The 57,671-nt window shown below is 63.0% G+C and carries 46 protein-coding genes and 1 pseudogene (2 of these 47 cut by a window edge); 16 read left to right on the forward strand and 31 right to left on the reverse strand.

Annotated features, from left to right (window positions below; genetic code table 11):
* The 5 genes and pseudogenes from V6657_RS18285 to V6657_RS18305 form a co-directional block, all read left to right on the forward strand.
* A protein-coding gene (locus V6657_RS18285; protein ID WP_048935500.1) for an alpha/beta hydrolase crosses the window boundary here: on the forward strand, positions 1–783 show its 3' portion. Its footprint begins 174 nt before the window's first position; only the last 783 of its 957 coding nucleotides appear in the window; the start codon falls outside the window, past its left edge; it ends in the stop codon at positions 781–783.
* 108 nt (positions 784–891) lie between these two features.
* The gene (locus V6657_RS18290; protein WP_048935501.1) at positions 892–2,313 is read left to right on the forward strand and encodes a coniferyl aldehyde dehydrogenase; all 1,422 of its coding nucleotides are present in this window, start codon (positions 892–894) and stop codon (positions 2,311–2,313) included.
* A gap of 30 nt (positions 2,314–2,343) precedes the next feature.
* Complete coding sequence (locus tag V6657_RS18295) at positions 2,344–4,026, forward strand: choline dehydrogenase (RefSeq protein WP_048935502.1); 1,683 nt, start codon at positions 2,344–2,346, stop codon at positions 4,024–4,026.
* A gap of 23 nt (positions 4,027–4,049) precedes the next feature.
* Entirely contained in the window at positions 4,050–4,766 is a 717-nt protein-coding gene (locus V6657_RS18300; RefSeq protein ID WP_048935503.1) for a hypothetical protein, read from the forward strand.
* A 39-nt stretch (positions 4,767–4,805) separates the two neighbouring features.
* A pseudogene (locus V6657_RS18305) lies at positions 4,806–5,405 on the forward strand (AMP-binding protein); the annotation flags it as partial.
* A gap of 302 nt (positions 5,406–5,707) precedes the next feature.
* Here V6657_RS18305 and V6657_RS18310 read toward each other — a convergent pair.
* Positions 5,708–6,259 (reverse strand): hypothetical protein, encoded by a 552-nt coding sequence (locus V6657_RS18310; RefSeq protein ID WP_048935504.1) that lies wholly within the window; start codon positions 6,257–6,259, stop codon positions 5,708–5,710.
* Positions 6,260–6,301: 42 nt separating this feature from the next.
* Positions 6,302–7,714, reverse strand: a complete 1,413-nt coding sequence (locus V6657_RS18315) for a TolC family protein (protein WP_082170295.1) — start codon at positions 7,712–7,714, stop codon at positions 6,302–6,304.
* 79 nt (positions 7,715–7,793) lie between these two features.
* Between V6657_RS18315 and V6657_RS18320 the strand changes: the two genes are divergently transcribed.
* Genes V6657_RS18320 through V6657_RS18330 form a run of 3 tightly spaced genes read left to right on the forward strand, consistent with a single transcriptional unit; the run spans position 7,794 to position 12,633 of the window.
* Positions 7,794–8,351, forward strand: a complete 558-nt coding sequence (locus tag V6657_RS18320; RefSeq protein ID WP_048935505.1) for a TetR/AcrR family transcriptional regulator — start codon at positions 7,794–7,796, stop codon at positions 8,349–8,351.
* Positions 8,352–8,386: 35 nt separating this feature from the next.
* Positions 8,387–9,529 carry an efflux RND transporter periplasmic adaptor subunit gene (locus tag V6657_RS18325; RefSeq protein WP_048935506.1) on the forward strand — a complete coding sequence of 381 codons (1,143 nt, stop codon included), beginning with the start codon at positions 8,387–8,389 and terminating at the stop codon, positions 9,527–9,529.
* On the forward strand, positions 9,526–12,633 hold the full coding sequence (locus V6657_RS18330) for an efflux RND transporter permease subunit (protein WP_048935507.1): 3,108 nt from the start codon (positions 9,526–9,528) through the stop codon (positions 12,631–12,633). The genes V6657_RS18325 and V6657_RS18330 overlap by 4 nt, the downstream gene beginning before the upstream one ends.
* A 109-nt stretch (positions 12,634–12,742) precedes the next feature.
* On the opposite strand, the gene V6657_RS18335 is transcribed toward V6657_RS18330, so the two are convergent.
* The 8 genes from V6657_RS18335 to V6657_RS18370 form a co-directional block, all read right to left on the reverse strand.
* Entirely contained in the window at positions 12,743–13,456 is a 714-nt protein-coding gene (locus tag V6657_RS18335; RefSeq protein ID WP_248694776.1) for a TetR/AcrR family transcriptional regulator, read from the reverse strand.
* Between the two features lie 19 nt (positions 13,457–13,475).
* Positions 13,476–14,165, reverse strand: coding sequence for a hypothetical protein (locus tag V6657_RS18340; RefSeq protein WP_048935509.1), 690 nt, complete (start codon positions 14,163–14,165; stop codon positions 13,476–13,478).
* Between the two features lie 66 nt (positions 14,166–14,231).
* On the reverse strand, positions 14,232–14,912 hold the full coding sequence (locus V6657_RS18345; RefSeq protein ID WP_082170296.1) for a c-type cytochrome: 681 nt from the start codon (positions 14,910–14,912) through the stop codon (positions 14,232–14,234).
* Complete coding sequence (locus V6657_RS18350; protein WP_048935511.1) at positions 14,912–16,399, reverse strand: FAD-dependent oxidoreductase; 1,488 nt, start codon at positions 16,397–16,399, stop codon at positions 14,912–14,914. The genes V6657_RS18345 and V6657_RS18350 overlap by 1 nt, the downstream gene beginning before the upstream one ends.
* A 35-nt stretch (positions 16,400–16,434) precedes the next feature.
* Positions 16,435–17,124 (reverse strand): c-type cytochrome, encoded by a 690-nt coding sequence (locus V6657_RS18355; protein ID WP_137884949.1) that lies wholly within the window; start codon positions 17,122–17,124, stop codon positions 16,435–16,437.
* Positions 17,121–18,617: an FAD-dependent oxidoreductase gene (locus V6657_RS18360; RefSeq protein ID WP_048935513.1), complete on the reverse strand. Its 1,497-nt coding sequence runs from the start codon at positions 18,615–18,617 to the stop codon at positions 17,121–17,123. Before V6657_RS18360 ends, V6657_RS18355 begins: the two co-directional genes overlap by 4 nt.
* A gap of 133 nt (positions 18,618–18,750) precedes the next feature.
* Complete coding sequence (locus V6657_RS18365; protein WP_048935514.1) at positions 18,751–19,629, reverse strand: phytanoyl-CoA dioxygenase family protein; 879 nt, start codon at positions 19,627–19,629, stop codon at positions 18,751–18,753.
* Positions 19,630–19,715: 86 nt separating this feature from the next.
* Positions 19,716–21,077, reverse strand: a complete 1,362-nt coding sequence (locus V6657_RS18370; protein WP_048935515.1) for an FAD-binding oxidoreductase — start codon at positions 21,075–21,077, stop codon at positions 19,716–19,718.
* 723 nt (positions 21,078–21,800) lie between these two features.
* On the opposite strand from V6657_RS18370, the gene V6657_RS18375 reads away from it, so the two are divergent.
* Positions 21,801–23,234, forward strand: a complete 1,434-nt coding sequence (locus V6657_RS18375) for a TetR/AcrR family transcriptional regulator (RefSeq protein ID WP_048935516.1) — start codon at positions 21,801–21,803, stop codon at positions 23,232–23,234.
* A 294-nt stretch (positions 23,235–23,528) separates the two neighbouring features.
* Here the strand turns inward: V6657_RS18375 and V6657_RS18380 are convergent, their stop codons facing one another.
* The 17 genes from V6657_RS18380 to V6657_RS18460 all read right to left on the reverse strand — a co-directional run bounded on the left by V6657_RS18380 (position 23,529) and on the right by V6657_RS18460 (position 47,979).
* Positions 23,529–24,245 (reverse strand): phytanoyl-CoA dioxygenase family protein, encoded by a 717-nt coding sequence (locus tag V6657_RS18380; protein WP_248694772.1) that lies wholly within the window; start codon positions 24,243–24,245, stop codon positions 23,529–23,531.
* An 86-nt stretch (positions 24,246–24,331) separates the two neighbouring features.
* Positions 24,332–25,303 (reverse strand): YCF48-related protein, encoded by a 972-nt coding sequence (locus V6657_RS18385; protein WP_048935517.1) that lies wholly within the window; start codon positions 25,301–25,303, stop codon positions 24,332–24,334.
* Positions 25,304–25,316: 13 nt separating this feature from the next.
* On the reverse strand, positions 25,317–27,677 hold the full coding sequence (locus V6657_RS18390) for an efflux RND transporter permease subunit (protein ID WP_048935518.1): 2,361 nt from the start codon (positions 27,675–27,677) through the stop codon (positions 25,317–25,319).
* Between the two features lie 63 nt (positions 27,678–27,740).
* Entirely contained in the window at positions 27,741–29,576 is a 1,836-nt protein-coding gene (locus V6657_RS18395) for a DUF1302 family protein (protein ID WP_048935519.1), read from the reverse strand.
* A gap of 75 nt (positions 29,577–29,651) precedes the next feature.
* Entirely contained in the window at positions 29,652–31,019 is a 1,368-nt protein-coding gene (locus tag V6657_RS18400) for a DUF1329 domain-containing protein (protein WP_171017983.1), read from the reverse strand.
* Positions 31,020–31,077: 58 nt separating this feature from the next.
* A complete protein-coding gene (locus tag V6657_RS18405; protein WP_048935521.1) occupies positions 31,078–31,491 on the reverse strand; it encodes a RidA family protein in 414 nt (137 codons plus the stop codon).
* Between the two features lie 661 nt (positions 31,492–32,152).
* Positions 32,153–33,130, reverse strand: a complete 978-nt coding sequence (locus V6657_RS18410) for an alpha/beta hydrolase (RefSeq protein ID WP_048935522.1) — start codon at positions 33,128–33,130, stop codon at positions 32,153–32,155.
* A gap of 13 nt (positions 33,131–33,143) precedes the next feature.
* Entirely contained in the window at positions 33,144–34,607 is a 1,464-nt protein-coding gene (locus V6657_RS18415; RefSeq protein WP_048935523.1) for an NAD(P)/FAD-dependent oxidoreductase, read from the reverse strand.
* Positions 34,608–34,806: 199 nt separating this feature from the next.
* Positions 34,807–35,976, reverse strand: a complete 1,170-nt coding sequence (locus tag V6657_RS18420) for an iron-containing alcohol dehydrogenase (protein ID WP_048935524.1) — start codon at positions 35,974–35,976, stop codon at positions 34,807–34,809.
* A gap of 35 nt (positions 35,977–36,011) precedes the next feature.
* Positions 36,012–37,496, reverse strand: coding sequence for an NAD-dependent succinate-semialdehyde dehydrogenase (locus tag V6657_RS18425; protein ID WP_048935525.1), 1,485 nt, complete (start codon positions 37,494–37,496; stop codon positions 36,012–36,014).
* Between the two features lie 603 nt (positions 37,497–38,099).
* Positions 38,100–40,226 (reverse strand): FUSC family protein, encoded by a 2,127-nt coding sequence (locus tag V6657_RS18430; protein WP_048935526.1) that lies wholly within the window; start codon positions 40,224–40,226, stop codon positions 38,100–38,102.
* A 4-nt stretch (positions 40,227–40,230) separates the two neighbouring features.
* Positions 40,231–40,836: an LUD domain-containing protein gene (locus V6657_RS18435; RefSeq protein WP_048935527.1), complete on the reverse strand. Its 606-nt coding sequence runs from the start codon at positions 40,834–40,836 to the stop codon at positions 40,231–40,233.
* On the reverse strand, positions 40,833–42,206 hold the full coding sequence (locus V6657_RS18440; RefSeq protein ID WP_048935528.1) for a lactate utilization protein B: 1,374 nt from the start codon (positions 42,204–42,206) through the stop codon (positions 40,833–40,835). Before V6657_RS18440 ends, V6657_RS18435 begins: the two co-directional genes overlap by 4 nt.
* Entirely contained in the window at positions 42,203–42,946 is a 744-nt protein-coding gene (locus tag V6657_RS18445; RefSeq protein ID WP_048935529.1) for a (Fe-S)-binding protein, read from the reverse strand. The genes V6657_RS18440 and V6657_RS18445 overlap by 4 nt, the downstream gene beginning before the upstream one ends.
* 35 nt (positions 42,947–42,981) lie before the next feature.
* Entirely contained in the window at positions 42,982–43,962 is a 981-nt protein-coding gene (gene cydB / locus V6657_RS18450) for a cytochrome d ubiquinol oxidase subunit II (protein WP_048935530.1), read from the reverse strand.
* Positions 43,963–43,976: 14 nt separating this feature from the next.
* On the reverse strand, positions 43,977–45,395 hold the full coding sequence (locus V6657_RS18455) for a cytochrome ubiquinol oxidase subunit I (RefSeq protein WP_048935531.1): 1,419 nt from the start codon (positions 45,393–45,395) through the stop codon (positions 43,977–43,979).
* 154 nt (positions 45,396–45,549) lie between these two features.
* Positions 45,550–47,979: an ATP-binding protein gene (locus V6657_RS18460; protein ID WP_082170297.1), complete on the reverse strand. Its 2,430-nt coding sequence runs from the start codon at positions 47,977–47,979 to the stop codon at positions 45,550–45,552.
* A gap of 148 nt (positions 47,980–48,127) precedes the next feature.
* Here V6657_RS18460 and V6657_RS18465 point away from each other — a divergent pair, with 148 nt between their 5' ends.
* Complete coding sequence (locus V6657_RS18465) at positions 48,128–48,535, forward strand: response regulator (protein ID WP_048935533.1); 408 nt, start codon at positions 48,128–48,130, stop codon at positions 48,533–48,535.
* A gap of 8 nt (positions 48,536–48,543) precedes the next feature.
* Here the strand turns inward: V6657_RS18465 and V6657_RS18470 are convergent, their stop codons facing one another.
* Entirely contained in the window at positions 48,544–49,308 is a 765-nt protein-coding gene (locus tag V6657_RS18470) for a response regulator (protein ID WP_048935534.1), read from the reverse strand.
* 393 nt (positions 49,309–49,701) lie between these two features.
* Here V6657_RS18470 and V6657_RS18475 point away from each other — a divergent pair, with 393 nt between their 5' ends.
* Complete coding sequence (locus V6657_RS18475; RefSeq protein WP_048935535.1) at positions 49,702–49,974, forward strand: hypothetical protein; 273 nt, start codon at positions 49,702–49,704, stop codon at positions 49,972–49,974.
* Positions 49,975–49,982: 8 nt separating this feature from the next.
* On the opposite strand, the gene V6657_RS18480 is transcribed toward V6657_RS18475, so the two are convergent.
* Positions 49,983–50,849, reverse strand: coding sequence for a LysR family transcriptional regulator (locus tag V6657_RS18480; RefSeq protein WP_048935536.1), 867 nt, complete (start codon positions 50,847–50,849; stop codon positions 49,983–49,985).
* Between the two features lie 102 nt (positions 50,850–50,951).
* On the opposite strand from V6657_RS18480, the gene V6657_RS18485 reads away from it, so the two are divergent.
* The 5 genes from V6657_RS18485 to V6657_RS18505 all read left to right on the forward strand — a co-directional run bounded on the left by V6657_RS18485 (position 50,952) and on the right by V6657_RS18505 (position 55,638).
* Entirely contained in the window at positions 50,952–51,578 is a 627-nt protein-coding gene (locus V6657_RS18485; RefSeq protein ID WP_048935537.1) for a LysE family transporter, read from the forward strand.
* 91 nt (positions 51,579–51,669) lie between these two features.
* Positions 51,670–52,056: a DUF2946 family protein gene (locus V6657_RS18490; RefSeq protein ID WP_048935538.1), complete on the forward strand. Its 387-nt coding sequence runs from the start codon at positions 51,670–51,672 to the stop codon at positions 52,054–52,056.
* Between the two features lie 76 nt (positions 52,057–52,132).
* On the forward strand, positions 52,133–54,199 hold the full coding sequence (locus V6657_RS18495; RefSeq protein WP_048935601.1) for a TonB-dependent copper receptor: 2,067 nt from the start codon (positions 52,133–52,135) through the stop codon (positions 54,197–54,199).
* Positions 54,200–54,381: 182 nt separating this feature from the next.
* Positions 54,382–54,942, forward strand: a complete 561-nt coding sequence (locus V6657_RS18500) for an HdeD family acid-resistance protein (protein ID WP_048935539.1) — start codon at positions 54,382–54,384, stop codon at positions 54,940–54,942.
* A 12-nt stretch (positions 54,943–54,954) separates the two neighbouring features.
* Entirely contained in the window at positions 54,955–55,638 is a 684-nt protein-coding gene (locus V6657_RS18505) for a phosphoribosyltransferase family protein (protein WP_048935540.1), read from the forward strand.
* Positions 55,639–55,642: 4 nt separating this feature from the next.
* Here V6657_RS18505 and V6657_RS18510 read toward each other — a convergent pair whose 3' ends face one another.
* Positions 55,643–56,899: an MFS transporter gene (locus tag V6657_RS18510; protein ID WP_048935541.1), complete on the reverse strand. Its 1,257-nt coding sequence runs from the start codon at positions 56,897–56,899 to the stop codon at positions 55,643–55,645.
* A 750-nt stretch (positions 56,900–57,649) separates the two neighbouring features.
* On the reverse strand, positions 57,650–57,671 hold the 3' end of the coding sequence (locus V6657_RS18515) for an AI-2E family transporter (RefSeq protein WP_048935543.1). It continues 1,004 nt past the right edge of the window; 22 of the gene's 1,026 nt are visible here — the last part of the coding sequence; its start codon lies beyond the right edge, outside the window; it ends in the stop codon at positions 57,650–57,652.

The raw sequence follows: 57,671 nt of genomic DNA on the forward strand, positions 1-57,671 counted from the left end.
CGCGGCTTTCGCGTCATCGTCTTCGACAACCGCGACGTCGGCCGCTCCTCGCGCTTCCCGCAGAAGCCGCCCGGCTTGCTGCGGCAAATCCTGTGGTTGCCGAAGCCTTCGGCCTATAGCCTCGAAGACATGGCCGCCGACACGGTTGGCCTGCTCGACCATCTGCGTGTGGCGCGCGCCCATATCGTGGGGATGTCGATGGGCGGCATGATCGCGCAGATCATCGCCGGCCGCCATCCGCAGCGCACGCTGTCGCTCACCTCGATCTTCTCGAGCACCGGCTCGCGAAAGGTCGGCCAACTGGCCATGTCCAGCATGCTGATGCTAATCAAGCCGCCCGCACGCACGCGCGACGAAGCCGTGCAGCGTTACAGCGAGGCCATGGCCCACATCGGCACGCAAACGTACCCCGTGAACGACGCCGCGCGACGCGCCTACGCCGCCGACGCGTGGGACCGCGGCCAGCAGGCGAAGGATGCCGAAGGCATGGCACGCCAGCTCGAGGCCATCATGAAGTCGGGCGACAGAACGGCAGACGTCTGCCGTATCCAGGTACCGACGCTGGTGGTGCATGGCGATCGGGATCTGATGGTGGCACCCAGCGGCGGCACCGCGACTGCGGCTGCCATCCCCAATGCGGAGATGGTCACCATCCGCGGGATGGGCCACGACCTCTCTGAGGGCGTCGTGCCGCTGCTGGTCGACCTGATCGCCGGACATGCGAGACGCAACACGACAGGCTCCGCCGCCGAACAAACGAGCGCCAGCCGGCAGTCCGCCTGAGGTCGCTTCGGCGTGTCCGACCAACTCGTCGGCACGCCATCCATGCATTACCAAAACAAAAAATAGCCGTTGCTGCGATCTCTCAATCGAGAACGCATAGGAGACACCATGCTGCAAGGCTCCCCAACCGAGCTCGTGGCCAGCTTTGAACGCCAGCGCCAGGCTTTTGCGCTGGACCCCGCCCCGACACTCGCCACGCGCCTATCGCGTCTCGATCGACTCGCGGCCTGGCTCGACTCGCACGAGCCGGACATCGTGCGCGCCATCGACGCCGACTTTCAAGGCCGCTCGGCGCACGAAACCCGGCTTGCCGAGGTGTTTGTCGTGCGCGCGGGCATCCGTCATGCGCGGCGCCACCTGAAGCAGTGGATGCGCACGCAACGCGTGCCGACCGCATTGCACTTCCGCCCCGGCTACAACCGGCTCATGCCGCAGCCGCTGGGCGTGGTGGGCATCATCGCGCCGTGGAACTATCCGCTGCAGCTGTCGTTGGGGCCCGCGCTTGCCGCGCTTGCGGCCGGCAACCGGGTGCTGATCAAGCCGTCGGAGCTCACGCCTCGGCTGTCGGCGTTGCTCGCCTCGATGGCGCGCGAGATATTCAACCCGGATGAGCTCGATGTCGCCATCGGCGATGTCGAACTCGGCAAGGCCTTCGCCAGCCTGCCGTTCGATCACCTGTTCTTCACGGGTTCCACCCAGGTCGGGCGTGACGTGGCGCAAGCGGCGGCGGCCAACCTGACGCCAGTGACGCTGGAACTCGGCGGCAAATCGCCGGCTATTCTGGATGTGTCGTGCAATGTCGCGGTTGCGGCGCAACGCATCGCGTTCGGCAAGCTGCTGAACGCAGGGCAAACCTGCGTCGCGCCGGATTACCTGCTCGTGCCTGCGGGCACCGCTGAAAAGATCGCCTCGCATTTGGTGCAGGCCATCGCAAAGCTGTATCCGAGGCTCGCGGCCAACCCCGACTACACCGCCGTCATCAGCGAACGCCATCGTGCGCGCCTGGCAGAGATGGTCGGCGAAGCGCGCGCAGCAGGCGCTCGCGTGATTGAAGTCAACCCGGCTGGCGAAGCGTTCAATACGGCATCACGCAAGTTCCCGCCCACGCTCGTGATTGGCGCACCCGCCAGCACGCGGCTCATGCGTGAAGAGATCTTTGGCCCCGTGCTGCCCATTGTCGAATATGCAAATCTCGACGACGCGCTGGCGTACGTCCAGCGCAACGCACGCCCGCTCGCGCTGTATTGGTTTGGTGACGATGCATCGCGCTGCAACCGCGCACTGCGCGAAACCGTATCGGGCGGTGTGACGATCAACGATTGCCTGTGGCATCTGGCACAGGAGAGCCAACCTTTTGGCGGCGTCGGCCCCAGCGGAATGGGCGCTTACCACGGCAAGTGGGGCTTCGACACCTTCAGCAAGCGCAAGCCGGTCTTCCGTCAGGCTCGCCTGAACGGTACGGGGCTGTTCCACCCGCCCTATGGCCACACCTTCAACTGGCTGCTGCGCGTGCTGTCGCGCATTGCCTGATCCCGTGCGTTGCTTGTCGAGAGAAACATCATGAATCAACAGTTCGATTACATCATCGTCGGCGGCGGCTCGGGCGGCTGCGTGGTTGCGGGCCGGTTGTCCGAAGACCCGAACGTCTCGGTCTGCGTGCTCGAAGCAGGCGGCCATGGCGACGGCATGGTGGTCAAGGTGCCGACGGGCTCGGTCGCCATGCTGCCGACCAAAATCAATAACTGGGCCTTCGATACCGTGCCGCAGGCGGGGCTGAACGGGCGCATCGGCTACCAGCCGCGCGGCAAGGCGCTGGGGGGCTCGTCCGCCATCAACGCGATGGTCTACATTCGCGGGCACCGCAGCGATTACGACCACTGGGCGTCGCTGGGCAACAGCGGCTGGTCGTATGACGACGTACTGCCCTACTTCCGCCTCAGCGAGCACAACGAGCGCTTCGACAACGCCTGGCACGGCCGCAACGGCCCGCTCAATGTCAGCGACCTGCGCAGCGACAACCCCTTCCAGGCACGCTATCTGGAAGCCGCTCGCCAGGCCGGCCTGCCACTCACCGACGACTTCAACGGCCCCCAGCAGGAAGGCATCGGCATCTACCAGGTCACGCAGAAGCAGGGCGAACGCTGGAGCGCGGCGCGTGCCTATCTGCACCCGCACATCGGCCGACGCGCCAACCTTACCGTCGAAACGCACGCGCAAGTCCGTCGCATCCTGTTCGAAGGCAGGCGCGCCGTTGGCGTGGAGGTGCTGCAGAACGGCACGGTACGCACACTGCGCGCGCGACGCGAAGTGGTGCTGGCTGCCGGGGCGCTGCAGACGCCGCAGCTGCTGATGCTGTCCGGCGTGGGGCCGGCACAGGAACTTGCACGCGTTGGCATCCAGACCGTGCGGCATCTGCCGGGCGTGGGACGCAATCTGCAGGATCACCCCGACTTCGTCTTCGGTTACCGCTCCGGCAGTCTCGACACGCTGGGCGTCTCGCTGCGCGGCAGTATGCGCATGCTGAGCGAGATCCTGCGCTTCCGCCGCGAGCGGCGCGGCATGCTGACGACGAACTTCGCCGAAGGTGGCGGCTTCCTGAAGACGCGCCCCGAGCTTGAGGCACCCGACATCCAGCTGCATTTCGTGGTGGCGATGGTGGACAACCACGCGCGCCGCCTGCGCCTGGGCCATGGGTTCTCGTGCCACGTCTGCCTGCTGCGTCCGCGCAGCCGGGGCGCGGTCACGCTGCGCAGTAACGATCCGCTCGCCGCACCGCTCATCGACCCCGCCTTCTTCGATGACCCACGCGATGTCGAAGACATGGTGGCCGGCTTCAAGATCACGCGCGGGCTCATGCAAACGCCCGCACTGGCCAAGTGGGCCACGCGCGACCTCTTCACCTCACACGTGAAGACCGACGACGACATCCGCGCCATCCTGCGGCAGCGCACCGATACCGTCTATCACCCCGTCGGCACCTGCCGCATGGGCCAGGACGAGATGGCCGTGGTCGACCCGCAGCTGCGCGTGCACGGCCTGGATGGGCTGCGTGTTGTCGATGCATCGATCATGCCGACCCTGATCGGCGGCAACACCAATGCGCCCACCATCATGATCGGTGAGAAGGCCGTCGATCTGATCCGCGGTGTCAGCCGTGTCACGCCTGACATGCGCAAGGAGGCGGAAGCCGCCACCGCGCAGCCCGCGACCCCTCACCAAGAAACCCGTCATGCAACCACCTGAGGCACCCCTGGAGATTGATGCATATGAACTCGTATAACGTAGCCAGGTTCACAGCCTGGAACGCCATCCTGGGCGGCCTCGCGGCTTGCGCCACCCTTGCCCTTTCGGTGGTCGTCACCGGCGGCGACATTGAAATGGTGCCCCACGGCTCGGCGATGCTGGCGTTGCCGGCCGAAGGGCGTGACCTGTTCCGCTGGTGGATGCTGGCCGACGTGCTGGGCTTCTATCTGCCGTTCGTGGCCATCGGCGGCTACTTCGTTCACACGTTCCGTGAAGAGCTTGGGGCGCTGCGCGAGATGATCGCCATTGCTGTTGCGGTCTATATCGTCTGCGGCATCGCCGGGGCGGTGCTCCAGTTGTCGACCATCCATCCGCTCGCCCATGTGTATGCCAGCGGGGACGAAGGTGCGAAGGTTGCAGCTGGCGCCGTGTGGACCGCCATTGCCAATGCCACGCAAAACGGGTTCTGGTGGGTGGAAGGCCCGCTCGTGTTCTTCTGGACATCGATTGCCGCCAGACTGCTCAAGAAGGCGGGTTGGCACGGATCGTTCCTTCTCCATATCGTCGGTTGGGGCTTCGGCGTCTTTTTCGTGTTCGGCTTCTTCCCTAGCCTTGCTGCAGTCACGGATGCGGGCGAAACCGTCGGCGTCCTGGCCCTGCCGCTCTGGATGCTGACATTCGGCTGGCAACTGCTGCGTCGCGCGCCCGCGCTTGCAGTACCGACTGCCCGCCCGGCTTAATGCCTTGTCGACACCCCACGTGAAGTCTGGAATCGAAACATGCCCACGGAAACCTCTCCGCATTGGCCAGCGCATCTGCCTCGTCATCTGACACTGCCGGCGACCAATCTGTACTTCAACGCAGAGGTTTCGGCGGCCCGCTATCCGGACAAGCCGTTCATCGTCTTCTACGACACGCCCATCACGTTTGCGGAGTTCAAGGACGAGACCGAGCGGATTGCCGGCTATCTGCAGCAACGCTGCGGCGTGAAGGCCGGAGACCGCGTGTTGCTGTACATGCAGAACAGCCCGCAATGGATGCTCGCCTACTACGGCATCCTGCGCGCCAACGCCGTCGTCGTGCCCGTCAACCCGATGAACATGACGGATGAGTTGCGCCACTACGTCGAGGACAGCGGCGCGCGCACGGCCTTCGTCGCGCAGAATCTGTACGAACGAATCGCGCCGCTCATGGGCGATGCCGACGGGCAGCTTGCGCACACCATCGTCGCGACGTACAGCGATTACCTGAAGCAGCCATCCAGCATCACGCCGCCGGCGTTCGTCAGCGCGCCACGCCATATCGACGGTGGTGACCGCATTGGCGTCACGCATTGGAGCGACGTGCTGGATGCGCGTGTTGCGCCGGGGCCGCTGACCGTGTTCACTCTCCCCAGCAAGTTGCTGCTGCTCGTTGTGTACGGCACCGCAGTCTGCAGTTACCTCACGGCGCTGCCGGTATCGCCGGACATCATCCATGGGGTGCGCATCGTGGCGGCGGTACTGCTGGGCGTGCATGTGCTTGAGGTGCTCATCTGCTTCAGACAGGTGGCCCTGCACAAGGGGCCGCTGTTCGATAGCGTGCTGCTGACGCTGCTTTTCGGTGTCCTGCACTGGAAGCCGATGGATGATGCTGCGCGCTGATCGCGGAGTGCCCCCGACAGCAAACATCGATCGGTGGCTCAGATAGCGGCCTCAAAAAACGACAGCCCCGCCATGACAACCCCGACCACCAGCAGTACGGTCGGGGTGCGCGTATTGGCATCGAAACCAGGGTGCCGTGCCACACGCGCTTCCAACGCCTGATTCACCGACTGCAGGATCTGACGCTCGTCCGCATCGACCTTGTCGAAGATGTTCGTCAACGCGTTGTCCGTATCCGGAAACGGATCGCGCAGGAGCAGCGCCGCATCGGCACTGGCGCGCTGCAGGCTCGCGGCGGACAGCAGCGCCGATACCACCATGGAAGCAAGCGCGGCCATCGCAAAGCCCACACGCACCATGCCTCCAGGCGCGTGAAGGTCGACGCTGCCAAAGCGCAGGATCGACGCATACAGCGTGATCAATCCTGCCAGTGCCCCAAGCGACAGCGTGAACATCATGCGCAGATGGCTCGTGAGCAGCAGTCTTGCGCCCTCGATATGTTCCAGGTGGATCTTCACGAACGTATCGATCGCGAAGCGGCAGGCTTCAAAACGGAGTCGCCGGTCTTCCGACGCTTGTGCCTGGCTCATGCGCGACCTCCTGAATGGCTAAATAGCTGTCTCATAGTCATATCAAACCGCGCCGGCAAACACGCGACGAAGGCCTACGGCAGCCGCCCAACGCGCGCCTTCTGCCTGGCTGACGGCATCCTGCGCGCGCAGGTAGCTGCGCCGTGCATCCAATACCGAGCTCACATCTGTCAGGCCGGCGTCGAACAGCCGTTCCGCGCGCTGTGCCGCAGTTTCGCCAGCAGCCTGCGCCTGCTGCCACTTGGCCAAAGAGGCTTCTGAGGTGGACCACTGTGCCAAGGCCACCTCGACGTCTGACAATGCGGCCAGCATGGCTTTTTCGTATTCGGCCATCGCTTCGTTTGCCTTGGCCTCGTTGACCGCAATGTTGGCGCGGATACGCCCGCCATCCAGGATCGGCAACGTCAGCGAGACGCCATAACCCAATACCACCTGCGGAGACGCCGATTGGCCAACGATCGCCGTCCGTTCACGCGTGTTGGCCCACTCGATCTGCAGCCGTGGGTAGACCTCACGACGTGCCACGCCCACACGTGCCAGGGCAGCATCCAGCGCGCGAGCTTGGCGCAAGACATCCGGGCGGCGCTCCAGCAGTTCGCCAGGCAGCAAGGTGGCCGGCGCCTGCGGTGCGGTGGCGCTCGCTTGCAAGTTCAACGCCGGCGCCTCACTCACGCCGAGCAGCACCGCCAGTTGACGATGACGTATCCGCCGCGAGCCATCCAACTGCTCGGTAACGGCTTGCTCCTGCGCCAGCTCTGCCTGCCAGCGGTCCACATCGACCGACGTGGCCTGCCCCGCGTCGAACTTTCGGCGAACCACTTCGACCTGGCGCTGCGCAACGGCAATCGCCTGACGGTTCAACGCCACGCGGTGCGCAAGTGTCTGCAGCTCGAAGTAGGCGGTTGCCACATCGGCCGCCAGCGCGATCTGGGTTGCGCGTAACGCCTGGGAGGCGGCTTGCGCGTCCGCCTCGGCCGCATCGATCGCCAAAGCCCCTCGGCCGAAGACGTCGATCTCCCAGCTCGCGCGCAGGCCGGCGAAGCTACGTTCAGCACGCGGATCGATGCCCGTCTCCCGGCCGCGTTGCGCCCCGGCTACAGCGCCAAGCTGCGGCCGGCGATCCGCCTGTGCCCCATCGGTCAGTGCGCGCGCCTGGGCCAGGCGTGCCGCTGCGATCTTCAGGTCTCGATTCGACTTCAGCGCGGTATCAATCAGCGCATCCAGTTCATTGCTACCGAAGTCGCGCCACCATTCCGCAGCCACGACGCCTTTGGTGCCAATTGCGCTCTCGCTCCATTGGCTGGGCACATTGACGGTGGTTGCCGCGGGCGCGGAGCCAGCTGGGGCCGTGGCGCAGCCGGCCAATCCAATCAGAGTAAGCACCGCGGCGCCAAGTAGCGTCTGGCGCGTGGTGCGGCGGAATACGGGGGCAGCGGACGAAATCAGGGGGTGCATGCGAAAGCTCCGGGCATTGACGAGTTGATTTCTTTAACTATACTATACGTATAGTAAAGTTCCAACATGAGGAGATCCCATGGCTGTACCCAACGAGTCCTCCAACTCTCGCGACAAAATTCTCGATGCCGCAGCAGACCTGATGGCCGAGCGCGGTGTGACCCAGCTGACCATCCAGGCGACGGCAGATGCCGTCGGCATCACCAAAGCCGGGCTGATCTATCACTTCAAGACACGTGACGATCTGCTCACTGCCCTGGTCGAGCGCATGGTGGCCGAGTTGGACGCACAGGTCGGCATACCAGCGCCGGACGATGCAGAGCCGATTTCGCTACGGGCAAAAATGGCCGAGCTGACAAGTTTCACCTTCGACATGCCTGCCAGCCAGAAAAAGCTCATGGCCAACATGTTGGCGGCGGCCTCGGCTCACCCTCACCTGCTACCGCCGGTCCAAGCGCTGTTTACCCGCAGCTATGAAGCCTTGGACCACGGCCCCCAGGCCGGTCTTGCGCAACTGCTGTCCGTAGCGCTGGACGGCCTGCTGCTGCTCGAACTCCTTCAACTGCACGCGTTCACCCCCGACCAGCGCGCCGCCATGCGCAAGACGGTGGAAGAACTGGCGCGCGGTCTGCCCTAACCCCTGCCCCATCGCTTCGATTCAAAGGTTGCCCCATGCGTACCCATTTCCAGCCCACCGTCGGCTTCACGGTCCTCGCGGCCGTGGCGTCAGCATTCGCCTTGAGCGCTTGCACCCCATCCGCCACACCGGTGGCCGCACCGCCCAAGCCGGTCAAAGTCGAGGTCGTCGGCGCAGTCCAGGCAAGAGCATCCGCCGACAGCTTCGTCGGCACGCTGCGGGCACGCCAGCGCAGTGACCTGGGCTTCGAGGCCGCCGGCCGAGTGGTCGCCATTCCCGTCGAGGTGGGTGACCGGGTGCGTGCGGGGCAGGTGCTCGCACGGCTGGACGAGTCTCCAGCCCGCTGGCGCCTGAACAAGGTTGAAGCCGACCGCGCAGCCGCAGCCGCAACCGCGGTAGAACGCCGTGCCCAATTGCAGCAGCAGGAGGCGCTGGCACGCGACAAGATCATTTCGCAGACGGCGCTGGAATCTGCACGGGCCGCCCACCAGCTTGCGCAAAGTCAGTTGGCAGCAGCCGATGCCGCACTCGCTACGGCCCGCCGAGATCTGGCGCTCACCCACATCACTGCCCCGTTTGACGGCGAAATCGTGGCACGTCTGACGCAGCCTTTCTCCGATGTTGCGCCGGGCCACGCCGTCCTGCAGATTCAGGCCGGCAACGCACTGGAGGTGGTTGCCATGCTGCCCGACAGCGTCGCCGCCACCCTCTCGTCCGGAGACAGCGCCCAGGGCAAGAGCGGCTCCGAGTCATTCCCGCTTGCGCTGGAACGACTTTCCGCCCGCAGCGACAACGGCTCGCTGGTGCAGGCAATCTTCCGAGTGCCGCAAAGTGCGGCAACCTCGAAACAGCTGCGCAGCGGCGGCGTCGTGTCGGTCGAGCTGCCTAACCGCAGCGCGCCCAACGCCATCACCGTGCCGGCGCCTGCCGTCATGTGGGGCGACAAGCCCGGCCAGGCTGCCGTCTTTGTGCTGGACCAGGCTGGCAAGCTGCAGCGTCGCCCGGTGCAAGCCGGCACCGCCGTACAGCGCGAGGGCCGCGTCACGGTTTCCCAGGGCCTGACGGCAGGCGACCGTGTGGTCGTGGCAGGTACCGCCTTCCTGCATGAAGGCCAGCTTGCCCAAGCGCATCCGACACAGACCCTGCTTCAAGGCGCAACGGAAGGGGTCGCGCAATGAAGCTCACCGAAAGCGCGTTCAACAGTACCCGCCTGACGTTTTTCGCCGCGCTGCTGATTCTGGTATCGGGTGTCGTTGCCTTCCTCAGCTTCCCATCGCAAGAGGAGCCCTCCACCACCGTCCGTGACGCGATCGTCATCGTGGCCAACCCTGGCCTGCCCGCAGAACGCATGGAGCAGTTGGTCGCACGTCCGCTGGAAGAGCGGCTACGCCAATTGCCCGAGCTCAAGCACGTGACCAGCACGGTGCGCCCCGGCACCGTCATCCTGCAGGTCAACCTGCGCGATGAGGTGCGCGATCTGATGCCGGTCTGGCAGCGCATGCGCGCCAAGATCGAAGAGGCTCGCCCACTGTTTCCCGCCGGCACGCTGCCGCCGCAGATCAACGACGACTTTGGCCGCGTGGCCATCGCCTCGATCGCCGTGACGGCACCGGGCTTCTCGATGAGCGAGATGCGCGAGCCGCTCAAACGCCTGCGTGAGGGCATCTACGCCATCAAGGGCGTACAGGGCGTGTCCTTCCACGGGCTGCAGGACGAACGGGTCTATATCGAATTCGACCGCACACGTCTCGCAGGCCTGGGCCTGGGCGCCAACGCCGTGCTGCAGCAACTGCACCAGCAGAACGTCGTGCTCTCGGGCGGGCAGGTCGTGCTCTCAGGGCTGAACAGTGCTGTGGTCGCATCAGGTGAAATCCGCTCGCTGGAGGCGCTGCGCGATTTCGTGCTGGCCGTGCCCGCCAGCGCTGGCACGGCGCCAGCCACCGTCCGCCTGGGTGACATCGCCCAGATCCGCGTGCTGCCGGCTGACCCACCGGAGTCTGCGGCCATCTATCGCGGCGATAACGCTGTGGTGCTGGGTGTGTCGATGCGCCCGGGCCAGAACATCAAGATGCTGGGCCAGGAGCTCAAGGAGCGCGTAGCCCAGTTGGAACAGCAGTTGCCTGCCGGTTTCTCGCTGGACTTCGTGACCTACCAGGCTGACGTGGTCGAGCGCGAGATGGGCAGTATGAACCGTGTGATGGCAGAAACCATCGTCATCGTGATGGCGGTGGTGGTGCTGTTCCTGGGCTGGCGCGCCGGCATTATCGTCGGCAGCATCGTGCCGCTCACGATTCTCGCCACGCTGCTGGTGATGCGCGCCTTGAGCATCGAACTGCATATCGTTTCCATGGCGGCCATCATCATCGCGCTCGGCCTGCTGGTGGACAACGGCATCGTGATTGCCGAAGACGTCGAGCGACGCCTGGCCATGGGCGAAGACCGCAGAACGGCCTGCATCCGCGCTGGGCAATCGCTGGGGATTCCGCTGCTGACCTCTTCGCTGGTCATCATCTTTGCCTTCTCGCCATTCTTCTTTGGCAATACCACGGTCAATGAATACCTGCGGCCGCTGGTGATCGTGGTGGCGCTGTCGCTGCTGAGCTCGTGGCTACTGTGCCTGACGGTGACGCCGCTGCTGTGCTACTTCTTCCTGAAACCCGGCCACCACAACGCCGACGAACCGCCGAAGGAGACCGGCTTCTACGCGGGCTATGCGCGCGTGATCCGCAAGGTGCTGGAGCACAAGGGCAAGATGCTGGCCGCGATGACGGTGCTGTTCATCGGCTCGATGGTGCTGCTCTCCCGCGTGCCGGCCGGGTTCCTGCCGCCGTCGGAACGCCCGCAATACCAGGTTGCCATTGAGCTGCAGCCGGGCAGCGATGCGCGACGCACGCAAACCGTGGTGCGCGACCTGAGCCTCTGGCTGAGCGACAAGAAAGCCAACCCCGAAGTCACGACCAGCATCGGTTACGTGGCAGATGGGGGCCCCCGCGTCGTACTGGTGCTCAGTCCGCCGTTGCCGGCCTCGCACGTCGGCTACTTCACGGTGAGCGTGCAGAGCGCGAAAGATGTTGCGCCCATGATCGAGCGCACACGCCAGTGGATGGCGCAGCGCTATCCCGATGTGCGCGTGGATGCCAAGCGCTTCTCACGCAGTGCAAACGATGCCGGCACGGTGGCCTACCGGATCAGCGGCCCGGACGAAACCGTACTGCGCGACATTGGCACCAAGATCGAAGGCGTACTGCGGCCGCTGCCTGGGATGGTGCAGGTGCGCAACGATTGGGGCCCGCGCGTGCCGCGTGTGGACGTGCAGATCGACCAGCGCAAGGCACGCCGCCTGGGCATCAGCAGCGAAGACATCGCCACCTCGCTCGGCGCCCGCTATACCGGCGTCGAGGTCTCCGTCCTGCGCGACGGCGACACGCTCGTGCCGCTGGTGGTGCGTGGCAGCGATGCCGAACGTGCCCGCCCTGAAGACTTGGCCAACACGCTGATCCACCCGGCCAGCGGCGCGGCCCCTGTGCCCCTGTCGGCACTGGCGAGTGTGTCGCTGTCTTCTGAGCCGTCGGCCATCCGCCGACGCGACCTGGTGCGCACGCTGACCGTGGAGGGCCGCAGCACGCAGGCCACCGCGCAACAGATCGTCGACCGTGCCGCGCCCGACATCGCAAAGATCGCGCTGCCCCCGGGCTACCGTATCGAGATGGGTGCCGAGATCGAGGAAGCCGCCGATTCCAACGCGTCGCTCAAGACCTACCTGCCGCTCGCGGTGGTGGCCATGCTGCTGCTGTTCGTCTGGCAGTTCAACTCGTTCCGCAAGCTGACGCTGATCGTGGGCATCATCCCGTTTGCGATGATCGGTGTGGCGCCGGCACTGCTGCTCGGCGGCGAGCCGTTGGGCTTCATGGCCAACTTCGGCATCCTGTCGTTGGGGGGCATCATCGTGAACAACGCGGTGCTGCTGCTCGAGCGCATCGAGGCCGAGTTGGCTGCTGGCAAGCCCAGGCGTGAAGCCGTGGTGTCGGCTGCCATGGCGCGGCTGCGGCCCATCGTGATGACCAAGCTGACGTGCGTGGCGGGTCTGATCCCCCTGCTGCTGTTTGGCGGCAGCCTGTGGGCGGGCATGGCACTCACCATCATCGGCGGGCTGCTGCTGGGTACGTTGATCACGCTGGGCCTGGTGCCTGTGCTGTACGAACTGCTGTTCGGCGGGCGGCTGGCGCGCTGGCTTGAACAACGTCGCAGCGGCGAGGCCTCCGGATCGATCGCACACTCCTGATGCAATGCGGGTCCTGATATGCAGGACCTGCACTGTGTCGATCTCTGAAAGCCAACGGGGTGGTCTGATAGGCCACCCCGTTGGCTTTTGGCACGTCGAAACTTCGCGGTTAGATGGCCGCGGGCTGGGCAGTCAGTGGCGGAGGCGCCGGAAGTGCTGCACCTGGAAAGGGATTGCGTAGCAGCCCATGCAACAGCAGCGATACCACATGCGTGATGAACACCTTCGGCTCCAGCGCCTTGGCTGCACAGATGCCGAAGGAGTGCTTCCACATCTTCAGAAACAGCATCGGTGCGACCAGAGCCAGCGTGGTCTGGTGCACATCGGTCTCTCGAAAATCACCCCGGGCCACGCCGCGCGCCAGGATGCGTGCAAACAGCCGATCGTAGCGCTCTATGACTTCCACGCTGTAGTACTGCAGAAGATCGGGGAAGTTGCCTGATTCGGCGATCAGCAGTTTGGTCAGCCCCGAGGCAGGGGATTCACCAATGCGCTCCCACCAGCCCATCAAGATCTCGTGCAGCAGCGCCTCGCTGGTGCCTTCGAAGGTATCAATAAAGACTTCGCCTTCAGCCAACACAGGCAGGAGGTTTTCCTGGATCACTGCCTTGAACAGATCTTCCTTGCCGGCGAAATACAGGTAGACCGTGCCCTTGGATACTCCAGCGGCTGCGGCGACATCTTCCAGCCGCGTGGCCGCATAGCCACGCACAACGAACAGGTCCAGCGCAGCGGAGACCAGCTCTTGCGGCCGGGCTTCCTTACGTCGCACCCAACGTTTAGCGGACGGCTCGCGGCTTTGATGCTTCACGGCAGAAGGAATGTCTACAAGAACGGCGTGATCACTGCGAAGTCCGTTCCAAGCCGCCAAGGGCATAACCCCGATTCAGGTTCCATTCCTGTGACTGCGCGCGCTCCAACGCGCAATAGGCGTAATAAAACACCACGGACTGATAAGCCCAGACAAGCATCGCAATCGTATAGAAAACCGCGTGATCATCGTCACCCGGTATATGGTAGAAGTCATAGATGCTGGCAATCGTCTGTGCGGCTACCAGCGCCAGGGTCACACCGACAGCGATTCGCTTCTCTCCGGCGCTCAACAATTTCTTGATCACGTAAGCGACGTAGACCGAGAACAAAGACCACATCACCAGATAGAAGTAAGGCTTTGGACCCACCATGAAATCTGCTGTCCATACCACCACGGTTGCCGCCAGCGCGCCCAACACATACATGACATCAGCGCCCATCGATGGCTTGTATCGATGCGTCACAGCCATCATGCCGGCGATCCCGATCACCGGTACACCGGCGGTTCTGGAAAATGCATCGCAAAAAAGCGAGATGTTCAAGAACATCTTTTCGCCGGTTAATGCATTGGTCAATAGGTTCGTCGCAGAGAACGCCACAACCAGCCACTCGAACCCGAGCAGGAAGTTGCGCTTCTTGAGAAGCTTGATCCCATAGATCAATGACGTCGTGATCAATGTGAAATCAGCGAGGCAATAAAGATAATATTTTGGTTCCATGATGCATTCCGGTGGTGTCAATGAATGTCTTCACCATTGCGCTTATCCACGAATAGCAGTCCTTTCTTATCGGCTGGCGATGAATTGCGCGAGGTCCTCGATGTCCTGCTGCGACAACGGGCCGGCCATCGCCGCCATCGCGCCGGTGGCATCGTGGCGCTTACCGGTCTTGAAGTTCGTGAGCTGATCGACCAGGTAGTCGTAGCCCTGCCCGGCCAATCGCGGATACTCATCCTTCCCTTCCAGTTGCTGCCCGTGGCAGGCGGCGCAATTCTTGGCCTTGGCCAGCGCCTCGCCACGTGCTACGCGCGCCGCATCGGCATGGAAGCTCGTGTTCGGCAGCGGCGTCATCTGCGAGAAATGCGTCACCATCGACTCGAACTCGTGCTCCGTCAGGCTGAGCGCAAATGACGTCATGGTCGGGTCGCTACGCTCGCCACTGGCGAATGCCTTGAGCTGCTTCCTGAGATAGGCCTCCTTCTGCCCCGCCAGGCGTGGATAGGCCTGGGTAACGGCGTTGCCTTCGAAGCCGTGGCAGTAAATGCAAGAATCGCTGGCGCGCGGCCAAGGACCATTCACACGTGCGTTGTTGTCCGAGATCTTGTCGACCTCATTGCTTATCCGCAGCAGGCCATAGACTTCCGGCCCATAGACGATGCCGCCGACCACGGCAGCCGCCAACAGCAGCCAGCCCGACAGGATGAGCATCCGCTTGCCACGGCTGCGTGGTTTCGTTGTGGTATTCATCAAGCCTTCCCCCCGGCTACGGCCTGCAGCGCCTGCAACGCTGCCTTGTGGCCGGAACGCACCGCACCATCCATGTAGCCCGCCCAGATTTCCGCCGTTTCCGTGCCCGACCAGATCAGCTTGCCGACCGACGGATGCAAGGCTTCACCGTAGGTGGTGAGAAAACCGGGCGGCATCGGCGACACGCAGCTCAGCGTCCATTTGTCTGCCTTGAGCCAATCACGCTGATGGAACGCGATGGGGTGCAGCGCTTCATCGCCAAACGCCTCGGCATAGATCTTCGAGAGTTGGGCCTCGGCCTCCTTCGGATCGGCCGGCAGCATGCTGATGTGCACGAACGCGTTGATCACGCCGAACGAGACATCCTCCGGCGAGTTGTCGTACGCCCAAAGCACCGGCCCCCCCGGTTGAAAAATCCAGCCGTTCAGGCCCTTGTCGCGCCAGAACGCTTTCTTGTAGACGTGCGACGTCTTTCGCCCGGGCGCAAACGCCGGCCAGCGGCGCTGCATTTCGCGGCGTTTCTCCGGCAGCGGCGGGTCGAAGGCGATCTGATTGCACAGCATCGGCGCGAGCGCGACGATCACGTTACGCGCACGGACCACACCATTTGCGGTATGAATGGCGACCGGTCCGTTCTGCCAGTTCTCAATGCGCAGCACGGGGGTCGACAGCTTCACCTTGTCGCCCAGAGCCTGCGCCATCTTGATCGACAGAATCTGCGAGCCGCCCGAGAGTCGGGTGCCCTGCGCGCCGTCCTTGACCGCTTCGAGCCGGTCGTAGTTGCATTCGGCTGAATTGACCATCGACAACCAGTGCAGCAGCGACAGTCGCGCCGGCGAAGCGCCACCCGTGATCGCCAAGCCGGTCGACCAGCCGATCTGGTCTGCATTTGCGATGTTCTTTTTCACCAGCCAGTCACCGACCGACATTGCGTCGAACTCGGCGGCGCGCGGCGATTTCCACGGCGCGCCGCACGGCACGCTCTTGGCCAGCTCCTCGAGTTCATGCGCAATCTTCGGATCCGTGCCGAAGCCGCCCTCGGTATCGACTGCGGCACGCGCGCCACCGGCCAGCATCACGGTCTTGCCCTGCCAGTAGGTTGGAAACGTGCCAACACCCAGCTCGCGAGCCAGATCGGCAACCGCAGTCTGACCCGGCCCGATCCATTGGCCGCCCGATTCCGAGAAGTAGCCGTTGCCGAGGTCGTGGTTGAGGGTGCGTCCGCCAACACGGTCGCGCGCCTCCAGCACCACGAAGGATTCGCATCCGGCACGCTTCAGGTCCCGTGCAGCGGTCAGGCCGGCCAGCCCGGCACCGATGATGGCCACCTCAAGTACGTCGCGCTCATCGCTCGCAGCCGTTGCAGCGCTCGCCACCTTCGGTAGTACCGCCGCCGTCGCCGCTGCCGTCACCGATGCGGCCATGCCGAGAAAGCCGCGCCGCGTGAGCGCGGCCGCCTCCTCGCGTTTCTTTGCAATATCGTCCATCTTGTTTTCCGCCTAGCTTGAAAAATCTGCGTGGTCTATCGGCTTGCGACGTATTGCGCGAGGTCGTCGATATCCTGCTGCGACAGCGCTCCGACGACCGCCGTCATCGAACCCGTGGCATCGCGGCGTGCACCGCTCTTGAAGTTGTTCAACTGATCGCGCAGATAGCCGTAACCCTGCCCGGCCAGTCGCGGATACAGGTCTTTGCCCTCCAACTGCTGCCCGTGACAAGCGGCGCAGTTGTTGGCCTTGACCAGCGCCTCGCCGCGCGCCACGCGTGCAGGGTCCGCCTGGAACGTCGTGTTCGGCAGCGCCGTCATCTTCGAGAAATGCGCCGCCAAGCCGTCAAGCTCGTGTTGCGACATGCTTGCTGCCAGCGACGTCATGGTCGAATTGCTGCGCTCGCCGCTGGCGAAGGCGGTGAGCTGCTTCTTGAGGTAGGCCTCCGGCTGACCCGCCAGGCGCGGATAGGTCTGGGCGCGTGCGTTGCCCTCATAACCATGGCAAGACACGCACACTTCGCTGACGCGTGGCCATGGACCGCCGACACGCGCGTCCTCCTGCGTGATCTGGTCGAGTTGCTTGCCAAACTGCAGCAGGCCATAGAACTCCGGCCCGTACATGACGCCGCCGACCACCGCTGCGGCCAACAGCAGCGCGCCCCCCAGTACCAGAATCCGCTTGCCGCGACCGCGTGATTTCGTTGTCGTATTCGTGTTCATCATGCTTTCCCCCCAGCCGCGGCCTGAAGCGCTTGCAATGCCGCCTTGTGGCCCGACCGTATTGCGCCGTCCATGGTGGTAATCCAGATTTCTGCGGTTTCCGTACCCGCCCAGATCAACCGGCCGATTGGCGGATGCAGCACATCGCCGTACTTGGTGAGAAAGCCCGGGGGTATGGGGGATGTGCAGCTCAATGACCAGTTGTCAGCCTTGCCCCAGTCGTGCTCGTGGTACGCGACGGGATGCAGCGCTTCGTCGCCAAACGCCTGGGCATAGATGCGCGAGAGCTCGGCTTCGGCGGCCTTCGGGTCGGACGGCAGCACGCCGTTGTTCACAAAGGCCGAGATCACGCCGAACGAGACATCCTCCGGCGAGTTGTCGAAGGCAAATTGGACCGGCCCCTTCAATTGCACGAGCATGCCGTCCAAGCCCTTGTCACGCCAGAACGCCTTCTTGTAGACATGCGCTGTCTTGCGCATCGGTGCATAAGCAGGCCAGCGGCGCTGCATTTCCCGGCGCTTTTCCGGCAGCGGCGGATCGAAGGCGATCTGGTTGCACAGCGATGGCGAGAGCGCAACGATCAAACTGCGCGAGCGAACCACGCCCTTCGCGGTGTGGATGGTCACCGGCCCGTTCTGCCAGTTCTCGATGCGCAGCACCGGGGTCGACAGGCGCACCTTGTCGCCCAGCGCCTCGGCCATCTTGATTGACAGGATCTGCGAACCGCCCGAGATGCGGCTCTCCTGTGCACCGCCCTTGATTGCTTCGAGCTGCCTGTAATTGCAATCCGCCGAGTTGATCAGCGAAAGATAGTGCAGCATCGATAGTTTTTCCGGTGCAGTACCCGTCGTCAGCTGCGCGGCAAGCGCCCAGCCGATTTGGTCTTCCGGTGTGAGGTGCTTGGTTGCCAGCCAGTCGGCTAGCGACATGGCGTCGAACTCGGCAGCACGCGGTGACGTCCACGGTGCGGCGGTCGGCACGCTCCTGGCCATCTCCTCGAGCTCGCGCCGCAGCTTCGGATCCGTGTCAAAGCCGCCGTCGTTTGCGAGGGTTGTGCGTGCGTTGCCGGCAAGCATCACCAAATCGCCCTCCCAGTGCGTCGGAAAGGTGCCGACACCCAGCTCGCGAGCCAGATTGGCGATCGCGGTCTGGCCCGGCCCGATCCATTGGCCACCCGCTTCCGAGAAGTAGCCGTTGCCGAGATCGTGGTTAAGGGTCCGTCCGCCGACGCGGTCGCGCGCTTCCAGCACCACGAAGGACTCGCACCCCGCACGCTTCAGGTCACGTGCGGCAGTCAGGCCTGCCAGCCCGGCGCCGATGATGGCCACCTCGAGCACATCGCGGCCATCGCTTGCTGCAGTGACTGCGCTCGCCACATTCGGCAATACCGCCGCCGTCGCCGCAGCCGTCACCGATGCGGCCATGCCGAGAAAGCCGCGCCGCGTGAGCGCGGCCGCCTCCGGCGCCTCCTCGTGTTTCTTTGCAATGTCGTCCATCTTGCCCCCCGGGCTTAACTTGAAAAATCTGCGTGATCTATTGGCTTGCGATGCATTGCGCCAGTGACATCGCCGCCCATGAAGCGGTTGAGCCCTACCCATGCGCTCCGTGGGTAGGACGGATGCACTGGAGTCAGTTGAAGTGGCCGACCTCGACAAAGTCGTCCTGCTGGAGCAACGCCTGCGGGTCGGTCATCACCCCGTTGCGCTCGACAAATCCTGCATAGGTCGTGCTGCACGACCACCCGAGCAGCCGCTGCATATCCTCAGGGAAGCGCTTGACGCGCTCGATCGGCAACGTCAGGTAGTGGTTCTCTTCCTGCCGCAGGATCGCGAGGTCATACGACATGGTCAGCCCCGTGCGCGGCGCATTGCTGCGGTTCTGACCACCGCCGTGGTACGTCGAACCGATGAAGATCAGTGCATCGCCAGCATCCATCGCGGTCGGGATCGCCTCTTCTTGCTTTGGCATGCGCTCGTCATCCCACTTGTGGCTGCCCGGGATGACCAAGGTCCCGCCGTTCTCTTCGGAGAAATCGGTGATGGCGATCATGATCTGCACGCGCGCTTCCCGGTTGTAGCCGGGGTGTCGCCACAGCCAGACCGAATCGTCACGATGCAACGGTTGCACGCCTTGACCAGGGTGAATCTGAATGGCCTGCGTCACACCCACCTGAATATCGGGCGCCACCTCGACCTGGTTCTCTCCACTCCAGAGCGCGATCGGTTTCTGCAGGATGAGGCGTGCGGTTTCGAGATACAGCGGGTTCAGCGCGACGTCGACCATATGGTCGGTGCGGGCAAACAGACGTGACAGGCGCCGCGTTTGTGCACCGGCAAAGTATTCGTCCACCCCATTCGGTGTGGTTTCGAGCATCGGAAGAAGATCCTGCTTCAGGTTTTCGAGCAGGCTGGGGCTGAGGAAGCCCTTCACGATCACACCGCCGTCCGCTTCAATGACGGACGCAAGTTCAGAGGGCGTTGCTGAGTTGGGGAAACGCTTGACGGACATGGTGTTACCTCACGTTGATGTTGATGGCTGAATAACGGCGAAACGGCCCAAGGCGTCGTGTTGCTTTGCAGTGAGAGCGCTCGCCTTCAGGCTGCCGCGCCCCGCACCTTGCGGTTCAACCGATCGTCCAATGTGTTTGCCGCGGCCAGCGCCCCATTAAGGAGACACCAGCGGAACGGCTCCGGCGGCAGCGAGGGCGTGTCGTAGCGCAACGCTGCGAGCAGCGGCGGCTCGGACCCGCGAATCTTCTGGGCGAGCATGTTCCCGAGCATGGATTGACTGGCCAAGCCATGGCCAGAACACCCGGCGGCGTAGTAGATGTTCTGGTTTGCGCCGGTGGTGCCGACCACGGGAAGCGCGTTGCCGGCGGTGCTGATATAGCCGCTCCAGCAGTGCCGCAATGTGATGTCCTTCAAGGTGGGCAAACGCTCATGGAGGTTTGCTCTCAACGCTCGATACTGGTCGTAGGCGGGCACATTCGGCGTTTCTGAGCCGTAGGGGTAGTGGATGCGTTTGACGGTCGAGATGACTGTGTTGCGCGCTGTCAGGCGGAAGCTCTCCATGCTGTAGTGACCCGTCACGATGCCTTCGCGCCTTGGCCAATCCAGCGAGGCCAACTGCACTGCAGACAGCGGTTCGGTCTCAACCGCCGAGATCCGCAATGGCACCACCTTGTTTGCAAGCAAACCGAGCTGCGGGGTGTAGGCATTGGTAGCCAACAGCAGCACCGGGGCGCTGACGGTACCGCGCGGCGTCTTCACCTGGATGACCGGGCCTTCGGTGTAAGACAGCAGCGGCGTGTTCTCGTAGAGCTTCACGCGGGCCTGCAGCGCGGCACGGCGCAGGCCCATGATGTATTTGCCCGGGTGCAGTGTTCCTCCGGCCGGCGTGTATTCGCCAAACAGAAATGCCGGTGGAATCCCGCGTGCGCGCATTTGCGCGTGGTCCAGAAATTCCGACTTGTGGCCGTGTTCGATACCGACCTGCATATCCGCGCGGATCTTCTTTTCCTGCGACGAATGGACACCCGCCCGGATCCACCCGGACTGCACGTACTCGCAGTCGATATCGTGTTCCTTGAGCTTGCCTTCCACGAAACCGACAGCGTCGTCGTAGTAGCGGACGATCTGCGTCGCCCGTTCCTTGCTCAGGCCCCTGAACATGAGGTCGTATTCGAGCGCCATGGCGCCGGCCAGATAGCCTGCGTTGCGTCCACTTGCGCCGAAGCCCGCGAAATCCCGCTCAATCACAACGACGTTCGCGCCCAGCCTGGCCAACTCCAGCGCCGCGGAAAGACCCGCGAAACCGGCACCAGCAATCACAACATCCGCGCTGACGTTGCCCTCGAGCGCGTGCTGCATGTTGTCGGGCTTTTCAACCCACCCGCCCAGCGCCCGATACTTCCCCAGGTCGGCGCGCTCTTTACCACGCTCAAGATCCATACTCATTTCGGACTTCCTCAATCCCTGCGCAAGATGTGGACGACCAGCGCGGCTTCTTCGGAGCCTTGCATCCCTCCATGCACGACGACGGGGTGCTTTTCCATGGTTGCCTCCTCCTACGACTTCCTCTGTTGAGGGTTCGGTAAGCCCAAACGTGAATCAATCGCGGCGGTGCGCTCCACATCAGTTGAAGCCAGCCCCCATGCGCCGAGTGACAGAGAAGCGCCACCGCCCGTCTTCTGTTTCACCATCAAGTTGGGAAGCCGTTCAGCACTTCCGGAAAAGCATTGCGCACGCAACCAGCCCTGCGACGCATGAAACCCCTCACCTGATTCCGCGGCCGACATCGTCCTTACATGAGCGTATTACCGGCCCTCAAATTACGTTATTACGGCCTAATATTAACGGCGCTACGGCCTACTCTCAAGGACGAGCACGTTAGGGAAAACACCGACCGAGCGCTACGCAAACGCTGTCGAGCTGGTCTAACTTCGCTCACTGCAAGTGACAGCCTGGCGCGGCAGACCATCGGAAGCGTTTCGCAACGCGAGGTTGACGGGAAACGTCCTCTGCGACGGACTCGCGTTAAAGACGCACGCGAGCGCCGCGCGCCACGAAGCAGTCATCGCTCGCGCACAAGGACGTGAGGGAAAGAGGCAGCGTTTTTCCCATTCCGTCGGATAGGCCTATAATTTGCAGAAGTCTTGTACAAGCCATGGGAGAGTCGACGTGCAAAATAGCGCGGTCAAGCAAGGAACCCCTGACCATTCGGAGGGAGCCAAGTCCGCCGTGCGCCCGTCAACACGGCGCAATCGGGAACAGCGCATTCGCGAGATCCTCGAAACCGCGCGCCAGGTCTTTCAAGAAGACGGCTATGCCGGATTCGCAATACGCCGTGTAGCCGATCGCATGGGCATCACCCATGGAAATCTGCAGTATTACTTTCGAACGACAGAAGAGTTGCTGCGCACCGCACTCCCGGCCTATATGAGCCAGGTCATGGAGGACTACACAGCGATTGCGAATCGTCCGGGCACGGGAGCGGCTCAACGTTGCTCCGCGCTGATCAATCGCATCTTCCAGAACATCAACGAAACCGATCTGCCGAAATTCATGGTGGAGATCTGGGCGTTCGCCTCGCATGAAGCCTTTGTCGCAGAACTGCTGGACGATATGCAGGCGCGTTTTCGAGACCTCTTTGCGAAGTTGTTGTCGGAACTCCACCCCACGTTGAGTCACGAAGAATGTCTGGTGCGTGCCGCCGTGATCGGTGCCCAAATGGACGGCATGACGCTATTCGCGTCCCATGGCGATTACCCCGGAAGAGACTATGTCGAGCTCGCTCGTGTTGCGAAGCGCGCCGTCAAGATGGTCGTGAGTGCTTCAGCAGCAACGCTGCAAAGCGAGGTGCCTCTTCGTCGTCCACGGACACTGCACGACGGTAGCGATGCCCGTGTCAGCATTTTTGGATCTGACGGATATCTGCAGCCGGCCCTACTGGAATTGCGCGCGCGTCAGTCGACTCAAGACACCTTCCATTACCGGCCGACAGCTCAGGGCAAACGCAGAGAGCTCAAGATCAACGAGATCATCTCCACCGCCGCCAACCTGCTGGCGACGGAAGGCTATGCAAATTTCACCCTGGCACGGGTGGCCAGAGAACTCGGCACTCTGCCATCCGCGCTTCAGAACTATTTCCCGACCCATGACGACTTGCTCCGCTCGACGATGGGGGCGGTGGGGCAGGCTTATCTGGACCGCTACTCAGAGATCGGCAAACCGAGCGGCAAACCGGCACTGGAGCGCATGCTCGAAATTGCCGCAGAAAACTTCGAGGAAACCTGTGTTCCTGCGGTGCAGCAGCTGTGGTCGGAGATGTGGGCGCTGGCCCAGCATTCGGATATCACGCGTGAACATGTGAGAAACGGCTATGCCGCCTACCGGGTGGTCTGGGCCGACCTCATCCGGGAGGTCGACGCGACGGCAACCGCGCGGGAATGCCTCGCTCGCGCAACGCTCATCACAGCACTGCTGGACGGTGTCACGGTGCTGAGGTTTGACGCCCAGCATCAATCGGTGAGCGAGGACCGCGCGTTCGAGCTGGTGATGGTGATGACTGCGCTCATCGCGCAAGGGCGGATCGCCCCCAACGACGCTCTGTAAAGCAAAAACAAAAAAAAGGATGCCGTGCTGCCACGGCATCGAAAGACCCCAGAGGAGACCAAAGCTAGGATCTAGGAGGCGTCACCAGCGTACGTTTTCAATCGCATCGGATGACTGTGTTCGCTGGTTTAAGGGGGCGTAGCGATGGCGTACGCTGCTGAGACGATGACTTTGCTCGCCTCAGCGCACCTGCGTGCAGTAAGGCGCCCGGAACGGCTCGCCCGGCGTCAGTGACGGATCGTTGAGATTGCTGATGTCGTAGCCGTAGTTGCATCCCCCGGTTGGCAGGGGCCGTTAGAACACCTTGTCGCCGTAGAAGCGGTAGACCAGCGTATGGCGATCCGGGCAATCCGGGGTCACGGGCGCACCGCCGTGCAGCGAGCCCGAGTGGAACAACAGCGCATCGCCCGGCTCGAGATCCCAGGAGACAACGTCCCACGAGGCTGGGTCTTGTGCACGGTCTGCCTCAATGTTGGGCAGTAGCGGCCAATCGGTGTTGGCCCACAGCGGCTTGATGTGATCGTTGGGATCGTTGTAGGACGTACCGTTGTACTGCGCCCCAAGGTGAGAGCCTCGTACGACCTCCAGCGCGTTCTTGCGGGGAATCTGCTCAAAGCACGTCCAGATGTTGAGCAACTGCGGTCCGCTGAACGGATAGTACGAAGTGTCCTGGTGCCACGGCGACCGCCCCGCTCTGCCGCCCTTCTTGATGAAGAGTTCCTCGCCGATGAACCACACATGCTCGGAATCCCAGAGCGACGCTACAAATTCATCGAGCCCCAACGCCTTGACCGTCGCGACGTGCACATCGCGGTTATCGAAGTTGCCGTAGTCGTTGAAATGCTCATCCGGCGTGCCTGCAAAGGCATAACCGTGCTGCGGGCTGGGGTGGGCAATCCCGTAATCGAACGCCTCGCGCATCTGCTTGAGGCGCTCGGGTGAAAACAGGCCCCGGGCGACGGTGGCACCATCGCGCGCCAGCTCCAGCTTCATCTGCTCTGTCACTTGCATGTGAACCCCTTCTTACCTCGTTGGATAACGAACCGTCTCGAAGATGTCGGGAGACACGGGGAGACGTGTGTCCGCTTTAACTGGCCTCAGAGCCCAGCCAGCACGCCCTCTTTCGAAAATAGAATCGGCTTGCCACCTGCATCGATCACAGCGGCGGTGAGTGCCGCGCGGTCTTCACGCTGTGCCACCGCCAGCGGCGCGCCGTCTTCACGCTGCTTGAGCACGAGCCCATCCAGCCCAACCGCAACGAGCTCTTTACCCGACGCAGCAAGACCGGTGATCGAACTCTTGGTCTCGGCCTTCAACGGTTGCCAGGTCGCCCCGCCATCGCTGCTCTGGAACAGGCTGCCGAGCAGACCACCCACCACAATCCGCCCATCGGGCATGGCTACACCCGACCACAGCGAGCCCCTGCCGCCCGTGGCGAGGTAGTCCCAGGTGGCGCCGCCGTCCGTCGACTTGAGCACCGTCCCCTGCTCAGCCGAGATGTAGAACGCGCCCTTCTGATCCGCAAACACGTGGTACAGGTTGCGGTCGCCCTTGCCGCCGCCGGGCGGTTTCGGCAGCGTCGTTTTCGTCCACGTCTTGCCGCCGTCGTGGGTCTGCAGCATCAAAGACCACAGGCCGACCGCAATGCCGTCGCGGTCGTTTGTAAAGACCACCGAGAACAGCGGTTGATCGACGGCCGTGTCCATGCGCTGCTTGACCCAGGTTTCACCACCATCACTAGTCGCGAGAATCACACCCCACTGCCCGACTGCCCAGCCGTGTTTTTCATCGGCAAAGGAGACAGCGGATAGCGTGGCAGACACCGGCACCGTGCGTGCCTGCCGATACGTCTTGCCTTCATCGTCGGAGAGCAGAACGATGCCGTGCTCGCCCACGGCGACGACGCGTTTTCCGGCGCGCGTGGCGTCCAGCAGCATCCTGTTGGTCGGCGCTGGCCACGTATGCGCAGGCTTGGCGCTCCAGGTCGCGACCGTGCCTTCGGAGGGTGCTTGTGCAAGGGCTACAGACGCCGCGCACAGTGCGATGCTGGTCAGGATCGTTTTCATCATGGCTGTCTCCCGTTCAATGGCTCAGCAGGCCCGGCGCACGCGCCGGCTTGCGACGCGGGAACCAGCGCTCCAGCACCGAAGCCAGCGCCGGCAGTGCCGTCATCGCCATCACCAGGTTCACGATGAACATGAAGGCCAGCAGCTTGCCCATGTCCGCCTGGAACTTGAGCGCAGAGAAGCTCCACGTCGCCACACCGACGGCCAGTGTGATGGCGGTAAAGATCGTCGCCACACATTCGAACTCCAACGCACGCTCCATCGCGCGCTCGATCGGGTCGCCCTCGGCCAGGTGCCGCTGCAGGCGGTTGTAGATGTACAGCGCATAGTCCACGCCGATGCCCACCGCCAGCACCATCACCGGCAGCGTAGCCACGGTCAGGCCGATCTTGAGTTCCTTCATGAACCAGTAGCCAATGAAGGTCGCCACCGTCAGCGGCACGCAGCACGCCAACATCGAGCGCCAGTCGCGGTAGGCCAGGAACACCAGGATCACGATAGCCGCGTATACGTACAGCATCATCGGCAGCTCGCTGTGCTCCACCTCGTCATTGGTGGCGGCCAGCACGCCTGCATTCCCTGCCGCCAGGCGGATATTGACGCCGGGGAATGGATGCGACACGCGGTACTGCTTGATGTCGTCCAGGATGCGGTTGATCGTCGTCGCCTTGTGGTCGGTCAGGTACAGGTGCACCGCGGTCATGCTGCAGTCGGCCTTCATGAAGCCCTTCAGCCGCGCCACGTCCACCGACACCGCACCGTAGTTCTCGGGGTCGATCGGCACGACGTTCATCTTTGGATAGTCTTCGTTGTAGCCCGCGTTGTAGGTACGCAGCATCCCCGAGTACGACTGCGCGGACACCACGCCCGGTTCGGTGCGCATGGCGGCGGTGAACTCGTCCTCGTACAGGCCGACGGCCGGGTTATCGCACGCTTTGCCGGTCGATTCGATCGCCACTGACAGCCAGTCGAGGCCCATGTCGTAGTTGCCCGCAATCGACGTCGCATCGCGGTTGAAGCGGGCTTCTTCGCGCAACTCCGGTGCGCCAGGCTGCAGCGTGCCGATCACGCGGTCACGGCTCTGCCAGACAGATAGCCCAAACACCATCAGCGTGATCAACAGCGTGACGCCAGCGTACTTTGGCTGCGCCACCTTGGACAGCGGACGCAGCACCGCCGAACGCCAAGCCGCACGCTTGAGCGCGCTCTGCGCATACGCCTGCGTGAAGTTGAAGCACGAGGCAGCCACCGGCAACAGGATCAGGTTCGTCACGATCTTGTAGGCCACGCCCAGCGATGCCGTGATGGCCAGTTCGCGCACCATCGGGATCGGAATCAGCAGCAGCGTGACGAACGACACAAACGCGGTGACCAGCGCCAGCACGCCCGGGATCAGCAGACCACTGAAGCTGTGGCGCGCGGCGTCGTACGAGCTATTGCCGCGAGCGATCTCACGCACGATGAAGTTGACCTGCTGCACACCATGCGACACCCCGATGGCGAACACCAGGAACGGCACCAGCACGGCCAGCGGATCCAGCCCGAAGCCCAGCAGCCGCAGCGTGCCGAACTGCCAGACGAGTGAGCTCAACGAGCACACGATCAGCAGTACCGTGAAGCGCACCGAGTGGCAGTACCAGTACACCGAAAGGGCCGTCAGCAGCAGCGCGATCGCGCAGAAGACGAGTACGCCCTTGGCGCCATCGGCAATGTCACCGATCTGCTTGGCAAAGCCGATGATCTGGACCTCGTAGCCGGCATCTTCGAACGGCTTACGGATCTTGTCTTCGAGCGTGTGGTTGAACGCCACGTAGTCGAGCACCTTGCCGGCACTGTCGCGCTCGTTCAGCTCCGCGGTGATCATCGCGCTGTCTTCGTTGTGCGAGACCAGCGTGCCCACGTAGCCGCCGAGCGTGGTCGCGCGACGAATGCTCGCAACGACTTCTGGCGTCAGTTGATCCGGTGTGATGTTGCCCGAGATGATCGGCTCGGCGCGGAAGCCTTCTTCGGTGATCTCGTTGACGAACGCGTTGGGTGTCCACAGCGAGCGCACACCGATGCGGTCCACGTTCGGAAGGTAGATGACGGCCTGGGTCACGTTGTACAACCTTGTGAGCCCCTCCGGCGTCCAGATCGAGCCCTTCTTGGCGCGCACCACCACCGTGATGCGGTTCGCACCTAGCAGATCGTTCCGGTACTTCTGGAACGTCTGGATGTACTCATGGCCGATCGGCATTTGCTTCTCGAAGCCCGCATCCATGCGCAGTTGCACAGCAAACACGGCCATGCCTGCAGTGAATAGGCCAATCACCACCAGCACGATCGCGCGGTGGCCGAAGAAGGCTTTTTCCAGCCCCGCAACAAGACGATTCAACACGACACTACCCCTTCAAGTATTTCTGGCGGCGCACCGCGTGCGCCACCGCCCGGCACGGACACGTCAGAAGTTGCGCGTGATGAATGCGCCGATGAAGTTGCGATCCGAGTACGGATTGCCCACCGTGTTGTGCCCGCCCCAGAACGCCGTGAAGTTGATGCCCGCCTGCCACACCGTCGGGTTCTGGTTGAACAGCACGTAGAAGTTGGCCGACTTCGCGCCCTGCATGTAGTTCGCGCTGAAGGTCGGTGTGTAGCCGTAGAGCCCCGCGTTGAATGTCACGCCTGGCGTCACCTGCCAACCGGGGATGAGCGTGCCGTCATACGTCCAGTTGAAGTCGACGGTCACTCCGCCTGAGGCGGCCGTACCCTGCCGCATGCCGATGGGGTAACCCGTGTCCGAGTTGTAGTTCAACCACGTCCCGTAGCCAGCCTGGGGCGCCTGCATGACCTGCACGCCGTTGACGGTACGTGTCACGCTTCCGCCCAGGCCGGGGTAGTAGACCATCGTCGCTTCTGCGGTCAGCGAGGCCGAATCTGCTCCGATCATCTTGAGGAACGGATACTCGCTGCGCGTGAGCGCCAGAATGCCATTGATGCCGAACTGCAGCTTCTTGCGGTCGACCCACTGCTGGCAGTCGACACCGCCCGGGTTCACGTTCAGGTCCATCGGTCCGCCTGCGCCGTAGCAGGCCGAGAGCGCCACCGCGTCACGCGGGCGATACGACAGCTCGGTACCAACTGCCCACGGTCCCACCGGGAAGTTCGCGCTGATACCAAACAACTGACGATTCTGCTGATACGACCACTGCGCCGTGCTATTCGCGAACGAGGTCAACACGGGCGACTTGTCGGTGTAGTTCTCGTAGTAGAACGCGAAGTTCGCGTCGATGGAGGTCGGCACATAGTTGAACTTCACACCGAACTGTGGCTTGTATTTCGAAGGCAGCTTGTTGGAGACCGGCTGCCCGAACGAGAACGATGGGGGGCCAGCGAAGTCGCCATTGACCAGGCCGTTGTTGATCGCCGCAATGGTGCCCGGGTCATGGCTGTTCAAACCGTTCTGGCCTGCGACCGTACCTGCGCTCGGGCCGTTCGCGTTGAAGTTGGTCGTGTTCGCGGTGAAAGGCTCAGCACCACGGCCCACAGCGTTGGACGCCGACCAGAAGGAGCCAACCGGCGGCAAGCGGTTGCCGTTCCAGATGAACTGGTAATACGCCTCGGTGCTCAAGCCATGCGAGAGATTCGTGGCAAAGCTCACCATCGGTGCAGGTAGCAGCGCCTGCTTGAGCTGCGAGCCCGGAATCAGGAGCTTCTGGATATCGAGCGAGTTGGTGGCGTTGATGCCGCCCATGGCAAACATGCTCTCGCCCCAGTTGATGACCTGGTTGCCGATACGGACGTGGGCGTTCTGATCCGCCACGGTAAAGTCCTTCTGCGCCCATAGATCAAGCACGTGCGCGTCATAAACCACCTGCGCCCTCGCATCACTCGACAGCGGCGTGCGCTCGGTGTTCTTGGCCATGAAGTCGTACATGCCCGTGCCGCGCGCCATGAACTTCAGGCCCTCGCTGGGCATCGTCAGCAGCAGCTCGCTGGTCGCGCTCAGGTACGCGCTGTAGGGCTTCCACTTGCGGTAGTTCAAATCACCGTTGTCGCCCGCGCCCCACTGGTCGGTATTGGCCGCCGCACCGCAGCCGTTTGCGTTCGGATCACCCGTGAGCGCGCAGCTCGGGGTTTTCGTCCGCGTTGCCACACCGGCCGTGACGTTGCTCACCAGCGAGCCTTTCACCGCGTCGTCCGTGCCCATGGTGAAGTCGTAGGCGTACGCTGCAGACGTTGTTGCCGTCAACACGGCGAGCGAAATCGCTGTCCGCGTGGACATCTTCTTGGTATTCATGTTTTCCTCCAACCCGTTTTGATACCGGCACGCCCCTCCTCAAGCGCGTGCCGGCCCCCGCTCATGCGGCCACGTTCAGCGCTCGCTCACCGCGCGCAGGGTTTCGGCCGTGAAGAAGTCCGTCTTGAAGCGCGGATCATTGATCTGCTCGTACCAACGAATGTCTTTGCCTTGCCCGAACGTCGTTTGGTCCATCACGTAACGGCCGTTGCTGAGGTCGTACATCGCGAACGGCAGGTTGTCGCACGTGCCGCCCAGCTCCCACACCGGAATGGGGTAGCTCTCGCGCACCTTCCAGAGCTTGCCCTGGGCGTCGTAGTCTTCGCCGACAAGTGCCAACCAGCTGTCTTCATCCAGGTAGAACACCTTCTTGGATGCGACGTGGCGCGCGCTGGGCTTGAGCGTGGCCTCGACCACCCAGACGCGGTGGGTCTCATAGCGACGGTTGGCCGAAGCAACGCCGTCGGGCGTGGCAACGTCGTGCAGGTTGGTCTTGAACTTGTACATGCCGAACGCGTTGTACGGCACCAGCAGCTCCTTCTTGCCGACGAGCTTCCAGTTGAACCGGTCGATCGTGCCGTAGAACATATTGGCCTCATCGATCAGGTACTGGTTTTCCATGCCGATGACCGGCGCATCGTGCGTATAGGCCGGCATGCGGCGCACGCGACGCTGCCCCGGGAAGTAATAGAACGTCTCCGACGCCTTGTTGAAATACTGGCGTTGTACGAACGCCTGCCCAGCGAGCGCCGGTGGGGATTCCATCTTGAAGAAGGCGGCGGTGCTCAACTGATCCACATCCTGCGGCGTCGTCTTGCCCGGCTTGCCCCAGGGCAAGTACGCGTGCTGCGGAGAGACGACATCGATCCATTCGTTACTACCCGGGCGCGGCGAAATGGTGGTGATCATCTTGGGCCATTCGAAGCCCTCACCGTGGTAGCGATAGATGTAATTCAGGATCGCTTCCGCGCCGTTCTTGGGCTGCGGAAACGCAACACCCGGGAGCACTGCCGTCTGCAGTTGCTCGCCAGTCGAATCAAGCTTGGCCGCCGTGAGGTTTGCCTTGGAGTTCTGCGCAACGACGTCGGGCACCTGGCATTCGCGATGCGACGGATACACGTCCATGCGATAGCCCTTCTTCTGCTTGAGGAGCTGGATCTGGCCTGGCGTCAGCTTGTCTGCGTACTTGTCGATGTTTGACGCATCGATCGAGTACAGCGGCTTCTCATTCTTGTGCTTCCAGAAATCGCCGCGAACCTTGCCCCACTCCCATCCGGCTTCGGGGGATTGCTTGCCAACATAGGCAGAGACGCTACCGTCCTTGCTGGCCGAGCGATCACCGCCCTCGGGAGTGAGGTCCTCCGCCATGGCGGCGGTGCCGATCACACAACATACTGCGGCCGCGATAGCGGATACGACTCCAATGCGTTGCTTCTTCATCATGGGCTCCTTCCAATATCTCTCTCGCCTTGCAGCCGGCATGTCCGGCCGCTTCAAGCGCTCATTCCTCTCCGGATCCGGCCACGGCCATTGCGCGAATCTCGATCAGCAATCCGGGCAAGGCCAACTGCGTCACCCCCACGGCTGACCACGACGGATAGCGGCTCGGAAAGTACTGGTCCTTGACGGCGATAAACGCATCGATGTCGCCATGCAGGTCCGTGTGAAACGTCGTGAGCTCGACCACATCGGCCAGGCTTGCGCCCGCCTCTTCGAGAACGAGCTTCAGGCATTCGAATGCGATGCGCGCCTGCGCGTGCATCCCCTGCGCAGGCTTCATGTCGGCGTCCACGCCAACTTGGCCAGACACCCACACCATGTCGCCCACGCGCGTTGCCGGCGAGAAGTGATACGCGTCGTAGTGCCCTTGGAAAGGGGCCGGGACAATCGATTGACGCCTATTGCTTGCAGCCATGGCCTGAGCCTCTCTGCTAGATGCGTTGATGGAAACAGGTGTGCGGAGCAGAAGAAAACGCCAACAGCGCTGTAGCCCCGGCACCTGTTTTCGGGCTGCCATTTGAAGATCGTCTCGCCGCCCAGAAAGCCAGCACGGCCGCGTGACGCGCGGTGCGGGCACCGACCTGAGCGACGCCCACCTGAGCATCGCCTTAGGAATACGTATTGACGGCCTACAAATAACGTTAGTACGGCCAAATATTAGCGTTGCACCGGCCTATCATCAAGGTGTGACAAACTAGGGAAAATACCAACCAAGCGGGACGCAAACGATGTCCAACCGGTTCATTACAGGTGCTGGTGTGGATTCGGCGGTTCGATCGCCGCAGCGCAACGCTGCAGCACGCGCACGTGCCGCGTTGCCATCAGACAAAGGGCCGGAACAGGAGCGACCGAGAGAGGCGCACGGAGCTCGGATTCACGCGGGCGGTCGACTGAACCGATCCGCGCATGGGCAGGCGAATGGGTTCATGCCGTGCAGGCCTGGCTAATTGCCGAAGTACGAGTCAAGACCGACAGGTCGACGCGGCATTGCAGACGCAGCGATCAGCACACGCGCTAGCGCACGTGCCACCCATCAGAAGAAGGCGACCTCATCGTTGCTCATCAGAAGCAACGCTTTACGAGTGCCGAGAAAGTCGACGAATGAATAAGCCGGCAAGCTCCAGCAGGTTCTGCGCCGTGCTGATGCGCCCCGCCGCCGTAAAGATGCCGTGCATGTGACGAGGCAGGTGGTGATGCTCCAGCAAGCCGCCTGCCCGCGCCGCCATTGCCGCGTATTCGATGCCTTCGTCGCAGAGTGGGTCCAGGCCAACGGTGGCGATAAACATCGGCGGCTGACGGCGGCCCTCTGCATACAGCAGCGGTGACAAGGTGGGCTGGTCAAGCGGTGTACCGGCTGGCACGTATAGATCACAGAACCATTGCATCGATTCTGCGACGAGCGGCAGTCCGCCCTGGAAGCGGCCGTACGACGGCCGGCTTGCTGTCAGGTCCGTCACCGGATAGAGCAGCACCTGGCCTACGACCTCGTATGCCCCTGCAGCCGGCGCGTTGCCGATAATGGTCGCCATGCTGCCGCCCGCGCTATCGCCAGCCAGCACCACGCGGCTGGCGTCAATGGACAACGCGGCCGCATTCGCCACCAGATAGCCGAGTGCCTGCTCGCAGTCCCGCAGCGGCACAGGCCATTGATGTTCCGGGGCAAGGCGATATTCCACCGACGCGACGATGCAGCCACTCTGCCGCGCCAGCAGTCGGCAAATGCCGTCATGCGTGTCGATGCTGCCGATCACCCACCCGCCGCCATGCAGGAACACGACCAACGGCCCGTTACCGCCCGCGCCCTCCGCTTCGTCCGGCTCGTACAGCCGCACCCGGATCTCACCGTCGGTCACCGGCACCATGATGTCGCGGTGGGCAACGCCGACGATGTCGTTCAAGCCATTCAGGCGGCAGGCCCGGGCAAAGTTCGTGCGCGAAGGTTCCGGCGCCAGGCTGCCGTAGTGCAGGCCGCCCGCTTCACGGAACGCCTGTACCACGGGCCGCGCATCCTCCGCCACTTCGCTTAGCGGCTGCCAGGAGAGTTCCGAAGACAAGTCCCTGCCCCCGTCAAACCTGCTCGAATGCGCGTAGATCCCAGCGCACCGCCGCGCGGTACTCGTCCACCGTGCCGGACCAGTTGTTGATGACCTTGCCCCGGGCGTTCTTGTACCAGCTCGAGCAGTCGGCCGAAAATGCCGAGCCGTTCATCGCCGCCTGCAGCGCACGGTTGTAGTCGTCGGATAGCGCCTTGCTGACCTGGAACCCGCCAGCGCCTTCGGCCTCGATACCGCGAATCGCATCGATGATGTAGCGCTGCTGGATCTCCAGCATCGAGAGGATGGAGTTGTGGTTCAGGTTGGTGTTCGGACCATAGATCATGAACAGATTCGGGAAGCCCGGGACCGCCATGCCGAGGTAGGCTTCCGGGCCATCGGCCCAGGCATCGGCGAGCGAACCATCGAGGCCGCTGACCTGCAGGTCGCCCTGGAATGCCTGGCTCTCAAAGCCGGTGCCGAACACCACGACGTCGAAAGCGTGCACGCGGCCATCCTTGGTCAGGATGCCCTCTTCGACAAACGCTTCGATTCCGGCCGTTTCGAGCGTAACGTTGTCGCGCGTCAGGGCCGGGTAGTAGTCGTCGGAGCGCAGAATGCGCTTACAGGCAAATTCATAGTCTGGCGTGAGCTTGGCGCGCAGGGCTGGGTCGGCCACGCTACGCTCCAGATGCTCCAGCGCCAGGCGCTTGCCTTCGCGCTGCGCATCGGTGCCGACGCGGGTGCGCTCGAAGCCAGACTCTCGGAATGCATGCAGCCGCTCGCGGCTCTTCTCGAACAGTACCGGATCGCGCTGAAATTCATCGAGCTGATCTGCGGCGAAGACAATCTGATTGCGCGGCATGATCCAGTTGGCGCTGCGCTGGAACACAGTCAGATGGTTCACCACCGGGGCAATCTCGGGAACGTACTGCACCGCGCTGGCCGCGTTACCAATGCTGGCGACGCGCTTGCCGCGCAGGTCCACGTCATGGCGCCAGTCGGCGGAATGAAAGTACGCCCCCTTGAAGGTGCTCAGTCCGGGCACCTTGGGAATCAACGGCCGGTTGAGCTGGCCCCAGGCCGGCACGAAGAAGCGCGCGGTCAGGCGCGAGCCGTCGGCCAGCTCGAAGCACCAGAGGCGATCGGCCTTGTCCCAGACCGCGCTGCGGATTTCGCTGTTGAAGCGCAAGTGAGCATCGAGTCCGAAACGGGCTGCGAGCGATTCCATGTAGCCGAGCAACTCGTCGCGGCCCGCGTACATGGCACTCACGCGCAGATGCGGATGGAAGCTGTAGCAGTAGAGGTGCGATTCGGTGTCACACGCCGCGCCGGGGTACGAGTTGTCGCGCCAAACGCCGCCCAGCGCCGGGCGCTTTTCCAGCACGACGAAATCATCGATGCCCGCCTGCTTCAGTTGGGCCGCCATGCCCAACCCGCCGAATCCGGCGCCGAGGATGACAACCTTGTAGTGACCGTTGGTTTCCACGTTATTCATGGTGCTTCACTTCCTGTGCTGCGGGCCCCGTCGGAAGACAGGCCCCTCTATTGCAATGGATTGGTAGATGCCGGCCCGCCACGTGCCCGACCGCACCGCAGGCAAAAGACGAGCTTCGCGCCTGGCGGGGGCCAGCACGCGTTTCTTCAGGCCGTGGCGCGCCGGTCTGCACCGGTCCAACGAGCGCCCCACTCCGGCCTCAGTACGCCTGTTCGTAGAGCCGCAGGGAGTCGGCTTGCTGCACTTCGATCGGGTTGTTCTGCAATAGGCGCTGCTGCTGCATGGCGTCCGCAGCAAGCATCGCCAGGCTTTCGCGCGTGACACCTGCATCGCGCAGCCGCCGCGGCGCACCGGACCGATCCATCAGATCCTCCATGAATCCAATGAAGGCCGCGGTGCGGGCGACGTCATCGCCATCTGCCTCGCCAATGCCCAGCGCATCGGCCAACTCTGCGTACTGCGCAGCCGCTGCTGCGGCATTGAAGCGCAACACCGGCCCAAGCATCAGCGCGTTCGACAGACCGTGCGGGATATGGAAATGCCCACCCAGCGGATACGCCAACGCATGCACAGCCGCAACCGGCGCATTGGCAAAGGCTTGGCCCGCGAGCGTCGCGCCAAGCAGCATTGCCTCGCGCGCGCGCCGGTCGTTACCGTTCTCGCATGCAGGTAGCAGATTGGTCGCCAGCAGGCGCAGCGCCTCACGCGCCAGCGCATCGGAGATGGCGTTCTTCTTGTGCTTGCTGGTGTAAGCCTCGATGGCGTGAACCATGGCGTCGATGCCCGTGGCCGCGGTGTGCTGCCGCGGCAGGCCGACGGTCAGCTCGGCATCCAGAATCACGCGGTCTGCGTAAAGCTGGGGCGCGACGATGCCCATCTTGGTCGTCTCGCCGACAGACACGATGGAGATATTGGTCACCTCCGAACCGGTACCCGCCGTGGTCGGCATTTGCACCAGCGGCACGCGTGCGCCCTTGACGTTTCCGATGCCGTACATCTCCGCCAGCGGCTGCTCGGAGACAACGAGCACGGCCGCCAGCTTTGCAATGTCCATCGACGAGCCGCCACCCAGACCAATCACGAGATCGACACGGGCCGCACGCGCATGCTCGACGCAGCGCAGCAGCACCGCCTCAGGCGGATCGGCCACCACCTCGTCGAACACGGTCACGCAGAAGCCGGCGGCCGCCAGCGATGCCTTGGCACCCTCCAGCACCCCGGCCTTGTGCAGGCCGCCATCGGTGACGACCAGCACGCTGCGGCGCTCGGTCCATGCGGCCAGGATCTCTCCCAGGCGGCGCGCGGCGCCCCATTCCTGGAGGATGGACGGAACCGTGTCGAAACGTACCGGCTGTGGGAATTGATCCATGCTCTTGCTCGCTGGTGCTGTCGGTTGCGCCGTGCTCAGACCTGTGTGCACAGGTACTTGATTTCCAGGTATTCGTCGATGCCGTATCGCGAGCCTTCACGGCCGAGGCCGGACTGCTTCACGCCGCCGAACGGGGCCACCTCGTTGGAAATCAGACCGGTGTTCAGGCCCACCATGCCGTACTCCAGCGCTTCACCAACGCGCCAGATGCGCGCGTTGTCGCGGGTGTAGAGATAGGCGGCCAGGCCGTACTCGGTGTCATTGGCCATCGCAATCGCCTCAGCCTCATCGCGGAAGCGGAACACAGGCGCGACCGGGCCGAACAGTTCCTCGCGCGCCACGCGCATGTCCGGCGTGGCACCGGCAATCACGGTCGGCTCGAAGAACGTGCCGCCCAATGCATGGCCCTTGCCGCCGACGACGACCTTCGCGCCCTTACCGACGGCATCGTCGATCATGGCTTGCAGGTGTTCGCACGCGGACTTCTGAATCAGCGGCCCCTGCTGCACGCCTGGCTCGATGCCATTGCCGACCTTAAGCTCCGCCACGCGGCGCACCAGCGCCTCGACAAAGCGATCGTAGATACCGTCCTGCACCAGGAAGCGGTTGGCGCATACGCAGGTCTGGCCGCTGTTGCGGTACTTCGACGCCATCGCACCTTCGATGGCGGCATCGAGATCCGCATCGTCGAACACGATGAACGGCGCGTTGCCGCCCAGCTCGAGCGACAGGCGCTTGATCGTCGGCGACGACTGGCTCATCAGCACCCGGCCAACCTCGGTCGAGCCTGTGAAGGACAGTTTGCGCACGACCGGGCTGGCCGTCAGGACCGCGCCGATCTCGCGCGACGGGCCGCACACCACCTGAAGCACCCCGGCAGGAATGCCGGCACGCTCGGCCAGCACTGCCAGCGCAAGCGCGGTCAGCGGCGTCAGGTCGGCCGGCCGCACGATGATCGAGCAGCCCGCGGCAAGGGCGGGCGCCACCTTTCGGGTGATCATCGCCGCCGGAAAATTCCACGGCGTGATGGCCGCGCACACGCCGACCGGCTGGCGAATGACGAGGATCCGCTTGTCGGTCTGCGGATGCGCTGCGACGTCACCGTAGATGCGCTTGGCTTCTTCCGCGAACCATTCCACAAACGACGCCGCGTATAGGATCTCGCCGCGCGCTTCGGCCAGCGGCTTGCCCTGCTCCGAGGTCATGATCAGCGCCAGGTCGTCAGCGTTGGCAATCATCAGATCGAACCAGGCACGCAGCAGCTTGGCCCGCTCGTGGCTGCTGCGGCGCTGCCACACGGCCTGCGCTTGTGCGGAGGCCGTGATCGCCGATTCAACCTCGGCACCGCTCAGGCTGGCCACGCGGGCCAGGATCTCGCCGGTGGCAGGATTGGTCACCGCAAACGAGCGTCCGCCGGATGCCTCTTGCCATCCCGAGGCCAACCAGGCGCGCGTTTCCAGCAGTGAAGGGTCGCGCAGGCGGTCTTGGAGCGCTGCAGAAGCTTGGGTGTCGTAGTTCATTACGTTGGACTGCAGATGATATGGATGACGCTTCGCAGAAAGCAGCCGGGCAAGCTATGCAGAGGCTGGCGAACAGATATCGGACGCCCCGGCTCCTCGCCGCACGCACTGATACAGCCGCAAAGATGACCGTCGGTTGAGCACCACCATGCAAGATGTCCGTCTCGACAAACCACCTTTAATTTACGTTTCTTCGGCCTACAAATAACGTTACAACGGCCAAATATTAGCGGCTCACCGGCCTAGACTCAAGGCAACAAAGGTTAGGGAAAACACCAACGAAATCAGGCGCAGACGATGTCGCGTCGCGTTAGTTGGGCGTGTTGCGGGACATGCAGTCGCGACTGTTCAAGCGCCAGTGTTTGCACGTGCGTGCGCACGACAATCGAGGTAGACACCTCGTTGCGGTGTATGCGGGCTTGAACAACTGAAGGAGAGGCGCAGCTTGCCGACGCCTACCTGGCGGGACAACGGTTTGGAGTTCGCGAGTCAGGTGCCAGGTGTGCGAGTGCACTCACCTTCGCGGCAAGATCGATCTCCCGCCTCTGCATGGCAAAGTGGCCACACTCCGCCAAGCGGGCATGTCTCCCCCCGGGACGCCAGTCAACCAGCAGCAAGCCCGTTGCGTCGTAACCTCGACTGAGCGAGTTCTGCGTACATGGCACCCGCGAACTTCGCGCTTTCGGCTGCGCGGCGTTCGGACACGTGCAGGAAGTGGTGCGACGGCGTACCTGCCACGCGGGCTGTCGGCTCCAGGAATCGATACATGGCACGCGAACCCCGCAACCACCGCATGCACGAGGCAGAGAGCAGTGCAATGCGCAGCCGCTCCTGCTCTGGCAGCGTGGCTGCGATGCATTCGAAGGGGGCCGCAATACCGACAAGACGCCTCAGGTGCCACACCAGTTCGCTAACGCGTTGACCACGCCGACGCGACCATATGAGCTCCCGACGCATCGCCGAGGCCAGTGCATCCAGTCTGTCAATGGAAACGCAGGCGTTACGCCTTGCGGCCTCAACTTCCAAGGCTCCGGCTGGCCCCTGTGACGCCGCGTTACGTACGGCATCTAGGTAAGCACACACGGCATCGATTGCCGCACTGGTCATCGGCGTCAGTTTGCGTGCTTCCCACTCCGGCCAAGCGATGAGGCTGATAAGCACCGCCACGATGGCACCGGCCACGCTATTCCCGATGCGCAAGGCCGCCAACGTCCAAGGCGACCCTGTGGGCATGCCCAGATGCGCGACCAGAATGAAGTGCGGGGTCAGAAACAGGATGTAAGACACATAGCTCAACCCACGGGCGACAAACGTGCCCGTCGCAAGCGGAATGATGGAGAGTGCTTCCAGGACCGGGTTGCGGAAGATCAACGCAACCAGCGAGGCCGCCACCGCACCAAGAACAGTTCCGGTGACACGAAGGGCCGACACCTTCACCGTCTGCGACACCGTCGGCTGCACGACAAACAGTGCTGTCAACACAAGCCAGTAGCCTTGCTCGATGTTTTTGAAATGCACTGTAGCAACCGCCACCATGGCAGCAACAGACAAGCGACAAGCGTAGCGAGCGATGCTCCCGCCGGCACGCATCTCCTCCACGACAGCCGCGACAAGGCCCATTCTTCCGATGACGGGAGCGTCGCACCTGGCAGGTTGCACCCCTGTGACCGCCACGCTCGCCGTCGCGCCCGGCCTCCTAGTGAGGCGGACAAGGGACAGCACCAGCGTCTCGCATGCGCGGACCCACGCCGAATCGTCTTGCGCGAGCGGCTCTGCTGCCGCACGGCGCAATCCCCGGCGAACTTGCCCAATCAAGCTACCCAGCGTTCCACTCATCGCAGTAGACGAAGGAACCCCCCTTCGGACCGCGTCGGCATGCAAGTCAAAGAGCTCGGCAAGATGACGCAATGTCGGCGCCAACAGCGGGCCAGCCGCACGGGCTTTGCCAAGCGTGTTCCCGGTTAGCAGTGTCTCCAAGCCGGCAAGGAGGGCAACGATGCGCTCGCCATTTGCACGCCATACGCCGCATGTGTCATGTGATGCCGGGACACTGTCAACAACCTGCTTCATCACATCCAGCCGGCTACGCAGTCCCGACCGGCCAAGGCTTTCACCGGAGGCATACTGGTCCGCCACGTCGCCAAGACGACGCAGGAATGAACTCACGGCGTATAGATAGGCGAATGTCGCGCGCCTGGCACGATGCGCATCGCTGTACTGCCACAGTCCGACCATGCACACCACGGCCCAGATGCTTCCGCCAAAGAAACAGGCCGCGTACTCCAGCGGAGCAGGCCAGGGGTGAACAGGAAACGACGCCGATACCGCGCAGGCGGTGACCAATAGCAGCGCCCGCAAGCCAGAACCCGCACCGCGCGTTCGAATCAGCGCACCGACATACGCAACGACCCCAGTCAACGCGACGGCAGCCCAGGGCACTCGGGCAGCGGCGATGGCGCATGCTGATAGCAGCGCTCCTAGCACGCCGAACGCAAGACCACTGCGCACGCGCGCGAGCGTGGTCTGATTCTGCTCGTCGGACAGGCACGTCCAGAACGCTGCGATTGCCGTCCAGCACAATAGCGGTTCGTGCAGGACAGCCGCGAGCACAGCTGGGGCCGCACAGATAAGCCCGCTGCGTAGCGCTTCCGACACAGGCAAATGATGTCGGCCCTGCCGCAATACGCGCATCAGCGCTTCACGGTTGACCAGCCCCCCTGTCACTGACATGCCTTCACTCCTGGCTGGAAGCGTCCGTGCGCGGGACCGGGATCACGGTCAGCGAGCGAATGCCCTGCGCGCCCCGGATCAGCACACCTTCGATGTCTGCGGTGGCGGAGGGTCCGCTCATCAGCACAGCATAATTGGCCCCAAAGAACTCCGGCCGATGATAGGCATGATGCAAATTGCCGACGATATCCGCCGGATCAAGCAACGCCACCAGATGCTGCGACAGATACCCCAGCGCGTTCACGTGATACTGGGCCTCGCTCAACCAGATCGATCCCGTCTCCGCGACGGCAAATGCCGGCCGCACGATCCCGACGTCGACATCGTTGAGCGTACGCGGGTCGCTGACTGAGGCGATATCGCGCGTGCCGTTGAATTCCGGCGTCGCCGAGCACCACACCGTTGCAGTGGGAAAACGCGTGCGGATGAACTGCTCAAGGTTCGCTCCCGCGGGCAATTCGCACCATTGGCCACCTAGCTGGTCCAGCGATTTCCGGAAGGTCTGCACCGCAGGGGGCAGTTCAGCATCGAACATCGGCACGGCAGGCAGCGCGCGACGCTCCGGACGCACTTCGCGCAGGCGCGACAAAATCAAATCTCGGCTGTTCATTTCACTTTCCTCTTCAGGTACCAGTCACGGAATGTTTGCTTCGGGGCGTCCGGCACCTCCCGATGTTTGCCCCAAACGTTGAGCGGGTTGTAGAGCACCGCCCGCGGCAGCACTGACACCGCCGTCCCCGCTGTCTTGATGGCTGCCCGGTACAGCGCCGGCCGAGACAGCACCTTGCCGGCCACCTTCATGGCCTCCTTCTTAACGAACGGGAGTTCGTGCTGTTCCGCCACGATCTGACGCCACTTATAGATCTGCTCATGAATGTTGATCTTGACGGGACATACGCTCGTGCAGCTACCGTTCATGGTCGAGGCGAATGGCAGCGCGCTGTACTTCTTGAGATTGAAGGTCGGATTGATGATGGCGCCGATCGGGCCAGAGTAGACACCGCCGTAACTCAGCCCGCTGCTGCGCCGGTACACCGGACATGTGTTCATGCAAGCGCCACAACGGATGCACTTCAGGGAGTACCAGAAATCGTCCATGCCAAGGCGCTCGGAACGGCCGTTGTCTACCAGCACAAAATGCATCTCGCCACCCTTGCGCGGGCCACGAAAATGCGAGGTGTACTGGGTGATCGGCGATCCGATCGCATTGCGCGACAGCATGCGGATAAACACGCCCAGGTGCTCCAGGCGCGGAATGAGCTTTTCGATACCGATTGACGCGATATGCAGCGACGGAACGTTGGCGCTCAAGTCCGCGTTGCCCTCATTCGTACAGACCGTGATGCCGCCCGTTTCGGCCACCGCAAAGTTGCAGCCTGTCATGCCGGCATCGGCATTGAGGATCAGCGGTCGCGTTGCATTGCGCTGTGCCTCGGCCAGCTTGGGGATGCTGCTCTCGTTCGGGTCCGTGCCGATCTTTTCGGCAAAGATCTTGGCCACGTCAGTGGCAAGCTTATGCACGGCCGGCACGACAATATGGGAAGGCAACTCGTCGTCGAGTTGTTGAATCTGCTCACCCAGATCGGTCTCCACCACGGTGATACCGCGTGCCTCCAGATACGGCCGCATCTCGCACTCTTCCGTAAGCATCGACTTGCTCTTCACCAAGACCTTCGCCTTCCGCCCGCTGAGGATCTCGTACACGATGCGGTTGTGCTCCTCGGCATCCTTTGCCCAATGAACGATGACCCCATTGGCCGTGGCATTGCGTTCAAACTGTTCCAGGTACTCCGGGAGATGCGTGAGCGTGTGTTCTTTGATGCCCGAGGCAAGAGACCTTAGTTCCTCCCATTCACGTACGCCGTGTACTTCGCTATCCCGAGCGGTGCGCAGCCCCCATAGGCGTTTGTCGTGGAACTGGATATGTTTCTCGTCGGCAATGAACTTCTCGGAAGCACCGACATGGTCGACGCGCTTCATGCTCGTGCTCCATTCAGGATTTGTGCGATATGGATGAACTTCAGGCCCAGAGCGAGCCGGTCCGAACAGCCTTTCTGGTGCATAAGGCACGATGAATCGGCTGAGACGATGTACTCCGCGCCGTTGCGCTTGTGATCGCGCACCTTGTCGGCACCCATGCGCGCCGACACCGGCTCTTCAGAAACGCAGAACGTGCCGCCAAAGCCGCAGCACTCATCTGGACGATCGGGCTGGATGAACTCGATCCCCTTGACCCCCTTCAACAGGGTCATCGGTTTTGAGAAGAACGGCTCATCGATCTCCGACATCTTGGCGGTGCGCAGCGCGCGCAGCGTGCCGCAACTGTTATGCAGACCGACCTTGTGTGGGAACTCCGCCCATGGAAAAGCACGAACCTCCAGCACATCGTGCAGAAACTCCACGAGCTCATAGGTATTGGCGCGTACGGCCCGCGCTTCACTGGTCTGATCTGCGGCGGTGAGGTGGTCGCGTACGTGGTGCACGCAACTGCCGCTGGGTGCGACGATGTAGTCGTAACCGGCAAAGTTGCGAACGAACAGGTTCTCGGTCGCGGCGGCGTCCTTTTCGCAACCGCTGTTACCCATGGGCTGGCCACAGCAGGTCTGATCGAGTGGATAGTCCACCTCACAACCGACGCGTTCGAGCAGCTCGAGCGTGGCGATGCCGACATCCGGGAAGAAGGCATCGATGAAACACGGAACAAACAGGGCGACTTTCATTGGAACTCCTATGGGGTTCTCTGTAGAAATAGGGACTAGTGGTAGAAATGGTCTTGTGAAACCTTGCCGCGAAACACCGCATACGCGACATAGGTGTAGAGCACGATGACAGGCAACACGAAGAGCCCGGCGCCCCAGAACATGAACGACTGGCTTGCCGGCGGCGCTGCAGCGGCACTCAACGTGACGTCAAAGGGCACGATGTAAGGGAGATACGACGCGGCCAGCATGAGCACCATCGAGATGCAACCCATGCCCACCCAGATGTAGGCGGCACGACCGTCATGCTTGGCTGCATAGGGCGCACGTGCCAGGGCCAACAAGCCAACCACGGGCAGGACGAACAGCACCGGATGGGCAATCCAGCGGGTCTGCACTGTGGGCTCTGTCAACAGCGTCAAAGCAAGAATCAATGCGGCGACGAGCAGTGCCAGCGGCGTGAGATCACGCATCGAACGCTGCCCGATGTAACGCAGATCGCCCTGCCCCTTCAGGACAAGCCAACCAGCGCCCAGCAGCAGGTACCCCAGCGCCAGACCGACACCACACAGGACGGGGAACACAGCGCACCACTCAAACCCGTTGCCCGCGTAGTGCAGGTGTTCGACTGGCAGTCCGCGTGCATACGTCCCCACGCAGATACCTTGCGTCAACGCAGTCAACAGCGAACCGACGAACAGCAACAGATCCCACACCCAGCGCGAGCTGACGGCCTTGTGGCGAAACTCCAGCGCCACGCCCCGCATGACCAGCCCCGCCAGCATGGCCGAGAGCGGCACGTACAACGCCGGCAGTGCGATGGAATAGACGAGCGGAAACGCACCGAAGAGGATCGTGCCTGCGATGACAAGCCACGTACCGTTGCCGTCCCAGACGGGGGAGATGGAGGCCACCATTTCGTCGCGTTTGCTTCCCGCGAACGCGGTCAGCATTCCCACGCCGATATCAAACCCTCCGAGCACCACGTAGGCCACGAGGGCGAACGCCAACTCGGCAAACCAGAACCAGTTCAACATGCTGTTCGCTCCTGTTACGCATTCGGATGACGGCGCACGGCCTTCACCGGTTGTGGCTGTGGCTGCAGGCCGTGGTACGTCAGCGGAATGACATGGCCGTTCCACATGGTCAGGACGGCACCGCTGAACACCCCGTGCCGCACGATGCGCACGATGTAATAGACGCCAAACAAGAAGATGAACGTGTAGACGAGCACATACATGGCGAGCGAGGCAGCCGCGAAGTTCGTGGATAAGCCTGGTGTGAGGGCATCAGCGGTTCGCAGCACACCCCAAACCGTCCAGGGCTGTCGCCCGACTTCGGCCACAAACCACCCCGCCAGGACGGCGATGAAACCGAGCGGAAAACTCAGGGCCACCGGCCATAGCAGCCAGCGTTGCTTCTCAAGGCTGCCGCGTCGCGAAAACGCCGTGGCAAGCCATGACAACGCGAGCATCACGGCCCCGCAGCCAGCCATGATGCGAAACGCAAAGAAGGGAATCAGGACGGGAGGTCTGTCGGCGGCAGCAAAATCTGCAAGACCCACTTCGCGCGAGTCGAGCGTGCCCGACGCAACCACGCTGCCGAGCACAGGGATCTTCCATTCGAGCCGGTTGCGCTGTGCAGCGACATCGGGAACAGCAAAGATGACTTCGGCGGCAGGCTGTTCGTCTGTCCAACGCCCTTCGATGGCAGCAAACTTGGCCGGTTGGTCATCGTGGACATAGTCCCCAGTCAAATGGCCGAACAGAATCTGCAGGGGAACCAGCACCGCCGCAAGCCCGAGCGACATGCGCACCATGACCATCGCCTCAACGCGATAGCGGCGCTTGACAAGATACCCAGCTCCGACTGCCGCCACACAGAATGCCGTGGTCAGATACGCACCGAGCAGCATGTGTGGAAAACGTACCCATACGACGTGGTTGAAGATGATGGCAGGCCAATCCGTCGGCACATACACGCCATCCTGGACCACAAACCCCACTGGGTGCTGCATCCAGGAGTTGTTGACCAGTATCCAGAACGCCGACAGGGTGGTTCCTGCCGCAACGAGAATGCACGACATCAGGTAGAACCAAGGGCGCACACGGCTGCGGCCAAACAGCATCACGCCAAAGAACGTGGCCTCCAGCGCAAAGGCCGTGAATGACTCGTAGGTGAGCAGCGGCCCCTGGATCGGCCCGCTGGCGCGCGATAGCTCGCTCCAGTTGGTGCCGAACTGAAACGCCATGACGATGCCCGACACCACACCCATGCCAAACGCAACACCGAAGATCTTCAGCCAGAAATCGAAGACCTGGCGATACACCCTGTTTCCGGTGGACAGCGACATGGCCTCGAGCACGGCAAGCCAAGCTGCCAAGCCAATCGTGAATGACGGAAAGATGATGTGAAACGAGACCGTTGCCGCGAACTGTATTCGCGACAACACCAGCGCTGTTGCTTCCACGTATACGCCCCATTGATTGTTTGCGTCACGGTGAAGTCTCGGCGCCGGCTGTTTCCCGGGCGTTGCGATAGCGGCGCGTTGTGTTACATCCGTAACGTGAGCGCCGGCTTGGCGAAGAGGCTAGGCCCCGACTACGCTTCGAAGCCTGCCCTTGTCATGGCAATGCTTGCGCCAGCGCGGTAGCCAGGTCCGCTGTTCTGACCGGTTTTCGGAGCACGGCCTTCACGCCGATCGCTGCAGCCTCACGTTCGAGTGCCGGCGTGCTGAACCCGCTGCACAGAATGACCGGCAACCGGGGATGGGCGCCCGCAATGCGAGCGGCCAGCTCCAACCCTGTCAGGCCGGGCATGGTGTGGTCGCTAATGACAGCGTCAAAGCGCTCCGGAGCTGCCTGAAGCGCCTCCCACGCTGCCTCGCTTGAGGAAAAACCGACCGGTTCGTAGCCGAGTTCTGCCAGTACCTCTTCACCTAGCCGCAAGAGCGCCTCTTCGTCGTCGACCAACAGGATGACTTGCCCGCTGCCATGCGGAAGGCTGGCAACGCTCTCTTGAGATGGCACTGGGCGTGCGTCGGTGACAGGCAGATAGATGTCGAACCGGCTTCCGTGTCCCAGTTTGGACGCCACGTGCACAGCGCCACCGTGCTCCCGCACGATGCCGTCCACCAACGACAACCCCAACCCCGTGCCCTCTCCGGCGCGCCGTGTTGTGAAGAAAGGATTGAACATCCGTTCGAGAACGTCGGGCGCAATGCCGACGCCGTCATCCGCCACCCCCAAGCGAACATAGTTTCCGGCATCGAGTACACCGTGTGAGAAGGCTCGCAACTCGGCAAGGGCAATACGCTCAACTTCCAAGCCCAACGTCCCGCCTTGCGGCATCGCATGCACGGCGTTGCTGCATAAATTCATGACGACCTGGTGCAGATGAGTGGCATCGCCAAGTACATAGGCCTCTTGTTGCGTGATCCGCAGGATCAGTGTGACGTTGGTGGGCAACGTGGCTTTCAGCAACTCAGCGGTTTCCTCCACCACCGCGCGCACATCAACGGGCAGTTGTGCCGTCAGCCCGCTACGGCTGAACGTCAGGATGCGCTCCACAAGCAGCCGGGCCCGCTCCCCCGCTCTCATGACTTGCTCGATGTACTGGCGCGCAGGCCGGTTTTCCTCCACAGCAACGAGGGAACGCTCTCCAAATCCAAGAATCGCCGCCAGAATATTGTTGAAATCGTGTGCCACCCCACCGGCAAACGTGCCAAGCGCTTCCAACTTCTGCGATTGCCGCAGTTGGCTCTCCAGGCGCCGCCTTTCCTGTTCGTCTGCAAGACGCTGCGTGATGTCCTCGACCGTTGCAATGATCAGATCTTCAGACCCCGCTTCTGAAGGCTGATGCCGCGCGAACACACGTGCGACGCTCATGTCTGTCCAGACGACCTTGCCGCTGCGATCCACATAGCGCTTCTGGAAGCGCACCTTGTCACGGTCACCGCGCACGAGCAGATCAATGTGCTCCTGGGTGAGCAACCTGTCGTCCGGATGCGTAATGTCAAAGGCACGCCGTTCCGCCAACTCCTGGTTGCTGTATCCGACCATGTTCTGGAAGGCCGGGTTGGCCATCAAATAGCGGCCGTGGGCGTGCAGGACAAGAATCCCGACGGGCGCGTTCTCAAAAACCGTCCGCCAGCGTAGCTCGCTGGCGCGCATGGAACGATTGACTGCCTCCAGCCGCCGCAACCACGCCACCGCACCGGTCATGAGCAACACAGCCAACACGGAAAGCAACGCCGTTCGTAGCAATACGTCGGTAGCTGTCCGGCGCCACGCGGCCAGCATTGCTTCCTCGCTCCGCGTGACGCGTACTTGCAGGGGACCCCGTTCGACAGCATGCAAGGCCGACCGCATTTTTTCGGAAGCCGGAGCCGCATGCCCACCATCCTCGGCAGCAATCGTCGCGCCGCCAGAGTCGAGAATGGCCAGGGTTGCCCCAGTGGCTCCGGCCATCGCATGGAAAGCGCGGTCGAATTCCAACGTATCTAAAACGGCAACGCCCTTGCCTAGCACCTGTCCATCTTCCGCACGCAGTACTCGACCCATTGCCAATGCTGGCCTGCCATGCAAAAGGATGACAAACGACCCGTTTGCTCCGTGGATTACGTTGCCGGGAAGTTCTGAAATGGATGCGTCGTCGTGACCGGAAGCGGCGCCCTTTTCCCAGGAACTTGCCACTAGGTGGCCCGATGCATCGTAAAGAAGGAGTGCCTCGAGTTGCGGCGCGTCAGCCATCTGCCGCTGTAGTAAAGCCATCGCGGCGCGGTTCGCGTCCTGGGTGGTCAGCACATGCGTCGACTCAAGCAACACCAGGATCCGCTGCCCCACTTGCATCGCGCCCGCCACATGCTCGGCTGCAGCGGTCGCCAGCAGGGCAAGCTCCCGGTCCCCCATGTCGAGCGCTCGGGCGCGTGAACGCCACATCTCCATTCCGGCAGCACCTGCTAGCACCGCCACAAAAAGCCACCCTGCGATGATGAAGCGCCACAGCGGTTGCGCGCGGAATCCTGCGCGAGCAAGCACGTCTGGATCGGACATGTTGACGGTAGCGTGATGACCTGGACGTCAGGCCGACATTTCAAATGTAATGTTCACGGGCCAGCACGAAACGCTTGAGCAATCGGCCAGCGCTGCAATCGAAGCCACAGCGGAGACCGTCCGCGCTCCCAACTTGTTGGACTGACCTGTGGCTCTTCCAAACCGCCTGAACATCTTGGTCGTTGAAGACGATCCTTCGATACGCGAGCTGATTGCGATGTCTTTGCGCGACGCAGGGCATCACGTCATTGAACGCACTGCGCTCAACGTTAAGGATTCGGTCGATGGACGCGCTGTTTCGCTCGTGGTCGTCGATTGCAACCTACCGGGCACAGCCGCATCGCGTGTCCAAATTGGGCGCCTACGTGCACAGTTTCCGTTTGCCTCGATCATCGCAATCTCGGGTTACTTTCCAGCCCATGCCGCAGGTCATCCCCAACTGGCCGACATGCTAGGAGCCGACGGCATGTTGGGCAAACCCTTCACGTCTGATGCACTCGCCGCTTTGGTTGCCGCGCTTGTGACGGTTAGACAGGCCCAACAACCGCAGCGGTAGCCTCACCGTCAACCCAGTTCCTTGGCCGTCGTTCGGATGGCAGCTCCTGTCAACTTGTCTACGGAAACACTAAACACGTAGCCTGCACCGCGGATCGTGCGGATGACCGAGGGATGCGCGGGGTCGGGCTCGATCTTTCGCCGCAAACGCAAAATCTGGACGTCGATCGAACGGTCATAAACGTCATCGTAGAGCCGGCTCGATTCCAGAAGCTGGTCTCGGGACAGCACATGCCCCGGCGCAGCGAGAAACGCGTTCAGCAGGCAGAACTCGCCGTTGGTCAGCTCGACAGCGGTACCTGCCGGATCGGTCAGCTTTCGGGTGCCGATATTGAGTTCCCACCCTGCAAACCGATAGGCCCTCGCATCGGTGGTTCTTCCGACCGACGGCGCCATCGCACTGGCGCGTCTGAGCAGCGCACGCACACGTGCCAGCAGCTCACGAGAACTGAACGGCTTGGTCAGATAGTCGTCCGCACCCAGTTCGAGGGCCATCACGCGGTCGGCTTCATCGCGTTTGCCCGAGACGATCATGATGGGAAGGTTTGACTGCTCACGCAGTGCGCGCGCAATCTGCACGCCATCCTCGCCAGGCATGCGCAGATCCAGAATCACGAGGTCAATGGCGAACATCTCGAGCGCCACATTCATCTCTTTTCCGCTGGATGTAGCAGTGACCCGGATGTCGTTTTCGCCAAGGTATCCGGTAAGCAGTTCGCGGATCGCGGGATCGTCATCGACGACCAGCACATGAGGAAGATTGTCGTCCGCCATCGCGCGAGCACATGAAGTCAATCTGTAGAAAGAATAGCGCCAGCATCAACATTCAGACACCCGGCGCGTCGTGCTTGCAGCCGCGGATTCTGATTACCTGATCAACGATGCAAGTCGCTGCCAAGCCACCTCTCTTGTGCAGGCGGCTCGCCACGGTTGCCGCTATTGTCGTTTGCAAATCGGCGGCGTGGCACATCGGAAGACGCAAACGCCGGTGAATAAAGCTCACGGGTTGCGTGCGCGGATTTTTACGGCGCCGTCTGATGTGTCCACCAGCGCCGGGCATTGAGTCGCCAATCGCATGAGTTGAGTCACCCGATACAACACCGTCCTTGAATTCCGCAAATAACTGTATATATTTACAGTACTTGTACATTCATACAGTTAATCGCCATGGACGACCTCATCCGCATCGAAAACGAGTACGACCGCCAAACCGTGACGTGGCTGCGCAATCGCCTGGGCGACCAGGCCCTCTGCGAAGTCATCATGCGTATGCAAGGACACGGTCGCCCGTATGTGTCAGAGGTGTGCCGCACGCTGGGTGTGACGCGTCCGCCATATCAACGAGTCTCGCGCGCACGGCCACTCAACCGTGCCGTGGGCGAGGCGTATCTCGCCACCATCCGCGGCATTCTGGGCGCGGGCCGGCACGCGGCGGCATAACGGCAGCGTCAGTCTGACAACGAGGCGGCAGTCTCTTCACGCAGCCAGGCGAGCCATGCAGCAGCCGGGCTGTCGGGCGTAATCGGCACGCTCGACAGCAGGCAGTACGCAGACCCATCACGCCGGAAGCCGTCCGGCGCCACCAGTCGCCCATCTTTCAGGTCGTCACCCGCCATCAGCTTTGACGCGATAGCGGTGCCTTGCCCGGCCAACGCGGCCTGCAAGCTCAAATAGAAGTGTTCATAGCGCGCCTCGGGCAACCGCCCGCGCGGGCGCTGCATGCCGCTGATGCGCCACCACGTCTGCCAAGCGTCAGGGCGCGTGGCGGTGTGCAACAGACGTTTGCGCGCGGCGGCATCGGCATGCGGCGCATGCACGGGGCCAATCCATTCCTCGCAGATGGGCTCGGCGTGCACGTGTGCTGGCCATGCAAAGTCATTGCGGCGCAGGGCAACGTCGACACCCGTGCGCGCGAAATCGATCGGACCACCCGCCGCGAACAAGTGCACCTGGATGGATGGATGCCGCACCTGAAAGCGTGACAGGCGCGGAATCAACCACCGCATCGCCAGCGTCGGTTCGCACGAAACCACCAGCGCGGAAGACGTTGCGCGGCGTGCAATCCGGTCAAGGCTTTCTGTGAGGATGGAGAACGCATCGACTGCCGCCAAGCGCAGTTGCTCTCCCGCAGGCGTCAGGAAAACGGCCCGGTTGCGTCGCTCGAACAAGTCAACCCCCAGCGATTCCTCCAATTGCCGTATCTGTCGGCTGACGGCGCCATGTGTTACGTGCAATTCCTGCGCGGCGCGCACAAAGCTGCCGTGTCGCGCTGCGGCTTCGAACACACGCAAGGTATTGAGCGGTGGAAGTGCCATCTGTCAGTTTTTCTCACCGAAATACAGCATCATAAATCGATTTTCAGCGACGTCCCACTCGCCCAGAATCGGCGCATCCCCACTTTCCTTCGAGCGCCTGACATGGCCGAACTCTTTGCCGTTGCCGTCATCACCATCTTGGCCGTCATCAGCCCCGGGGCGGATTTCGCCATGGTCACGCGCAACAGCCTGCTCTATGGCCGGCGTGCTGGCGTGCTTTGCGCACTGGGCATTGCGCTGGGCGTGCAGGTACACGTGTTCTACACGATGTTCGGCGTGGGTCTGCTGATTGCGCATGCGCCGGCGCTCTTGCATGGCATCAAGCTGGTCGGCGCGGCGTATCTGGTGTGGATCGGTTGGAAGACGTTGTCGGCCAAACCGATGTCCGTGGGCAGGACAGCGGATGACGGCACGGGCAGCCACACGCTGTCGGCCGGCGCGGCGCTGCGCATGGGTTTTCTCACGAATGCGCTCAACCCGAAGACGACGCTGTTTGTCGTCAGTACGTACACGCAGGTTGTTCACCCCGGCACACCGCTGGCGGCACAGTTCGGCTACGGGCTCTTCATGTCGGTTGCGCACGCGGCGTGGTTTGCATTGGTGGCAACGGTCTTTGCGTCGGGCGCGTTGCGGCGCTCGCTGCTGGCACGGCAGCAGATGGTTGATCGCGTGATCGGCATGATCCTGATCGGGCTAGGCTTGGCACTGGGGTTCGCTCGGCTGGCGTAGTGCCTGCGGCACGGCGTCGCAGCAAAGTTATCGATTGCTGAGCCGGCAGTATCCTCGCGCGATGCCCGCCCGCCGCCTTGTCTGGAAACCTGTGCCCCGCCTGCATCTTGCCGGTGGGCGTGCGGTTGCGTGGGTACTGCTGTGGGCTTACCTGCTGGCCACCGCATGGATGCCGCTGGCGCATGCCGCACGCGCGCATGCCGAGCAATTGCCCGTGGTGCTGTGCTCCGCGCACGGCACGGGCGTGATGATCATCCCGCTGTCCGATCCGGGTGAGCGCAAGCGCGTCGAACAATCCATGTCGGCGCCGGCGTGCTGCGGCGCGTGCGTCGTCATGGCAGACATCGCGCCCACGCTCGATATCGATACGCCCAACGCGCCGGCCTTGCTGGGCAGTGTCAGCGCAACGGACATCCTCACACCTCACCTTGCCACTCCTGCGCCGCAACGGCGCGCCCGCGGCCCACCGCTGGGTTGATCCCCCATCTCAAGACACCTTCGCCCGCGCCGTGATTGCGGCGGCGGGCTTCACCCATTTCGTCTTTGTCTTTCTCATGAAGCTGGATCACCCACACTCCGGCCGGCACGCTGTTGCCCTGGCGGTTGCCGCGCTGTCGTCCATGTCCGTCGCCCACGCGGCGGAGCCCACGCCACCTGAAATCGACCTGGCGACCACGATGGTGATTGCACCGCCGCCATCGTCGCCGCTGACCATCGTCACCGACCCGAAATCCCCACGCCAGCCGCTGCCCGCCAGCGACGGTGCGGACTACCTCAAGACCATCCCCGGCTTTACCTCCATCCGCAGCGGCGGCACCAACGGCGACCCTGTGCTGCGCGGCATGTTCGGCTCACGGCTGAACATCCTCACCAACGGCACGTCGATGCTGGGCGCGTGCCCCAACCGCATGGATGCGCCCACCTCGTATATCTCGCCCGAGAGCTACGACAAGCTGACCGTCATCAAAGGGCCGCAATCGGTGATCTACGGGCCGGTCGGCTCGGCAGGCACCGTGCTGTTCGAGCGCAATACCAAACGTTTTACCGAGCCCGGCACGCGCTTTGACGGCAGCGTGGTCGGCGGATCCTTCGGCCGCAATGACCAGAACGCCGATTTCACCGCCGGCACACAGGACGCGTACGCGCGCATCACCGCCAACCACGCGCACCAGCAGGACTACAAAGACGGCAACGGCAACACCATCCCCTCGCAGTGGGACAAGTGGAACGTCGACGCCGCGCTCGGCCTCACCCCTGACGACCACACACGCCTGGAGCTGACCGCCGGCACCGGTGACGGCTATGCGCGCTATGCCGGGCGCGGCATGGACGGCGCACACTTCCGCCGCGAGAGCGTGGGCCTGCGCTTCGAAAAATCGCACATCGGTGAAGTCCTGCAGCGCGTCGAAGCGCAGGTCTACTACAACGATGCCGACCACGTGATGGACAACTTCACGCTGCGCAAACCCGACCCGATGAGCAGCATGCCGATGGGCATGGCCGCCGACGTGGGCCGACGCACGGTCGGTGGGCGCGTGGCGGCCACACTGCGTTGGGCCGATGCGCTGCAGCTCGTCACCGGCCTGGACATGCAGACGAGCCGGTTGCGCTCACGCAGCGGCACAGAGATGGTGTCGTACAGCAGCCAATCGTGGGTGCCCAGCGCCAGCTTCTTCAACACCGGCGCCTTTGGAGAGCTAACCTGGTTTGCAGCCGAGCACCAGCGCGTGATTGCCGGCGCGCGCATCGACCAGGCCAGCGCCCGCGACGACCGTACATCGATCAGCGGCATGATGGGCAGCCGCCCCAACCCCACCGCGGGCCAAGACCGCTCACGCACACTGCCCAGCGGCTTCGTACGCTACGAGCACGACATGTCCGGCGTGCCCGCGACGCTGTACGCTGGCGTTGGTCATGCGGAGCGCTTTCCGGATTACTGGGAGCTGATCTCGACGAGCATGGGCCCCACGGGCTCCGTCAACGCGTTCTCCGCCATTCGGCCAGAGAAGACCACGCAGCTCGATATGGGCGCGCAGTACAAGAGCGCGCGGTTTGATGCGTGGGTGTCGGCGTATGCGGGTGTGGTCAACGACTTCATCCTCTTCAACTACCGCCCCGGCATGATGGGGCCGAAGTCACAAGCCACCAACGTAGATGCTCGCATTGCCGGCGGCGAGATCGGCGGAACATGGCACGTGAGCAATGCATGGCGCGTCGACGGTGCGCTCGCGTATGCATGGGGACGCAACGGCAGCACCGGCCAGCCGCTGCCGCAGATGCCACCGCTGGATCTGCGCCTGGGCGTCGAGTATGAGCGCGGGCCATGGTCGGCTGGTGGCCTGTGGCGCGTGGCAGCGGCACAGCACCGTTACGCGTTGAACCAGGGCAACGTGGTCGGCCAGGACTTCGGGCCCAGCGCTGGCTTTGGTGTGCTGTCGCTGCATGCAGGCTATGCCGTCAGCAAGACCGTGCGCGTGGCGGTGGGCGTCGACAACGTGCTGAACAAGGCTTACACCGAGCACCTGAACCTGGCCGGCGATGCAGGTTTCGGCTTTCCGGCACGCACGCCCATCCCCGAACCAGGGCGCACCGCGTGGGCACGCATGAGCATCAAGATGTAGTGCGGTATTGCGCCGCGTGCACATTGCGCGAGGGAATTCGCCAAATGTGACCCCGTAGGCGCACAAAATCACCGCACCTGCATTGAGGCTCGCAACACTCTGCACTACCTTGGAACCATCAGCGATCGCACGCCGCGCCCGGCGCGCGGTCGCTTTTCGTTTTCGACCAAGGAGTGTTGTTCATGCTGCATACGCTTTCCAAGTTGTGGTGGGTGCTCGCGTTGCGCGGGCTGTGTGCGTTGGCCATCGGTGTTGGCGCGTTCATGGTGCCGGCGGCAACGCTGGCTGCGCTGGTTCTGGTATTTGGGGTCTACGCGCTGGTAGAGGGCGGCCTGCTGCTGGCAACGTCCTTTGGCGGCCAGCACCGCAGCCACGATCGCTGGCCCACCCTGCTGCAAGGGTTGCTGGGCGTGGCGGTGGGTGTGCTGACGCTGTTCAATCCGGCCATCACTGCGCTGGGGCTGCTGCTGTACATCGCCGCGTGGCTGCTCGCGCAGGGCGTGCTGCAGATCGTGGTGGCCGTGCGCCTGCGTGAAGAACTGCACGGCGAATGGTGGTTGATCCTTGGCGGCATCGCCAGCGTGCTGTTGGCGGGCATCCTGCTGTGGCGCCCCGAGGCGGGTGTGCTGGCCGTACTGTGGTGGATTGGCGCGTGGGCCATCGTGTGGGGCATCGCACTGATCTTTGCGGCGCTGCGTGTGCGCAAGTGGGGCCGCAGCGGCTCAGCACGCGCCTTCGCTTAGCGTCGTGCCGTCATGCGCGCGCCTTTTTGTGATCGATTCCGTGATCGCGCAGATGCCGGCCGGCAACTCGCCGCTGCGCTCGCAACGCTTGATCTGCCCGCGCCGCGCATCGTGCTGGCACTGCCGCGCGGCGGTGTGCCGGTCGGCTATGCGATTGCGCGGGCGTTGAATGCAACGCTCGGCGTGCTGCTGGTGCGCAAGCTCGGTGCGCCGTGGCAACCGGAGCTGGCACTCGGCGCGCTGGCCGATTGCGGTGCGGGTCTACCGCCGCATATCGAGTGGAACACTGAACTACTCGACGCCATCGGGCCATCGCAGGCCTACCTCGACGAGGTGACGGCGCAAGAGCTGGCAGAACTGGAACGCCGACGCACACGCTACGGCGTCGTGCCTTTGCCGCTGGCCGGTGCAACAGTCATCGTCACGGACGACGGCATCGCAACGGGGGCGACGATGCGTGCAGCCCTGGCTGCGGTGCGCCGTGCCAAACCCGGGCGCCTCGTGCTGGCGGTTCCCACTGCGCCAGAGACCACGTGGCACACGCTGCGCGCTGAAGTGGATGACGGCCGGTGCCTCATCGCCCCGCCCGACTTCAGCTTCCAGGCCGTCGGGCAGTACTACGGCAATTTCGATCAGACCGAAGACAGTGAAGTGATTGCGCTGCTGGCAGACGTCGCGCAACGCAATCCTCATTGAGCCATCAAGCGGTCTGCAGACGCTGCTTGCGCTCGATGTCCGGCAGGAACACCGTCAGCAGGCCGATGAGCGGCAGGAACGAACAGAGGTGGTAGACGTTGTAGATGTCGGTGGCGTCCGCCAGCTTGCCGAGCACGGCAGCGCCGATCCCGCCCAGCCCGAACGCAAACCCGAAGAACATGCCCGACACCATCCCCACCTTGCCGGGAATCAGCTCCTGCGCATACACGAGGATGGCCGAGAACGCCGAGGCCAGCACCAGCCCGATGATCACCGTCAGCACCGCCGTCCAGAACAGGTTGGCGTACGGCAGCATCAGCGTGAACGGCGCCACACCCAGGATCGACACCCAGATCACGACCTTGCGGCCCACGCGGTCGCCAATCGGCCCGCCCACAATCGTGCCCACCGCCACCGAGAACAGGAAGAGGAACAGGAACAGCTGCGAGGTCTGCGCCGACAGCTGGAACTTGGTGATCAGGTAGAACGTGTAGTAGCTGTTCAGGCTCGCAAGGTAGAAGTACTTGGAGAACAACAGCACGACCAGCAGCGTCATCGCAAACGCCACCTGACGGCCCGACAGCTTGACCGCCGCATGCGCGCGACCACCCGCCTTTCGGCCATGGCCCGCGGCACGTTCACGCTTGTACCAGCCACCCACGTGATAGAGCACGAAGATGGCGATGAGCGCCGCGATCGAGAACCACGCCAGGCTGTGCTGGCCATACGGCATGATGATGAGCGCCGCCAGCAGCGGACCCATTGCGCTGCCCGCGTTGCCGCCCACCTGGAACAGCGATTGCGCCAGACCGTGCCGGCCACCCGAAGCCATGCGCGCCACACGCGACGATTCCGGATGGAAGATCGACGAGCCCGTCCCCACCAGCGCTGCCGCCAGCAGCAGCGTGCCAAAGTTGGGCGCCACCGACATCAGCAGCAGCCCCACCAGCGTAAAGCCCATGCCCACCGACAACGAATACGGCTTCGGATGCTTGTCGGTGTACAGCCCGACCATCGGCTGCAGCAGTGACGCCGTGATCTGATACACGAGCGTGATCAGCCCGATCTGCGAAAAATCGAGATGGAAGTTGCCCTTGAGCAGCGGATAGATCGCCAGGATCAACGACTGCATCATGTCGTTGAGGAAGTGCGCGAAGCTGATGGCGCCGATCACGCCAAAGCCGGTCTTGTCTGCCTGCGCGGCCGGGGGCGCCGCGGGGTTGGCCAAGTCAGCAGCCGTGCCGTTTGCGGTGGTTTGCATGATGTTTTTTTGGAGAAAGGAATTCAAGCGAGGAGCGCTCAATCATGCGCTCAAACGGTGCAGGCTTGTTGCCGCAAATTCGACAATGATTAGTGCAAACCAGACAATTTATTGTCCAGGCAGAAGCGTCACCATACACGGCGCCGTTTCAATGCAATCCCTCGCTCAAACGCCCGCAAACCCGCGCCGCGCTTGCCTCGGCAGACAGCTAACCCGTTAGCCATTTTCGTGTACGAGGCTCGTCCGTTCGTAGCATGGCTCGCTAGGAGGCGCTTTCTATACTCGCCAGCATGGACTGCGGTGCGACACAAGCAACGCGAACAACGCCAGCATCGACAGCCAGACGGACCCGGCGCATGCCCAGCACATCAGCCAAGGCACGCGCACGATCTGCACACCGAATCGGCGACCGGCACGCCAGGAATTGGCTGCCGCACGCCGGCCAGCCATGGGAGGGGAGCCATGAAGATCCTGATAACGGGAAAGCACTGCCGCGCGATGGGAGACCTCTTCTATCAGGCCTTGCTCGACGACCGCGTCATCTGCTGCTTCGTGACCTCCGAAGCCGTGGACGTGACCGGCAACGCCATGCATCCGTCGCCCGCCACCGCCTCCCCGTGTACCGACCCTCGGCTCGCTGACGTCTCTCGGTCAGCGAGTTATTGCGCGCCCCTCGTCCCGTAGGGCGCGCTCTTTTCTGCCGATGCCGTCAGCGCGGGGGCGCTGGCGGGTCACCCCGGAACAGACGCTTCAGCCGATCAGCCCGGCATCC

This window comes from Ralstonia sp. RRA (assembly GCF_037023145.1).
GTDB lineage: Bacteria > Pseudomonadota > Gammaproteobacteria > Burkholderiales > Burkholderiaceae > Ralstonia.

Bases quoted from the DNA above. Each gene is read 5' to 3' on its own strand.
- V6657_RS18290 (WP_048935501.1), top strand. From the start codon at position 892: ATGCTGCAAGGCTCCCCAACCGAGCTCGTGGCCAGCTTTGAACGCCAG.
- V6657_RS18295 (WP_048935502.1), top strand. From the start codon at position 2,344: ATGAATCAACAGTTCGATTACATCATCGTCGGCGGCGGCTCGGGCGGC.
- V6657_RS18300 (WP_048935503.1), top strand. From the start codon at position 4,050: ATGAACTCGTATAACGTAGCCAGGTTCACAGCCTGGAACGCCATCCTG.
- V6657_RS18310 (WP_048935504.1), bottom strand. From the start codon at position 6,259: ATGAGCCAGGCACAAGCGTCGGAAGACCGGCGACTCCGTTTTGAAGCC.
- V6657_RS18315 (WP_082170295.1), bottom strand. From the start codon at position 7,714: ATGCACCCCCTGATTTCGTCCGCTGCCCCCGTATTCCGCCGCACCACG.
- V6657_RS18320 (WP_048935505.1), top strand. From the start codon at position 7,794: ATGGCTGTACCCAACGAGTCCTCCAACTCTCGCGACAAAATTCTCGAT.
- V6657_RS18325 (WP_048935506.1), top strand. From the start codon at position 8,387: ATGCGTACCCATTTCCAGCCCACCGTCGGCTTCACGGTCCTCGCGGCC.
- V6657_RS18330 (WP_048935507.1), top strand. From the start codon at position 9,526: ATGAAGCTCACCGAAAGCGCGTTCAACAGTACCCGCCTGACGTTTTTC.
- V6657_RS18340 (WP_048935509.1), bottom strand. From the start codon at position 14,165: ATGGAACCAAAATATTATCTTTATTGCCTCGCTGATTTCACATTGATC.
- V6657_RS18345 (WP_082170296.1), bottom strand. From the start codon at position 14,912: ATGAATACCACAACGAAACCACGCAGCCGTGGCAAGCGGATGCTCATC.
- V6657_RS18350 (WP_048935511.1), bottom strand. From the start codon at position 16,399: ATGGACGATATTGCAAAGAAACGCGAGGAGGCGGCCGCGCTCACGCGG.
- V6657_RS18355 (WP_137884949.1), bottom strand. From the start codon at position 17,124: ATGATGAACACGAATACGACAACGAAATCACGCGGTCGCGGCAAGCGG.
- V6657_RS18360 (WP_048935513.1), bottom strand. From the start codon at position 18,617: ATGGACGACATTGCAAAGAAACACGAGGAGGCGCCGGAGGCGGCCGCG.
- V6657_RS18365 (WP_048935514.1), bottom strand. From the start codon at position 19,629: ATGTCCGTCAAGCGTTTCCCCAACTCAGCAACGCCCTCTGAACTTGCG.
- V6657_RS18370 (WP_048935515.1), bottom strand. From the start codon at position 21,077: ATGAGTATGGATCTTGAGCGTGGTAAAGAGCGCGCCGACCTGGGGAAG.
- V6657_RS18380 (WP_248694772.1), bottom strand. From the start codon at position 24,245: ATGCAAGTGACAGAGCAGATGAAGCTGGAGCTGGCGCGCGATGGTGCC.
- V6657_RS18385 (WP_048935517.1), bottom strand. From the start codon at position 25,303: ATGATGAAAACGATCCTGACCAGCATCGCACTGTGCGCGGCGTCTGTA.
- V6657_RS18395 (WP_048935519.1), bottom strand. From the start codon at position 29,576: ATGAATACCAAGAAGATGTCCACGCGGACAGCGATTTCGCTCGCCGTG.
- V6657_RS18400 (WP_171017983.1), bottom strand. From the start codon at position 31,019: ATGATGAAGAAGCAACGCATTGGAGTCGTATCCGCTATCGCGGCCGCA.
- V6657_RS18405 (WP_048935521.1), bottom strand. From the start codon at position 31,491: ATGGCTGCAAGCAATAGGCGTCAATCGATTGTCCCGGCCCCTTTCCAA.
- V6657_RS18415 (WP_048935523.1), bottom strand. From the start codon at position 34,607: ATGAATAACGTGGAAACCAACGGTCACTACAAGGTTGTCATCCTCGGC.
- V6657_RS18420 (WP_048935524.1), bottom strand. From the start codon at position 35,976: ATGGATCAATTCCCACAGCCGGTACGTTTCGACACGGTTCCGTCCATC.
- V6657_RS18425 (WP_048935525.1), bottom strand. From the start codon at position 37,496: ATGAACTACGACACCCAAGCTTCTGCAGCGCTCCAAGACCGCCTGCGC.
- V6657_RS18430 (WP_048935526.1), bottom strand. From the start codon at position 40,226: ATGTCAGTGACAGGGGGGCTGGTCAACCGTGAAGCGCTGATGCGCGTA.
- V6657_RS18435 (WP_048935527.1), bottom strand. From the start codon at position 40,836: ATGAACAGCCGAGATTTGATTTTGTCGCGCCTGCGCGAAGTGCGTCCG.
- V6657_RS18440 (WP_048935528.1), bottom strand. From the start codon at position 42,206: ATGAAGCGCGTCGACCATGTCGGTGCTTCCGAGAAGTTCATTGCCGAC.
- V6657_RS18445 (WP_048935529.1), bottom strand. From the start codon at position 42,946: ATGAAAGTCGCCCTGTTTGTTCCGTGTTTCATCGATGCCTTCTTCCCG.
- cydB (WP_048935530.1), bottom strand. From the start codon at position 43,962: ATGTTGAACTGGTTCTGGTTTGCCGAGTTGGCGTTCGCCCTCGTGGCC.
- V6657_RS18460 (WP_082170297.1), bottom strand. From the start codon at position 47,979: ATGTCCGATCCAGACGTGCTTGCTCGCGCAGGATTCCGCGCGCAACCG.
- V6657_RS18470 (WP_048935534.1), bottom strand. From the start codon at position 49,308: ATGGCGGACGACAATCTTCCTCATGTGCTGGTCGTCGATGACGATCCC.
- V6657_RS18475 (WP_048935535.1), top strand. From the start codon at position 49,702: ATGGACGACCTCATCCGCATCGAAAACGAGTACGACCGCCAAACCGTG.
- V6657_RS18480 (WP_048935536.1), bottom strand. From the start codon at position 50,849: ATGGCACTTCCACCGCTCAATACCTTGCGTGTGTTCGAAGCCGCAGCG.
- V6657_RS18485 (WP_048935537.1), top strand. From the start codon at position 50,952: ATGGCCGAACTCTTTGCCGTTGCCGTCATCACCATCTTGGCCGTCATC.
- V6657_RS18495 (WP_048935601.1), top strand. From the start codon at position 52,133: ATGAAGCTGGATCACCCACACTCCGGCCGGCACGCTGTTGCCCTGGCG.
- V6657_RS18500 (WP_048935539.1), top strand. From the start codon at position 54,382: ATGCTGCATACGCTTTCCAAGTTGTGGTGGGTGCTCGCGTTGCGCGGG.
- V6657_RS18505 (WP_048935540.1), top strand. From the start codon at position 54,955: ATGCGCGCGCCTTTTTGTGATCGATTCCGTGATCGCGCAGATGCCGGC.
- V6657_RS18510 (WP_048935541.1), bottom strand. From the start codon at position 56,899: ATGCAAACCACCGCAAACGGCACGGCTGCTGACTTGGCCAACCCCGCG.